At 37.3% G+C, this 57,671-nt stretch carries 55 protein-coding genes, 1 other RNA gene and 1 pseudogene (2 of these 57 running past the window's edge); 30 read left to right on the forward strand and 27 right to left on the reverse strand.

All coding sequences use genetic code 11. The features are described from left to right. Window positions 1-541, reverse strand: partial view of a molecular chaperone DnaK gene (dnaK, locus tag D017_RS00250; protein ID WP_035334012.1) — the start only. The gene continues 1,364 nt to the left of window position 1, outside the view; only the first 541 of its 1,905 coding nucleotides appear in the window; it begins with the start codon at window positions 539-541; the stop codon falls past the left edge of the window. Window positions 542-850: 309 nt separating this feature from the next. Between dnaK and D017_RS00255 the strand changes: the two genes are divergently transcribed. From D017_RS00255 to D017_RS00265, 3 genes are all read left to right on the forward strand, one after another. Further along, on the forward strand, window positions 851-1,543 hold the full coding sequence (locus tag D017_RS00255; protein ID WP_035334013.1) for a TetR family transcriptional regulator C-terminal domain-containing protein: 693 nt from the start codon (window positions 851-853) through the stop codon (window positions 1,541-1,543). A gap of 55 nt (window positions 1,544-1,598) precedes the next feature. Beyond that, complete coding sequence (locus D017_RS00260; protein WP_035334014.1) at window positions 1,599-2,924, forward strand: AarF/ABC1/UbiB kinase family protein; 1,326 nt, start codon at window positions 1,599-1,601, stop codon at window positions 2,922-2,924. A gap of 249 nt (window positions 2,925-3,173) precedes the next feature. Next, window positions 3,174-4,181 (forward strand): beta-ketoacyl-ACP synthase III, encoded by a 1,008-nt coding sequence (locus tag D017_RS00265; protein WP_035334015.1) that lies wholly within the window; start codon window positions 3,174-3,176, stop codon window positions 4,179-4,181. A gap of 83 nt (window positions 4,182-4,264) precedes the next feature. Here the strand turns inward: D017_RS00265 and D017_RS00270 are convergent, their stop codons facing one another. The 3 genes from D017_RS00270 to D017_RS00280 form a co-directional block, all read right to left on the reverse strand. Further along, window positions 4,265-4,792, reverse strand: a complete 528-nt coding sequence (locus D017_RS00270) for a YfiT family bacillithiol transferase (RefSeq protein WP_035337732.1) — start codon at window positions 4,790-4,792, stop codon at window positions 4,265-4,267. Window positions 4,793-4,898: 106 nt separating this feature from the next. Next, window positions 4,899-5,831 carry a peptidylprolyl isomerase gene (locus D017_RS00275; RefSeq protein WP_035334017.1) on the reverse strand — a complete coding sequence of 311 codons (933 nt, stop codon included), beginning with the start codon at window positions 5,829-5,831 and terminating at the stop codon, window positions 4,899-4,901. 159 nt (window positions 5,832-5,990) lie between these two features. Further along, complete coding sequence (locus D017_RS00280; RefSeq protein WP_035334018.1) at window positions 5,991-6,482, reverse strand: metallophosphoesterase family protein; 492 nt, start codon at window positions 6,480-6,482, stop codon at window positions 5,991-5,993. Window positions 6,483-6,531: 49 nt separating this feature from the next. Here D017_RS00280 and truA point away from each other — a divergent pair, with 49 nt between their 5' ends. Then, entirely contained in the window at window positions 6,532-7,305 is a 774-nt protein-coding gene (truA, locus tag D017_RS00285) for a tRNA pseudouridine(38-40) synthase TruA (protein WP_035337734.1), read from the forward strand. Next, window positions 7,292-9,058, forward strand: a complete 1,767-nt coding sequence (locus D017_RS00290) for an ABC transporter ATP-binding protein (RefSeq protein ID WP_035334020.1) — start codon at window positions 7,292-7,294, stop codon at window positions 9,056-9,058. Before truA ends, D017_RS00290 begins: the two co-directional genes overlap by 14 nt. Before the next feature lie 56 nt (window positions 9,059-9,114). Here the strand turns inward: D017_RS00290 and D017_RS00295 are convergent, their stop codons facing one another. From D017_RS00295 to htpG, 6 genes are all read right to left on the reverse strand, one after another. Continuing rightward, window positions 9,115-10,233 (reverse strand): adenylate/guanylate cyclase domain-containing protein, encoded by a 1,119-nt coding sequence (locus D017_RS00295; RefSeq protein ID WP_035334021.1) that lies wholly within the window; start codon window positions 10,231-10,233, stop codon window positions 9,115-9,117. Between the two features lie 114 nt (window positions 10,234-10,347). Continuing rightward, the gene (locus tag D017_RS00300; RefSeq protein WP_035334022.1) at window positions 10,348-11,361 is read right to left on the reverse strand and encodes a DUF3667 domain-containing protein; all 1,014 of its coding nucleotides are present in this window, start codon (window positions 11,359-11,361) and stop codon (window positions 10,348-10,350) included. A gap of 24 nt (window positions 11,362-11,385) precedes the next feature. Beyond that, window positions 11,386-12,381, reverse strand: a complete 996-nt coding sequence (locus D017_RS14865) for a DUF3667 domain-containing protein (protein ID WP_051583749.1) — start codon at window positions 12,379-12,381, stop codon at window positions 11,386-11,388. Window positions 12,382-12,385: 4 nt separating this feature from the next. Then, window positions 12,386-13,159, reverse strand: coding sequence for a diadenylate cyclase (locus tag D017_RS00310; protein WP_035334025.1), 774 nt, complete (start codon window positions 13,157-13,159; stop codon window positions 12,386-12,388). A 215-nt stretch (window positions 13,160-13,374) separates the two neighbouring features. After that, window positions 13,375-13,932, reverse strand: a complete 558-nt coding sequence (locus D017_RS00315) for a thioredoxin family protein (protein WP_035334026.1) — start codon at window positions 13,930-13,932, stop codon at window positions 13,375-13,377. 188 nt (window positions 13,933-14,120) lie between these two features. Then, on the reverse strand, window positions 14,121-16,010 hold the full coding sequence (gene htpG, locus D017_RS00320; RefSeq protein ID WP_035334027.1) for a molecular chaperone HtpG: 1,890 nt from the start codon (window positions 16,008-16,010) through the stop codon (window positions 14,121-14,123). Between the two features lie 125 nt (window positions 16,011-16,135). Here htpG and D017_RS15500 point away from each other — a divergent pair, with 125 nt between their 5' ends. Beyond that, on the forward strand, window positions 16,136-16,261 hold the full coding sequence (locus tag D017_RS15500; protein WP_262485446.1) for a hypothetical protein: 126 nt from the start codon (window positions 16,136-16,138) through the stop codon (window positions 16,259-16,261). Here D017_RS15500 and D017_RS00325 read toward each other — a convergent pair. The 5 genes from D017_RS00325 to dapF all read right to left on the reverse strand — a co-directional run bounded on the left by D017_RS00325 (window position 16,258) and on the right by dapF (window position 20,573). Then, window positions 16,258-16,917 (reverse strand): hypothetical protein, encoded by a 660-nt coding sequence (locus tag D017_RS00325; protein WP_035334029.1) that lies wholly within the window; start codon window positions 16,915-16,917, stop codon window positions 16,258-16,260. The genes D017_RS15500 and D017_RS00325 overlap by 4 nt on opposite strands. 399 nt (window positions 16,918-17,316) lie before the next feature. After that, window positions 17,317-17,967, reverse strand: a complete 651-nt coding sequence (locus D017_RS00335) for a hypothetical protein (RefSeq protein ID WP_035334031.1) — start codon at window positions 17,965-17,967, stop codon at window positions 17,317-17,319. A gap of 246 nt (window positions 17,968-18,213) precedes the next feature. Next, on the reverse strand, window positions 18,214-19,257 hold the full coding sequence (mltG, locus tag D017_RS00340; protein ID WP_035334032.1) for an endolytic transglycosylase MltG: 1,044 nt from the start codon (window positions 19,255-19,257) through the stop codon (window positions 18,214-18,216). Then, window positions 19,258-19,800 (reverse strand): GNAT family N-acetyltransferase, encoded by a 543-nt coding sequence (locus D017_RS00345; RefSeq protein ID WP_035337738.1) that lies wholly within the window; start codon window positions 19,798-19,800, stop codon window positions 19,258-19,260. Then, window positions 19,800-20,573, reverse strand: coding sequence for a diaminopimelate epimerase (gene dapF, locus D017_RS00350; protein WP_035334033.1), 774 nt, complete (start codon window positions 20,571-20,573; stop codon window positions 19,800-19,802). The genes D017_RS00345 and dapF overlap by 1 nt, the downstream gene beginning before the upstream one ends. A gap of 129 nt (window positions 20,574-20,702) precedes the next feature. Between dapF and D017_RS00355 the strand changes: the two genes are divergently transcribed. The 6 genes from D017_RS00355 to prfB all read left to right on the forward strand — a co-directional run bounded on the left by D017_RS00355 (window position 20,703) and on the right by prfB (window position 27,007). Further along, a complete protein-coding gene (locus D017_RS00355) occupies window positions 20,703-22,109 on the forward strand; it encodes a trypsin-like peptidase domain-containing protein (protein WP_035334035.1) in 1,407 nt (468 codons plus the stop codon). A gap of 171 nt (window positions 22,110-22,280) precedes the next feature. Continuing rightward, window positions 22,281-23,723, forward strand: coding sequence for a glyceraldehyde-3-phosphate dehydrogenase (locus D017_RS00360; protein ID WP_035334036.1), 1,443 nt, complete (start codon window positions 22,281-22,283; stop codon window positions 23,721-23,723). Window positions 23,724-24,002: 279 nt separating this feature from the next. Beyond that, complete coding sequence (locus tag D017_RS00365; RefSeq protein WP_035334038.1) at window positions 24,003-24,590, forward strand: hypothetical protein; 588 nt, start codon at window positions 24,003-24,005, stop codon at window positions 24,588-24,590. Window positions 24,591-24,646: 56 nt separating this feature from the next. Beyond that, entirely contained in the window at window positions 24,647-25,090 is a 444-nt protein-coding gene (locus tag D017_RS00370) for a GNAT family N-acetyltransferase (protein ID WP_035334040.1), read from the forward strand. A gap of 40 nt (window positions 25,091-25,130) precedes the next feature. Beyond that, the gene (gene trmD / locus D017_RS00375; RefSeq protein ID WP_035334041.1) at window positions 25,131-25,808 is read left to right on the forward strand and encodes a tRNA (guanosine(37)-N1)-methyltransferase TrmD; all 678 of its coding nucleotides are present in this window, start codon (window positions 25,131-25,133) and stop codon (window positions 25,806-25,808) included. A 91-nt stretch (window positions 25,809-25,899) separates the two neighbouring features. Beyond that, window positions 25,900-27,007, forward strand: a protein-coding gene (gene prfB, locus D017_RS00380; protein ID WP_148305630.1) for a peptide chain release factor 2 whose coding sequence is annotated in 2 segments (ribosomal slippage) — window positions 25,900-25,962 and window positions 25,964-27,007 — 1,107 coding nt in all. Because the reading frame shifts where the segments join, the coding sequence is not laid out codon by codon here. Between the two features lie 69 nt (window positions 27,008-27,076). Here prfB and D017_RS00385 read toward each other — a convergent pair. Both D017_RS00385 and D017_RS00390 read right to left on the reverse strand, forming a co-directional pair. After that, complete coding sequence (locus tag D017_RS00385; RefSeq protein WP_225969315.1) at window positions 27,077-27,718, reverse strand: CPBP family intramembrane glutamic endopeptidase; 642 nt, start codon at window positions 27,716-27,718, stop codon at window positions 27,077-27,079. After that, a complete protein-coding gene (locus D017_RS00390; RefSeq protein ID WP_035334043.1) occupies window positions 27,715-28,173 on the reverse strand; it encodes an Lrp/AsnC family transcriptional regulator in 459 nt (152 codons plus the stop codon). Before D017_RS00390 ends, D017_RS00385 begins: the two co-directional genes overlap by 4 nt. A gap of 259 nt (window positions 28,174-28,432) precedes the next feature. On the opposite strand from D017_RS00390, the gene D017_RS00395 reads away from it, so the two are divergent. From D017_RS00395 to D017_RS00455, 13 genes are all read left to right on the forward strand, one after another. Further along, window positions 28,433-29,647 (forward strand): aminotransferase class I/II-fold pyridoxal phosphate-dependent enzyme, encoded by a 1,215-nt coding sequence (locus D017_RS00395; protein ID WP_035334044.1) that lies wholly within the window; start codon window positions 28,433-28,435, stop codon window positions 29,645-29,647. Between the two features lie 239 nt (window positions 29,648-29,886). Then, the gene (locus D017_RS00400) at window positions 29,887-31,353 is read left to right on the forward strand and encodes a Na+/H+ antiporter NhaC family protein (protein WP_035334045.1); all 1,467 of its coding nucleotides are present in this window, start codon (window positions 29,887-29,889) and stop codon (window positions 31,351-31,353) included. Beyond that, window positions 31,353-31,808, forward strand: coding sequence for a hypothetical protein (locus D017_RS00405; protein WP_035334046.1), 456 nt, complete (start codon window positions 31,353-31,355; stop codon window positions 31,806-31,808). Before D017_RS00400 ends, D017_RS00405 begins: the two co-directional genes overlap by 1 nt. A 158-nt stretch (window positions 31,809-31,966) precedes the next feature. Next, window positions 31,967-32,611: a peroxiredoxin gene (locus tag D017_RS00410; protein WP_035334048.1), complete on the forward strand. Its 645-nt coding sequence runs from the start codon at window positions 31,967-31,969 to the stop codon at window positions 32,609-32,611. Window positions 32,612-32,625: 14 nt separating this feature from the next. Then, window positions 32,626-32,940, forward strand: a complete 315-nt coding sequence (locus D017_RS00415) for a thioredoxin family protein (RefSeq protein WP_035325090.1) — start codon at window positions 32,626-32,628, stop codon at window positions 32,938-32,940. Next, window positions 32,921-33,178, forward strand: coding sequence for a hypothetical protein (locus D017_RS00420; protein WP_035334050.1), 258 nt, complete (start codon window positions 32,921-32,923; stop codon window positions 33,176-33,178). The genes D017_RS00415 and D017_RS00420 overlap by 20 nt, the downstream gene beginning before the upstream one ends. 164 nt (window positions 33,179-33,342) lie before the next feature. Further along, window positions 33,343-33,843: a thiol peroxidase gene (gene tpx, locus D017_RS00425; protein WP_035337744.1), complete on the forward strand. Its 501-nt coding sequence runs from the start codon at window positions 33,343-33,345 to the stop codon at window positions 33,841-33,843. A 75-nt stretch (window positions 33,844-33,918) separates the two neighbouring features. Next, window positions 33,919-34,281: a diacylglycerol kinase family protein gene (locus tag D017_RS00430; RefSeq protein WP_035334051.1), complete on the forward strand. Its 363-nt coding sequence runs from the start codon at window positions 33,919-33,921 to the stop codon at window positions 34,279-34,281. 230 nt (window positions 34,282-34,511) lie between these two features. Beyond that, window positions 34,512-36,959 carry a DNA translocase FtsK gene (locus D017_RS00435; protein WP_035334052.1) on the forward strand — a complete coding sequence of 816 codons (2,448 nt, stop codon included), beginning with the start codon at window positions 34,512-34,514 and terminating at the stop codon, window positions 36,957-36,959. 6 nt (window positions 36,960-36,965) lie between these two features. Continuing rightward, window positions 36,966-37,685, forward strand: a complete 720-nt coding sequence (locus D017_RS00440; protein WP_081804610.1) for an outer membrane lipoprotein carrier protein LolA — start codon at window positions 36,966-36,968, stop codon at window positions 37,683-37,685. Window positions 37,686-37,748: 63 nt separating this feature from the next. After that, window positions 37,749-39,404, forward strand: coding sequence for an LptF/LptG family permease (locus D017_RS00445; protein ID WP_225969316.1), 1,656 nt, complete (start codon window positions 37,749-37,751; stop codon window positions 39,402-39,404). 66 nt (window positions 39,405-39,470) lie between these two features. Beyond that, window positions 39,471-40,613: a 3,4-dihydroxy-2-butanone-4-phosphate synthase gene (ribB, locus tag D017_RS00450; RefSeq protein WP_035334054.1), complete on the forward strand. Its 1,143-nt coding sequence runs from the start codon at window positions 39,471-39,473 to the stop codon at window positions 40,611-40,613. A gap of 11 nt (window positions 40,614-40,624) precedes the next feature. Then, window positions 40,625-41,209 (forward strand): hypothetical protein, encoded by a 585-nt coding sequence (locus D017_RS00455; RefSeq protein ID WP_035334055.1) that lies wholly within the window; start codon window positions 40,625-40,627, stop codon window positions 41,207-41,209. Between the two features lie 184 nt (window positions 41,210-41,393). Here the strand turns inward: D017_RS00455 and ffs are convergent. Continuing rightward, window positions 41,394-41,492: signal recognition particle sRNA small type (ffs, locus tag D017_RS15080), an RNA gene on the reverse strand. Window positions 41,493-41,576: 84 nt separating this feature from the next. Here ffs and D017_RS00460 point away from each other — a divergent pair. The 3 genes and pseudogenes from D017_RS00460 (at window position 41,577) to D017_RS00470 (ending at window position 45,077) form a co-directional block, all read left to right on the forward strand. Then, window positions 41,577-42,637: pseudogene (locus D017_RS00460) on the forward strand (glutaminyl-peptide cyclotransferase). 91 nt (window positions 42,638-42,728) lie between these two features. Next, complete coding sequence (locus D017_RS00465; protein ID WP_035334056.1) at window positions 42,729-43,475, forward strand: carboxypeptidase-like regulatory domain-containing protein; 747 nt, start codon at window positions 42,729-42,731, stop codon at window positions 43,473-43,475. Between the two features lie 45 nt (window positions 43,476-43,520). Then, complete coding sequence (locus D017_RS00470; RefSeq protein ID WP_035334057.1) at window positions 43,521-45,077, forward strand: hypothetical protein; 1,557 nt, start codon at window positions 43,521-43,523, stop codon at window positions 45,075-45,077. A 4-nt stretch (window positions 45,078-45,081) separates the two neighbouring features. On the opposite strand, the gene D017_RS00475 is transcribed toward D017_RS00470, so the two are convergent. The 3 genes from D017_RS00475 to smpB form a co-directional block, all read right to left on the reverse strand. Further along, window positions 45,082-47,559: a DUF5686 and carboxypeptidase regulatory-like domain-containing protein gene (locus tag D017_RS00475; RefSeq protein ID WP_035334059.1), complete on the reverse strand. Its 2,478-nt coding sequence runs from the start codon at window positions 47,557-47,559 to the stop codon at window positions 45,082-45,084. Between the two features lie 22 nt (window positions 47,560-47,581). Then, on the reverse strand, window positions 47,582-48,316 hold the full coding sequence (locus D017_RS00480; protein WP_035334060.1) for a hypothetical protein: 735 nt from the start codon (window positions 48,314-48,316) through the stop codon (window positions 47,582-47,584). Between the two features lie 78 nt (window positions 48,317-48,394). Further along, window positions 48,395-48,856 carry an SsrA-binding protein SmpB gene (gene smpB / locus D017_RS00485; RefSeq protein ID WP_035334061.1) on the reverse strand — a complete coding sequence of 154 codons (462 nt, stop codon included), beginning with the start codon at window positions 48,854-48,856 and terminating at the stop codon, window positions 48,395-48,397. A 182-nt stretch (window positions 48,857-49,038) separates the two neighbouring features. Here smpB and D017_RS00490 point away from each other — a divergent pair, with 182 nt between their 5' ends. Next, window positions 49,039-49,791 (forward strand): DUF6503 family protein, encoded by a 753-nt coding sequence (locus D017_RS00490; protein WP_035334062.1) that lies wholly within the window; start codon window positions 49,039-49,041, stop codon window positions 49,789-49,791. Here the strand turns inward: D017_RS00490 and D017_RS00495 are convergent. The 6 genes from D017_RS00495 to D017_RS00520 all read right to left on the reverse strand — a co-directional run bounded on the left by D017_RS00495 (window position 49,788) and on the right by D017_RS00520 (window position 57,075). Next, window positions 49,788-50,333, reverse strand: a complete 546-nt coding sequence (locus tag D017_RS00495) for a histidine phosphatase family protein (protein WP_051583752.1) — start codon at window positions 50,331-50,333, stop codon at window positions 49,788-49,790. The genes D017_RS00490 and D017_RS00495 overlap by 4 nt on opposite strands. A gap of 422 nt (window positions 50,334-50,755) precedes the next feature. Beyond that, the gene (locus tag D017_RS00500; protein ID WP_035334063.1) at window positions 50,756-52,780 is read right to left on the reverse strand and encodes a DUF349 domain-containing protein; all 2,025 of its coding nucleotides are present in this window, start codon (window positions 52,778-52,780) and stop codon (window positions 50,756-50,758) included. Window positions 52,781-52,858: 78 nt separating this feature from the next. Next, window positions 52,859-53,647 carry a shikimate dehydrogenase gene (locus tag D017_RS00505; protein WP_035334064.1) on the reverse strand — a complete coding sequence of 263 codons (789 nt, stop codon included), beginning with the start codon at window positions 53,645-53,647 and terminating at the stop codon, window positions 52,859-52,861. After that, window positions 53,619-54,641 carry a DUF368 domain-containing protein gene (locus D017_RS00510; protein WP_035334065.1) on the reverse strand — a complete coding sequence of 341 codons (1,023 nt, stop codon included), beginning with the start codon at window positions 54,639-54,641 and terminating at the stop codon, window positions 53,619-53,621. The genes D017_RS00505 and D017_RS00510 overlap by 29 nt, the downstream gene beginning before the upstream one ends. Further along, the gene (locus D017_RS00515; RefSeq protein WP_035334066.1) at window positions 54,631-55,605 is read right to left on the reverse strand and encodes a DUF368 domain-containing protein; all 975 of its coding nucleotides are present in this window, start codon (window positions 55,603-55,605) and stop codon (window positions 54,631-54,633) included. Before D017_RS00515 ends, D017_RS00510 begins: the two co-directional genes overlap by 11 nt. A gap of 81 nt (window positions 55,606-55,686) precedes the next feature. After that, entirely contained in the window at window positions 55,687-57,075 is a 1,389-nt protein-coding gene (locus tag D017_RS00520; RefSeq protein WP_035334068.1) for a tetratricopeptide repeat protein, read from the reverse strand. A gap of 326 nt (window positions 57,076-57,401) precedes the next feature. On the opposite strand from D017_RS00520, the gene D017_RS00525 reads away from it, so the two are divergent. Further along, window positions 57,402-57,671, forward strand: partial view of a hypothetical protein gene (locus tag D017_RS00525; protein ID WP_152023834.1) — the 5' portion only. It continues 129 nt past the right edge of the window; the window shows 270 of its 399 coding nt (coding positions 1-270); the start codon lies at window positions 57,402-57,404; its stop codon lies off the right edge, out of view.

Raw genomic sequence — 57,671 nt, forward strand, 5'->3', positions numbered from 1 at the left:
TATCAAGTCCATATGCAAGTGCTGCTGCAGTAGGCTCGTTAATGATACGCTCTACTTTAAGACCTGCAATTTCTCCTGCCTCTTTAGTAGCTTGACGCTGGCTATCATTAAAATATGCTGGTACTGTAATTACTGCGCGAGTTACGTCTTGTCCTAAGTAATCTTCGGCAGTTTTCTTCATTTTTTGAAGAACCATTGCACTAAGCTCTTGTGGCGTGTATAAACGTCCATCAATATCTACACGTGGCGTGTCATTATCACCTTTTACTACATTGTAAGCGCTACGTTCTGCTTCTTTAGCGCTACCGCTAAATTTGTTACCCATGAAACGTTTGATAGAAGCAACCGTCTTAGTTGGGTTTGTAACTGCTTGTCTTTTTGCAGGGTCTCCTACCTTAATCTCACCGCCTTCTACAAAAGCGATTACAGATGGTGTAGTTCTCTTACCTTCTGCATTAGGGATTACCGTTGGCTCGTTACCTTCCATTACAGCAACGCACGAGTTGGTAGTACCCAAGTCAATTCCTATTATTTTACTCATTATATATGTATTTAAGTGTTATTAATTTTCAACAAACACAAATAGACAAGGAGTATGCCACTAGACAAAGTATGACAAGGTGTCACAAGCCTTTTTATTTGCACCAGTCATTCACTTCCTTATCTACTAGAAAAAGTACGCTTTCGCGAAAGCGTATAGTAAAACAAAAAAATCCCTCTACATAAGAGCAATCTTCTACGAGAAGCAACTACGTTTCATATAATTTGAAATAATTTTAACTTAACTTTTGTTTAATCAAATCGACATAACGATAAACATAATGTATCTTTACAGCAAACAACAAGTATTATGGCAACTACAAAGACACCGACTAAAAAAACAACTGCCAAAAAGAAAGCAGTAACTTCTTCTACGATTATCTCTGCATATATGGATTATGTGTTAGAACACGGAGAGGAGCCAAAAACTATATATAAATTTTGCAAAGACCTAAAGATAGATGAATCCGAATTTTATCAATTCTTTGGATCTTTTGATAACTTAAAAGCGGGCATTTGGAATGCATTTCATACAAATACCTTAGCTGTCTTAAATATGGATAGTGATTATGAAACTTATCCTAACAAAGAGAAAATGCTTTCTTACTTCTTTACGATGTTTGAATTGCTTACCGCAAATAGAAGCTACGTTCTTTACGCATTAGACAAGCATAAAAATATGCTCAAAAATATGAGCCAACTCAAGGAGTTGAGAGGTCATCTAACTTCTTATGCATCTAATCTTATTGAAGCTGGAAATGACGAAAAGAATTATAAGATAACTAAAAACCCTGTTCGTTTATTTAGTGAAGGTGCGTGGGTACAATTCTTATTCTTATTGAAGTATTGGATTAGTGATAACTCTCCAGGATTTGAAAAAACAGATGTTGCTATTGAAAAATCTGTAAATGCAATATTTGACATTTTTGAAACTACACCACTAGAAAGTATTATCGATTTTGGAAAATTTCTTTTCAAAGAAAATTTTGGATCAAAATCTTAAAGATTTTATTTTCAAGTAATAAACACAAACACACATCCCTCACGGGACCTTATATATGAAAACTATAGACCACATACCTACTAATAAGCTGCAGCGAGCCTCTAGGCTTGTTACAACTGGTGTAAAGGTAGGAGCAAATTATGCCAAATACTATGGTAAAAAAGTGGTTAATCCTTCATTAACAAAGGATCAACTCAATGAAGACAATGCTGAGGATATTTATGATGGCTTAAAAAGCTTGAAAGGAAGTGCACTTAAAGTAGCACAGATGCTCAGTATGGAAAAAAATATTATGCCTAAGGCATATGTAGAAAAATTTTCCCTATCACAATTTTCAGTTCCCCCACTTTCTGCACCCTTAGTGCGTAAGACATTTAAAAAGTATTTAGGTAAATACCCAGAAGATCTATTTGATACGTTTGCGGCTCAAAGTGTGAATGCGGCTAGTATAGGCCAGGTTCATCAAGCGACATTAAATGGGAAAAAACTTGCTGTGAAAATCCAATATCCAGGAGTCGCAGACAGTATCAGTAGTGATCTTGCATTAGTAAAGCCTATTGCCAAAAAGATGTTTAATCTTCAAGGCGAAGGAAAAGAAAAATTCTTTAAAGAAATAGAAGATAAGCTTCTTGAGGAAACAGATTATAATCTTGAGCTTGCACAAAGTATTGCAATGACAAAAGACTGTGCAGCAATACCTAATCTTACATTTCCTGCTTATTATGAGGATCTCTCTAGTGAACGCATTCTTACAATGGACTGGATGGACGGCGAGCATCTAAGCGAGTTTGTAGCACATAACACAAATCAAGAAGCTGCAAATAAGTTAGGACAGGCTTTATGGGATTTTTATATGTATCAAATGCACGTGCTCAAACGCATACATGCAGATCCTCACCCTGGTAATTTTATGGTAGATAAGGATCATAACCTTATTGCAATAGACTTTGGATGCATAAAACATGTACCTGAAGATTTTTATGTGCCATATTTTGAACTAGCTGAACCTGCAAACATTAACAATCCTGAGATATTTGAGCAAAAGCTTTATCAACTTGAAATACTTAGAGAGGACGATGATGCAGAGACGGTAACTTTCTTTTCGGCACTTTTTCATGAGATGTTAAGTTTGTTTACGCAACCTATGCAGCAAGAGGAATTCGACTTTAGAAACAGTGAATTTTTTGATCAAATAGCAGTGCTAAGTGAGAAATATAGCAAGGATACAGAAATACGTAAAATGAATGGTAATAGAGGAAGTAAGCACTTCTTGTATATAAACAGAACATTCTTTGGACTTTATAATTTGATGCATGACCTAAAGGCACAGATTAAAGTCAATAATTTTAAAAATTATATAGCTGCAGACTCTGTGGCATAAACGGTAATAAGTGTACCGTAATCTTTTATGGTACTTTATTGGTTAGGTTGTTTTTTAAAAGAGCGCTTTTAGTCGGGCGCTCTTTTTTATGTTTATCTCTCGCTATCTTATGCATGCATAATAAATGATTCATTTACGCTTTATCCCCGCCATGAAAAAAAGTATCTTTACAGCCGATAAATTGACAAGTACGCTTTCGCGAAAGCGTATCTAGTCACAAAACACTCTTTCAAACACACATCACACACTATGTATAATTCTAAAATTACCGGTCTTGGTAAGTACGTTCCCGAAAACGTGGTAACAAACGATGATCTATCAAAACTGATGGATACAAATGATGAATGGATTCAAGAACGCACAGGTATAAAAGAAAGAAGACATATAAAAAAGGGTGATGGCAACTCTACTGCAAAAATGGGCGTAAAAGCTGCCGAAATAGCAATAGAACGCGCAGGCTTGACAAACAAGGATATCGACATGATTGTTTTTGCAACGCTTAGTCCAGATTATTACTTCCCTGGATGTGGTGTGCAAGTACAACACTTAATGGGTATGGAGACGGTTCCTGCACTAGATGTGCGTAATCAGTGTTCTGGATTCATCTATGCACTGGCTACAGCAGATCAGTTTATTAAATCTGGTATGTATAAAAATGTACTTGTAATAGGATCAGAAAATCATAGTGGTGGTCTTGACTTTACTACTCGTGGGCGCAGTGTTTCTGTCATATTTGGTGACGGTGCAGGTGCAGCGGTACTTTCTCGTGAAGAGGATACTAATAAAGGTATTCTTTCTTCTCACTTACATAGTGAAGGTGAGCATGCACTTGAGCTTTCTCTTAAAGGGCCAAGCACAGAGCAATGGGTTCCTGAGCTTATAGAGACTAATCCGCAAGAGGATATACCTTACTATCCTTATATGAACGGCCAGTTTGTATTTAAAAATGCCGTAGTACGCTTCTCTGAAGTAATTATGGAAGGTTTACAAAAGAATAACCTAGAGGTGTCAGATATTGACATGCTTATCCCACATCAAGCTAACTTACGTATCTCGCAGTTTGTGCAGAAAAAGTTTAAGCTGAGCGATGATAAGGTATATAACAATATCCAGAAATACGGTAACACAACCGCAGCTTCTATCCCAATTGCCCTTACCGAAGCTTGGGAAAATGGAAAAATAAAAGAAGGTGACACAGTGGTTCTAGCAGCTTTTGGAAGTGGGTTCACTTGGGCTAGCTCCATTATAAAATGGTAATTAGTTGTAAGTAGTACATTGCTGTCAAATAAAAGTCCCACATAGTTCACTATGTGGGACTTTTTTATGCGTTGTGTGTATTGCTACCAATTACTTCTTTTCATTAAGTTTTCTATATGCGCATAGTGATGACTACTATGCCATGCGTAGTGCCCTAGATTTTCTTTTAAGGTTACTACCTTATTTCCGTCGGGATGTGTGAAGTTTCTATTGTACTGTTCTTCTGTCATTACCTTAAGTAATTGCACCAGTTTGTGATGGATCACCTCAAGATGTCGCAGTGACCATTCTATAGGTGATGCTTCTAGATCAGGCAGCATTGTCCATGCCTTCTCGTCATACGCTTTGATAATAGGATTATCTTCTGTAAGTGCCCATTTAAAACGTATGTAACTATTGTGATGACTATCTGCTAGATGATGCACGACTTGGCGCACTGTCCATCCTTCAGGTCTATATGGGGTATCTAGCTGCTGGTCACTTAAATCCTTTGTAAGTGCTCGTAGTCTAGCAGGCAATTGGTCTAAAGTTTCAATCCACGCTGTGAGATGTTCTTGATTAATCTGCGCAGGTGCTTGAAATTTTCCTATAGGATATTGTAGTGTTTCCATATCATCAAAAATAGCAAAGCTTTGCGATACAAAACATAATTGACACAATTCCATAAAAAAAGGTCTGACGCAAGTCAGACCTTTTAATATATATATCAGAAACTAATTACTTTACAGCAACGAGCTCTACGTCAAATACTAATGTTGCATTAGGAGGAATTACTCCACCTGCACCAGCGCTTCCGTATCCTAAATCTGAAGGAATTACTAAACGTGCTTTATCTCCTACGTTTAATAAAGAAATCCCCTCATCCCATCCTGGAATTACTTGTCCTACTCCTAATTGAAAATCAATAGGTTGATTTCTTTTAAATGAGCTATCAAACACAGTTCCATCAGGAAGTGCTCCTTTGTAATGTACAGAAACGGTTTTACCTTTTTCTGCTTTTGCTCCACTACCTTTTTGTATAATCTGGTAGCGCAAACCGCTAGCTGTAGTTTCAAAACCTGTAGCTAGTGCTTCAATCTCTGCAGCCTGAGCTGCTCTTTCTTCTTCAATGCGCTTTGCTCTTGAACCTTCAAAAGTTCTAAAAGCTTCAACAGCGTTCCATGCTTCTGCCTCTGCTCCTACTCTAATGATTTCGATTTTTGTCATCTCATCACCTTGAGCCACTGCATTTACAACTTCTTGTCCTTCAACAACGTTACCAAAAACAGTGTGCTTACCGTCTAACCAATCTGTAGGGATGTGTGTAATAAAAAACTGAGTACCGTTTGTTCCTGGACCTGCATTTGCCATAGAAAGTTTTCCTGGAGCATCATGCTTCAAGTCTGGGTGAATCTCATCATCAAATTTGTATCCTCCATCACCAGTTCCCGTTCCTAGTGGGCAACCACCTTGGATCATAAAATCAGGAATTACACGATGAAATTTTAAACCGTCATAATATGGAGTTCCTTGAGGCTTTTGTGAGTTCTCAAGGTTACCTTCTGCTAGTGCTACAAAGTTTCCTACCGTTCCTGGCGTCTTCTCGTGCTCTAATTTTAAAGTAATTTCGCCTTTTGGCGTATGTATCTTTGCGTAAATTCCGTCTTGCATTATCCTTATTTTTAATGAGCTGCAAAGATACTATTTACTAGTGGGAAGGCAAATATGCTTGCGCGAAAATGTTACAATCCTACACAATGTAAGCTTCAAGTATTACAATCCTCAATTCAGAAGCCTTCCATATTGAAAATCAACACCTAAGAACCTCAACTATCGCTCCACTTCAATCACCTCAAGATTCTCAATCTTGCCTGCATGAACTGTAAATCTGAGCATAGTGCGCACTTTGTGAAAGCCATGTTTACCTATCGCTCCTGGATTCATATGTAGTAGTCCTCTTTTTTTATCTGGCATCACCTTTAAGATGTGGCTATGCCCGCAAATAAAAAGCTTAGGTGGGTTACTATAAATCTCCTCGCGTATGGCTGGAGAGTATCTTCCTGGATAACCTCCTATGTGAGTAATCAAAACATCTACCCCTTCACAAACAAACCTGTTATTAAGAGGAAATTCTTGTCGCGCCTCTGTGTCATCTATATTTCCAAAAACAGCTCGAAGCGGTTTTCTTTTTGCTATTGCATCTGTCACTTTTAAGTCACCTATGTCGCCAGCATGCCAGACCTCGTCTGCCCAGTCTACGTGACCCAAGATATGATCATCTATATAACTATGTGTATCGCTTAGTAGGAGTATCTTTTTCATTTGAGTGCGCTTTCGCGAAAGCGTATATTTGCCACAAAAATACAACACAGTGCGTTACTTTATCGAGCTTTCTTACTTTGGAAAACACTACCACGGCTGGCAGCGACAACCTGACGCTGTGACGGTACAAGAAACGATAGAAAAATCACTCTCTACAATCTTGCGAAAACCCGTCCAAATTATGGGAGCAGGACGCACTGACGCCGGTGTACATGCTACACAAATGTATGCGCACTTTGACTGGAATGATGACCAGTTTTCTACTCAGGAAGGCATAGATCATCTTACCCATAAGTTCAACCGATTTTTGCCAAAAGATATCGCATTTAAACGCATTTTTGAAGTGGCAGATAAAGCACATACTCGCTTTGATGCTACGAGTAGATCTTATGTGTATCGCATAGGGAAACATAAAAACCCTTTTACGTCAGATTATGCACCTACGCTACGCTATGACGTAGATCTTGATGCCATGAACAATGCTGCGGCAATACTCCTGGACTATAAGGATTTTGAGTGCTTTTCTAAATCAAATACTGACGTTAACACCTATCTTTGTGATATTACTCGTGCAGAGTGGATAGAGACAGAAGATGAGTACCACTTTCATATCACTGCAAATAGATTTTTACGCAATATGGTACGAGCCATTGTAGGAACATTATTAGAGATAGGAGAAGGAAAAAGAGACGTTGCATGGATGCACGAGGTAATCACTGGCAAAAGTAGATCACAAGCAGGAAAATCTGTTCCTGGACGTGGTTTATATTTGACAGAGATTTTATACCCAGAAACAATTTATAAAGATCATGGCAGAGACTAAAGGAAAAGCTTTTGATACGCAATTATTTAAACGTTTACTTGCTTTTACAACACCGTATCGCAGTAGATTATATGTAGCTGCCGTAGCCGCCATCGTACTTTCTCTCTGTGCCGCGCTGCGACCTTATTTTCTTAAAAACGCCATAGACTTAGGGATATCACAACGATCTAGTGATGACTTATTCTTTTATATAAGGCTTATGGCCGCTGTACTTTTTGGCGAAGTTCTTTTTCAATTGCTATTTATTTATTTTTCTAACTGGATAGGACAACAAGTAATTAAGGATATAAGAGTAAAACTTTTTGATCACATGCTTGCGTTCAAGATGCAATATTTTGACAAGTCGGCAGTGGGGAGATTAGTAACCAGAGCTGTAGGTGATATCGAGACCATCTCAAGTATCTTCTCTCAAGGTCTGTTTATGATTATAGCAGATTTATTAAAGATGAGTGTCGTGCTTGCATTTATGTTTTATGAGAGCTGGAGACTTACACTCATTGTTCTTGCTGTTTTCCCGGTGATTTTATATGCAACTCGTGTATTTCAAAAAGCGATGAAAGTAGCTTTTGAAGAAGTACGCACGCAAGTAGCAAACCTCAACACCTTTGTACAAGAACGTGTGACTGGGATGAAAATCGTCCAGATCTTTAACCGTGAAGCTATCGAGCATAAAAAATTCCAAGCGATTAATAAAAAGCACATGGACGCGTGGAACAAGACCGTGTGGTACAACTCCATCTTCTTCCCTATCGCAGAGATATGTACTTCTGTTACCATAGGTCTTATCGTGTGGTACGGAGGTCTTAAAGCTGCGCAAAGTGATATTATCACCATAGGACTAATCACTGCGTTTATAAGCTACATACAGATGCTCTTTACACCGCTTAGACAGATAGCAGATAAGTTCAACACCTTACAAATGGGAATGGTTGCTGCAAATCGTGTTTTTGGCATTTTAGACACCCAATCATCTATTAAAGACGTAGGGACTTTAGAACTAGACAACGTACAGGGGAAAATAGATTTTGAGGACGTTAGATTTTCTTACATAGAAAATGAGGAGGTGCTCAAGGGAATATCACTTACTGCAACACCTGGACAAACCATTGCCATTGTAGGATCTACAGGTGCAGGAAAATCTACTATCATTAACTTGCTTAGTAGGTTTTATGAGATAGATAGCGGTAAGATATTACTAGACGGGACAGACATTAAAGACATAAAACTGAACAATCTAAGAAATGAGATTGCTGTTGTGTTACAAGACGTATTCCTTTTTGCCGACACTATTTTAAACAATATCACGCTTAACAATCCGGACATTTCTGAGGAAACGGTGATAGAAAGCGCAAAGACTATAGGCGTTCATAAATTTATTTCTAGTCTTCCTGATGGATATCACTATAATGTAAAAGAGCGAGGCTCAATGCTTTCTAGCGGCCAGCGCCAGCTCATAGCATTTTTAAGAGCTTATGTAAGCAATCCATCTATCCTCGTACTAGATGAAGCTACCTCATCTGTAGATTCACACAGTGAGCAGTTAATTCAAAAAGCGATTAATAAAATCACTAAGGGAAGAACCTCTATTGTCATTGCTCACCGCCTTGCTACTATTAAAAAAGCAGATCAAATTATTGTAATGGAAAAAGGTAAAATCATCGAGCAAGGAACCCATAAAGAACTTCTCGCTAAGGAAGATGGACATTACCGTAATCTGTATGAAGTACAGTTTACACAAGCAGAAGCTAGCTAGTTCTCAATGTTATTCTGTTGAGCACATTTTCGCGAAAGCGCAATCATGCTTAGATCTTAATTCACATTCCCCTGCTCAAAAGTCACTAGCGACACTTCTTCTTTTTTACCTTTAAGAAGCTCATCTCCTACGGGAACGACTCGTGTAGTGCCTGGTAACTTAGGTAAAATGTTTGCAAAAGCTTTGGATGCAAGAATATCTACACCCTTCTCATTACACATGCTCTGTATACGAGCCGTTGTATTAAGTACATCTCCAGAAAAGGCAATATCTCTCTTTATTTTGCCCAGCTCCCCTACCGTCACTTGGCCATAATGAAAGCCAACTTTAAAATCGGGTAAAGCGTTATAGCGCTTGTAATATTTTATAGATTTCTTGTAAATCGTATTTTTCATACGATAATAACAGCGCAAGGCATTTGCATTTTTTACGCCGTTCTTCATCTTCCAAGTGATAACAACCTCGTCACCTACGTATTGATATACCTCGCCCTTAGTTTGCATAATAGCTGGAGCGATATCATTAAAAAAATCCTTTAAAAAATTGAAGTATTCTTGTTCGCCCAGTTTTTCGGCAATTCTGGTGGCGTCTCTAATATCTGCAAACATAAAAATGCGCGTTTCTGTTTTAGGGTGGAAATAACGCCCCATCAAATAATCTGGAAAAACGCCCGGACCATACTTATCATTAATCATCAAAATGATAAGCGTGAACAGGACTATGAATAGCCAAACAACAAAATTCTTTATAAAAATATGCTCTGTATAAAATGAGGAAACACGATTAAAAAGCGCGTCGCTAGTTAATTGCAACCCTAAATAATCTGCATAATAGTAATAAGCTCCTACGGTGCCCACAATAAATGCAATAACTATGTAGAGTAATGTGATGTAGATAAGCGCTCTCCAGAATGCATATTTACGTAACCACAGCTCCATAATATTAACGGTAAAAATCCCACCTATCAAGCCAGCCATAATGGACACTAGCAAGTTTGCCTTAAAAGAAACTTCAAAATCAAAATCTGACGTAAGTGCATCTGCAGATGATAGCGTTGCATAGTCATAAAGAAAAATAATATTTGCCACCAGCATCCACGCAAAGAGAATCCACAAGGCACGCCTTACGTAGAATAGGATCTCATTATTGGTAAATTCTTTTTTAAATAGTTTCATATATTACTTTATGCTGGGTCTAGTAAAGTACCAAATAAAGGCTCACAATCACCACTCGTTTAAGAGATTTTTATGAGAACAATATTGTTGTTACGCTTTCGCGAAAGCGTATACCTACTGAGGTCTATTTTTAATCATATCTGGAGTGATCTCTAGCTCAAACTCTAAACGTTTGAGACTGTCTTTTTTTATGGAGTCTTTGATTTTCTTTTGGCGTTCTTGTTCTTGGGCCATTTTCATAAATTTCCCTATAAAATTGCTGTCGTCTATTTCTTTTTCACCGTTTTGATTCACCTCAATTGCAGACATAAAACCCAGGGCAACTATTGGTAAGCTTAACACACAGGAAAAAACGGTAAATATTAAAAAGAAAAAAAGCGTCTTTACAAGCACACTAGCCATAGTGAGTTTAAACAATCTTTTAAGCACGTAAATAGTATAAATAAGCATTAATAAAAATACTATTACACTTAGAATATTAAGTGCAGTAGGACTCCATATAAATGCAATTTGCATTACAACACTTATCATAGAAAAGTGACTATAGACATATAAATAGATTACAAAATGCTCTACGAGATTATATTTTTTATAATTCCAAAAGATTATTTTGGACATCACCGCAAAAAATGGAATTATCAAAAACATATATAGTGATTGATTTTCCATAAAAAGGGTGGCAATACTTTCTTGAAGCTCTAGCTGCGCTTGCGGCACAGACTCATCATAAACAAGTTTTTGTGCAGTCATATAATTATCCCAAAACCAGCTTTTAAGTAAATAATAATAAACACTCGTAAAAGTAATCGCAATCGCAAAGTAGCTAAAGGCAGGAAGGTATTTCTTGCGCATTCCATTTATGTAACCACCTATCACATCTTCTGGCTGGCGAAACATTGCAACAAATGTTTTGATAAAGGAATTTTCTAGATTAAAAAATCGATCTACAAAGTCTTCTAGTAGATTACGCCACGTGAGTTTATTGTAAATACGCTTACCTCCACAGTGTGAGCAAAACCTTTGATCTAGCGCTATAAATTGCTCGCAGTTTACACAGGTATCCTTTACTTCTAGTTGGTTCTGTTTCTTTTTTAAAGCTTTTTTCTCAGCGCGAGATAACTTAGACATAGGTTGGTTTTAATATTCAAGAGATTAATTGAGCGTATCTTTTACGATTTGCACAGCTGCTTTGATACTATCTACACGTATAGAGTCCTTTGCTTTTACAGCGGCTTCTCGAGCTGCTCTGGTTAACTCTGATTGCTGTTTTACATTTGCTACAAACTCGTCAAGCATACCTGTAGCATACATAATCCCGCCCACAGCACTCATAAAAAAGCATGATAGTGGTAATAGTATGGCTAGAAATAGTATAGTTTTAAGTATAGCCTTTTCTATTGTTAAGTCAAATATTCTATAGAGTACATAAATCGTATAAATTACAGGAAATACAGTAGTCACTACTCCTAAAATCACCTGCGCCATATCTGACCAGATGAAGAGCATACCAAGCACAGACATTAAAATCTGAACCTGAGAATAGGTGTATAAATAGATGACAATATGCTCTATAAAATTATACTGCTTATAGTTCCAAAAAACCAGTTTTGAAATCACAGCATACAGCGGAATACATAGAAAACTAAAGAGACTTTGATAATCAAACACAAAGTCCATGTAATCATTCAATATTGTAGTATCAGAAGATTTGAATCCGCTAGCAAATCCATTTGAAAACTCAGAGAAACTTTCAGAATCAATAAACCAATTTCTAAAGAAAAAAGTATAGACACTCGTGATGGTAAGTGCTACAGCAAAATACCCAAATGCAGACATGTATCTTTTTCTAAGACCTTCTACATACCCATTAATCACATCTTCTGGTGCGGTAAATAATACAATAAAGGTTTTTAAGAATACATTCTCAATATTGAGAAAACGCTCTGTGAAGTCCTCTAGAAGATTACGGGTATTGAGCCTATTATACATGCGCTTTGCCCCACAATGAGAACAGAATCGCTGGTCTAGTTGTACTGGGGTTCCGCAGTTTTTACAGTGATCAGAAACTACGAGGACATCTCTCCTTTGTTTAGCAGGCTTACTACTCTTTTTATCTATTTTACTATTATCTGATGGTTTCTTAGACATAGCGTTACATCAATTCTTCTTCTAGTAAAATACGCAACTCATCTATGGTATCAAAGAGTACAAACTCACCATCCTTTATATAGTTAATAGCACCACTCTCTTCACTTACCACTAGGGCAAGTGCGTCTGTCTTTTCTGTAATTCCTACTGCAGCACGATGCCTAAGTCCAAAGCGTAAAGGAATATTACGTTCTTGAGTTACGGGTAAAATAACACGTGTTGCTGTTATTTTATTATCCTCAATAATCATTGCACCATCGTGTAACGTAGAGTTCTTATAAAAAACACTTTCTATAATAGGTCTGTTTACCTCAATCTCCATACGGTCTCCCGTATCTTTTACAAATTCTAGACTTGTTGCTCTCCTTATTATGATAAGTGCACCTGTCTTGGTGTTACTCATATTCTCACAAGCTCCTAGAATTGCATGAATATCTAAATTAAGAACACCTTCTTTTTTTGAAAAATTAAAATTCTTAAAGAGTCCGCCCTTGGTGAGGTTTGTGCTTCCTATGAGTAATAAAAACTTTCTGATTTCTTGCTGGAAGACTACAATGAGCGCAAACATACCCACACCTATAAACTGCCCTAGTATAGTACTAAGCATTTCCATTTTGAGAAGTACTGTGAGCTGCCAAATAAGGTAAATCACCACAATACCTATAAAGATATTTATAGCAACTGTTCCCTTAACGAGCCTGTATAAGTAAAACATCAAAGTAGCAACGAGCAAAATGTCGATACCGTCTAAGATGCGCAGATTTTCTAAAATTTCCAATAGTCTAGGATTTACGTAAAAATAGCAGAAAAAGGGAGAGCAAAAAATCTAGCACCTAAAAACTTAATTTTAAGTGGCACTACTTTGATTTTGCGGTCTTTACTTTCGGCTTACTTCTAGACTGCGACTCTAACGCTTGCTGATATTTAAGAATTTTAAAAGATAAATTTATTGAGTCACGCTTTCGCGAAAGCGTACTCATCCCACTACACTATTTATGATTTCCACTTGATGTTACAACCCATGCTTGGCTTTTGGAGTGTAGACTGTGGCTTACTATTAAAAATGTTATCTAGCGCCTCTCTAAGGTCACGTCCATTTACAGGAATTCCATTACCCGGACGACTATTATCTAGCTGACCGCGATACACCAACTTGTCATTAGGCCCAAAAACAAAGAAATCTGGCGTGCAGGCGGCGTCATAATTTTTTGCCACTTCTTGAGTCTCATCAAGTAGATAAGGAAAAGTAAAGCTGTTTTTACGAGCATTTTGCCACATCATCTCTGGCCCGTCTTGAGGATATGCAACTATATCATTGCTGCTTATCGCCACAAAACCAAAACCGAGCACTCGGTAATCGTTTGCTATACGCACAATCTCATCAATTACGTGCACTACAAAAGGACAGTGATTGCATATGAACATCACCACAGTACCACGTTCTCCTTTAATATCATGATAACTACACAGCTGATTTGTAACTGTATCTACAAGTTGGAATTCTGGGGCTTTTGTGCCCAGCTCGAGCATATTAGAAGGAGTAAGTGACATAATCTTTATTGTTTATTAATTGTAGTTGTTTGCACAGTAGCGAGCGAAGTTATTACCCTACTATCTCATAAGACGGTAAGCTACTTAAAAAGTTACGCTTTTATAAAATCAAAAAGCCACTTTCCATAAATGAAAAGTGGCTTTTATAAAATTTACTTCTTACTAGATATAAAAAATATCGAGTATAATTATTTAATCATCTCGTAAGAACGCTTGATAAAGCTAGTAAGCTCCTCTCCTTTAAGGAGGTTTTGAGAAAGCTTTGCTAGATCAAATGATTGTGTGATTAAACGCTTTTTAGCCTCATCTGTATCTGCATTGAGTATCTCTGTAACCAGCTCGTGGTTACCATTTACTACTAGGTTGTACATCTCTGGCATATTACCAAACATATTCATACCTCCGCCACCACCGGCTTGTTGCATCTCCTTCATACGGCGCATAAACTCTGGCTGTGTGATGATAAATGGTGCAGCATTACTATCCATCGCTTCTACTTGCACCGTGTAAGACGTGTTTGCAATAGCATCTGTAATAGCTGTTTTTACAGTCTCCTTCTCGTCGTCAGAGAGTTTTGAGATTTGCTCTTCGTCCTTTTTAATAAGGTTATCTATATGATCACCATCTACACGTACAAAAGTTACGTTTTCTTTACTAGTCTCTAGCTTCTGGATTAAGTGAGATACAATAGGAGAATCTAGTAATAATACTTCATATCCTTTGTCTTTTGCGCTCTGTATGTATGAGTGCTGTGCATCTGTATCACTTGCATAAAGTACAACAGTCTTCCCGTCTTTATCTACTTGGTTTTCTTTGATTTTTGCTTCAAGCTCTTCCCAAGTAAAGAATGTATTATCTACGGTAGGGTATAGTGCAAACTTGTCTGCCTTCTCAAAGAACTTATCTTCAGATAACATCCCGTACTCTATAACGAGTTTGATGTCATTCCATTTCTTTTCAAAATCTTCTCTATCGTTATTAAAGAGTGACTTAAGCTTATCTGCCACCTTACGAGAGATGTAACCAGAAATTTTCTTTACTGCTCCATCTGCCTGTAAGTAACTACGAGATACGTTAAGTGGGATGTCTGGAGAATCTATCACACCACGTAGCATCGTTAAGAATTCTGGTACAATACCTTCTACATTATCAGTTACAAAAACTTGGTTTTGATATAACTGTATGCGATCCTTCTGCATGTTCATATCCTGTCCTAACTTAGGGAAGTATAAAATTCCTGTTAGGTTAAAAGGATAATCTACATTAAGGTGTATATTAAATAACGGCTCGTCAAAGTTTGAAGGATACAGCTCTTGATAGAAGTTTTTATAATCTTCCTCTTCAAGATCTGCTGGTTGCTTTGTCCAGGCTGGGTTAGGGTTGTTTATAATATTATCAACCTCTTGTGTAGGAGCTGGATCTTCTTCCTTTGCATCTTCTGGCTTAGGAAGCGTCTCTGTTTTCATACCAAACTTAATTGGCACTGGCATAAACTTGTTGTACTTAGAAAGCAGTCCCGCGATGCGTCCTTCTTCAAGAAACTCTGTACTATCTTCTGCGATGTGTAAGATAATCTCTGTACCGCGCTCTGTCTTATCTGCCGCTTCTAGTGTAAAGTTAGGACTACCATCACACGTCCAGTGTGCTGCTGGCTCATCTTTATGTGACTTTGTAATAATCTCTACCTTCTCTGCCACCATAAATGCCGAGTAAAAACCAAGACCAAAGTGCCCTATGATTCCTGTATCCTTAGCACCATCTTCATACTTGTTTAAAAACTCTTCTGCTCCAGAAAATGCAAGTTGGTTAATATACTTCTCAACCTCTTCTTGCGTCATCCCTAGACCTTGATCTATAATATGAAGCTTCTTCCCTTCCTTGTCTATTTTTACTTCTATCTGAGGATTTCCATACTCAGCTGTAGACTCACCTATAGAGGTAAGGTGTTTTAACTTAAGGGTTGCATCTGTTGCGTTTGAGATAAGCTCACGTAAGAAAATCTCGTGATCACTATATAAGAACTTCTTAATAAGCGGAAAGATATTCTCTACCGATACATTAATTTTTCCTGTTGACATGTTATATGTGTTTTGATTTGTAATAATTGTTCTTCGCTTAAAGCGAAAAAAGTACCACAACGACATAAGTGACAAACTGACATTTTGCAATCTTCTAAAGGTAGCAGGATACTTTAAATATCGGCATGCTCATCGAGAGTGACAGACTTACTGGTGTGGGTAATTACGCTTTCGCGAAAGCGTATAAAAAAACATCCAGCATCTATACGATACTGGATGTCTTATATTATTATCTAAGCTATACCTTTTAAAGACTAGCTGTTGATTTATTAATGGACGGGTATTTTACTGCTTTTACATTAGACACATCATAACCAGAAAATCGCTTCATATAGCTACGTATGTTAGTACCAAAGGCATCTGCAAAACCAATTTCTCCACCAGATCTTAAAAACTTCTTTACACTACCAGGTCCAGCAAGGTGAGCTGCGGCAAGTATTCCAGACTCCGTCACTCGTACACCTGCAATCCAGCGTCCTTCAAAACGCTTAATATCACGTCTAAGAACCCATTTATTACGGGAAGCATTCAATAAAAAGGCCTGTTCTTGAAGTAGCGGATCTGCTAAAAATTCAGATCCATCTGTAATACCAAGAAGGTCAAGCGTAGATGCACCAAACTGGTATTTACCCAAATAACCAAAACGGTTAATTGTTAAGTAATCACCTCTCGATTCTTTAAAAGCAAGTGCTTCTTTAAAACCTGTGTAATTTTTTCTAGTAAGTGGTGTAGGATTAAAAACAAATGAAACTTCTTCAGTTTCATCAGGAAGGGCAACACTATAATCTAGAGATGCTCCATCTGTAGCGTAGTGAGTAAAATCATATGTTTCTTCAGATGCTGGGGAAAACATCAGAATACCTAACATAAAAGGTAATACAGTAACTTTAGTCAAGTTTCTTAACATAGGGTCGCTTTTCGATCGCCAAAAGGTTATAATTAAAACCTTTCTTAAAGTGCTCTCTATTTCGGCGCGCAAAAATACAACTATCTTGAGTAATGGACAAGCCTCAGCGGCAAACCACCCAAAAGCACTCTTCCGTGCTCATTTACTTGTATTTACGAGATTATTAACACCTCTCACAACACCTAATAGACTTAAAAACGCTCTCCTCTCTACAATCAATCCCACTCCAAAACGTCAATTTACACCAATAGACGATACAATAACGGTGCAAAAGTAGACCAGAAAACTTCCTCCATAACAAGACATAACACTATTTTAACATAAGGCATTCCACTATAAAGACTCTTAAATAAAGAGCAATAAAAAACCCAGACCTATTAGTGTCTGGGTTTTTAGTAATTATAAAGTAGCCTTTGCCGACGCATTTGCGGGGATAATTGATGTATCAAAGTTGCCAAAACGACTTAGATAAGATGTGAGAGGTACATTATTTGCATCTGCAAATACATCCTCACCACCAGAGTCAAGAAATTTCTTAACGTTTCCAGCTCCGCATAAATGTGCCGCAGCTATGAGACCGCTTTCGGTAACTTTATGACCTCCTATTGTTTTACCATCAAAGGCAGTGATATACTCACGTAAAACATATTTATTCCTTGCAACAAGCGCATCAAATGCACTTTCTTGCATGGCTGGAGAATTCATAAAATCTCTTGCACTGTCTACACCTACCCACTTAAGAGTAGATTGACCAAACTGGTATCTGCCTTTATAACCAAGTCTGTTTACTGCAAAATAATTACCACTGGACTCACTAAAAGCTAAAGCTTCTTTAAAGCCTATATACGATGTTCCCAAAACAGGACTATTAAATCCTCCTGGAAAATCGGGTACAAATGATTCAAGCGTAGGAGTTACAAAAGTATCTGCCTGGTTTTTGAACCACATTGCGGCTATCGCATTGCCATTATCATCTTTTACAATGAAGCCTGTAGATATTATAAATAACACAGGTAGCAATACTACTAATAGTAAATAACGTCTCTTCATATAATGAATCGAATTAAAGTTTACAATTACCGACCACTTAGTGTGATCTAATCTTTAGTAATTCTCATAAGAGCTTGCAAGCACGGCTTGCCATTATTCTATTGTAATTAAAAGAACATATTCCTGTAACAGGAATTTTCTGTTAACCGCGCTTCTATGAGAATCACGGTAACAACTTCAATATAAGGAGGTTTAGTGTGTTAGAAATATCATTTAATACCCGTTAACATGAAAGTTAACAAGGACTTAACGATTGATGCCTTTATTGTTGATCCAGCGTCTATATGCAGCGCTATTTGCATTGTGCTGTGATAGCGTCTTAGCAAACTTGTGATATCCAAAGTTCTTTACATCTGCTACAAAATAGTAGTAGTCATGCTTTTCTGGATTGAGCACAGCTTGAATAGCTGTGACATCTGGCATAAATATAGGTCCTGGAGGAATACCTCTGTTTCTATAAGTGTTATATGGAGAGTCTACTTCTAGATCTTTATAAAGCACACGCTTTATGACCATATCCCAATCATTCTTTTCCTTTTTTACAGCATAGATAACCGTAGGGTCTGCATCTAGTTTAATGCCTTTTTTAAGTCTATTAAGGTAAACTCCTGCCACTCTTGGTCTCTCGTCAGTTTTGGCAGTTTCCTTTTGCACAATGGCTGCTATCGAGTATACTTCTTGAGGTGTAAGGTTAAGCGCTTCGGCTTTGGCCAATCTGGTGGCGTTCCAGAATTTTTTATACTCACTGAGCATTCTTGCTCTAAAATCCTCTGCACTTGTGTTCCAGAAAAACTCGTAGCTATTAGGGATATACATAGTGAGTGCAGTGTCATTATTAAAGTCATGTTCTCTCAAGAAGTTTGTATCTAGCATTGCCGTAATAAGCGATGTACTGTCTGCTTCTATTTGGGTTGCTACCCTGCCCGCCATATCTTGTAAACGTTCTTGATTATTAAAAGCGACTTTTACAGGTGTATTTTTAATACGGATGGTATTAATAATCTCATTATTACTCATCCCTTTCTTTATAATGTAATGACCAGGTCTCACATTATCATTATATCCTTTCTTTTCGGCTACAGTAATAAAGGAATCCTCGTCTTTTAAAAGCGGCGAGAGATCTGCAACCACATCATTAAAAGCAGATCCTGTTGCAATGTATAAATGCGCGCGATCATTATTAAACGCAGTGTTGTCAGAAAAAATAGAAGTGTATACTGTGTAAGCAAATACGCCTCCTATAACAATGCCTATGGCAACTATAAGTAGTAAAATCTTTTTAATGTACATCTAGAATATGTGTTGGTATAGTAATTCGTTTATATATGATTCTTTTCCTGTAGTGAGACTGCGTTTACGTCTCCACTGTTTTTTAATGCCTATTAACTCAAAACCTGCTTTTTCAAATAGTGAGATACTTGCCTTATTATCCTCTTCTATATTAGCATACAGTTGGTGTAAATTAAGATGTGTATTGCAGTAATTTTTGAGAAGACTTATACTCTCTGTGGCATAGCCTTTTCTTTTGTCTTCTTCGCCAGCAATTACAATACCTATACCTGCTCTTAAATTATGTGGATCAAAATCAAATACATCAATAAGACCTACAAAACTGTGCGAAATACTATCACATATTACTAAACGCAGTTGACGTACGTCAAAGATATCACGGTGGCTATTTGCTAAGTATTCTTTAAGCACGTATTTAGAAAATGGAACGAGCGTCTCTCCCACACTCCATAAACTTTCATCATTTTCCACACGATACACGTGATCAATATCTTCTGGTTCAAGTGCTCTTAAATAGCAATGGGTGCCTTGTAATGTTTTCATTACCATTCCCCTTTAAAGACAAAGGTTGCAGGACCTATTAAGTAGATATTAGAATACCCATCATTAGTTTTCTCAAACTGTACAGACAGTTTCCCACCTTGTACATCTAGCGCTACTTTATTGCTAGTGGTTAAGCCATTTGTATGTGCTGCGATTGCAACAGCTGTTACTCCTGTCCCACAGCTCAACGTTTCATCCTCTACTCCACGCTCATAGGTGCGCACTGCAAAATGAGCATTATCTAATTGCTGTACAAAGTTTATATTACTTCCCGCTTCACCATATAAACTACCGTAACGCAATGCTGCTCCTTCAGCTTTTACGTTTACTTTTTCTACATCATCTACCATTGCAATATGATGTGGAGAGCCTGTGTCAAGAAATGTGTAAGCAGCTTCTTTCTTAATTTGAGATACATCCTGCATCTTCAGCTGCACGATATCACCTTCTATGCTTGCCTCGTGTAAACCATCTATCGCTTCAAAGGTTGCCTTGTTTTCGATGATAGATAACGCTTTCGCGAAAGCTACCAAGCAGCGTCCACCATTACCACACATGCTACTTTCATTACCATCTGCATTATAGTACACCATTCTAAAATCTGCCGAAGGATGATTTTCTAACAGCATTAATCCATCTGCTCCTATGCCAAACTTTCTGTCACAGAGCTTTGAGATGAGTTTGGTATCATCTTTGGGAAAGTATTGAGTACGGTTATCTATGATTACAAAATCATTACCAGTACCTTGATATTTTGAAAATGGGATTGTCATTTTTAATGCTTTATTACGACAAAAATAGCAAATCTCGATTTCGTTTCTCGTGTTAAATGGCAGTTAAATAGAAACCGTAGAAATACTAAATTTTTAATTTTAACGATTATTGATTAAATGCAACGGACTATGAAAAAAATCGCAGGAACACTTTTAATCGCCGTACTAGCAGGCGCAATAACGCTAGGATCATATAAACTTTTTATTGAGGAGCCAGTACAAGTAGCTTCTTACCCTACCCAGATAGATAATACACCTACCTATAAACCGGTCAATTATGAAGCACTCACTGCTGCTGCAAGTGGTGTAGACTTTACAGAAGCTGCCGAAAGAACGGTAAACGGAGTTGTACACGTTAAAAACGTGCAAGAATATAGACAGCCTCGTAATATGATGGAATATCTGAGAGGAGGCGGCCAGGCAAACAAAGGCATTGTAGGTGCAGGTAGTGGAGTTATCATCTCTGGCGACGGCTTTATAATCACAAACAACCACGTGATAGATGGCGCTACAGAAGTAGAAGTCACTTTAAACAACAACAAAACCTTCATGGCAGAAGTGGTAGGTAAAGACGCAAAGGCAGACATCGCAATATTAAAAATAGATGCTGGTGAGGAACTGCCATATATTCCCTTTGGCGATAGTGACGGCACAAAAGTAGGAGAATGGGTACTTGCCGTAGGTAATCCATTTAATTTAACCTCTACAGTAACCGCAGGGATTGTATCTGCAAAAGCTCGTGATATAGATGAACGCGATGCAAACTACCAGTCTTTTATACAAACAGATGCAGCTATTAACCCTGGTAATAGCGGTGGAGCTTTGGTGAACATCTTTGGTGAGTTAATTGGTATCAACACTGCGATCACCTCACAAACGGGATCTTACGTAGGATACGCATTTGCAGTACCTTCAAACAACGCTCGTAAGATCATGGAAGACATCATGCAGTTTGGTTCTGTACAAAAAGGAATCTTAGGAGTAAGTGGTGGTACACTCACTGCAGAAATTGCCGAAGCAGAAAACCTAAAAACTGCCGAAGGTTTTTATGTAGCTGGTGTAGAGTTTGAAAGTGGCGCAGAAAAAGCAGGATTAAAGACTGGAGATATCATTAAGAAATTAGACAATATTAATATTACAAAATTTTCAGATCTTACTGGATATATCAATTCAAAGCGACCTGATGATGTTGTACAAGTTGAAATATTAAGAGACGATACTAAAATGACATTACCTGTCAAATTAATAAAGTCAATCACTTTTGATATCGAACGACTAGGCATACAAGTTAAAAATGCTTCACCAAAAGATCTTGCAAAGTATAAAGCCAAAAATGGCGTAGTAATAAGCCAGACGCTCACAGAAGCTATGAAACGTTATAGAATTGAAGGTCTCGTAATCTCAGAGATAGATGACGTGATGGTAAACTCTATTGATGATGTAAAAAACATTTTTAAGAACAAAAGTGTAAATGAGCCTGTAAGTATCGTTTTTGTAGATCGAAAAGGAGAACGCAACCGTTTTATCTTCGATTAATCAATACTCACATAAAAGCGAATAACCCTTCCATACTGGAGGGGTTATTTTTTTACATTAAATTCAATCACGAAATCGTTTGCGTACCCACTTAAAATATATACTTTTGCCGAAAATTTAAGTGAATTTACATTTTCGTAAAACCAAAACAAACCTTTTAACTACATCGTAATGAGTCAATCAGAAACGTACGAAAAAGAACTATCCTTTCAAGCAGATCGCCGTAGAGCAACTGTAGAGTTTATTAAAATTGCTAGTGATTTATGGTACGACAACGCCATAGAACTTGTAGTATTTAGAAATCAAGTAATGGATCGCAACGTGAGTCAGATTCTAGATTTACATGAGTATGCAGGTGCCTTTGTAGGGAAGCCTATCTCCATTTTTGATAGTGTTGAAATTGCAGAAGCAATCAAGCAACTTAACCTTCCTCCATCTAAGTTAGATATAGGTAAACTTACTTATGAGTATCACCTAGAGGATAATGCAAATGCAACTAGTTTTGTAGCGCAGCGCTTAAAGCCTGCCGAAAATGTAACTCCTATCGAGCCTAAGGATGTTGTTCTTTACGGTTTTGGACGCATAGGTCGTCTTGTTGCAAGAGAGTTAATGACTCGCACTGGTAAAGGTAGTCAGCTACGTCTTAGAGCTGTAGTTACCCGTGGTGTTGTAGATCAAACTGTTCTTGAAAAAAGAGCAAGTCTTCTTAAAAGTGACTCTGTACATGGTGACTTTACTGGAACTGTGTCTATAGATGTAGAAAACAAAGCACTTATTATTAATGGTACTACGGTAAACTTCATTAGTGCAAATGCACCAGAAGATATCGACTATACTGTCTATGGGATAAACGATGCGCTGGTTATTGATAATACTGGAGCCTTCCGTGATAAAGAACAGTTAAGTAGACATTTAGTAAGCAAAGGAGCTGCTAAAGTACTTCTTACTGCTCCTGGAAAAGGGATTCCTAACATTGTACACGGTGTAAACCACCTAGAGAATAACCCAGATGAAATCAATATTTTCTCTGCGGCTTCTTGTACTACAAATGCTATCACTCCTATTCTTAAAGCGATTGATGACACATTAGGTGTACAAACTGGACACCTAGAGACAATACACGCATATACTAACGATCAGAATCTAGTTGATAACATGCACAGCAAGTACCGTAGAGGTCGTGCTGCTGCACTTAACATGGTTATTACAGAAACTGGTGCTGGAGCTGCAGTAAGTAAAGCGCTTCCACATTTTGAAGGGAAACTTACTTCAAATGCGATACGCGTTCCTGTGCCTAACGGTTCGCTTGCGATACTTAATCTAGAACTGAATAAGAAAACAAGCATAAAGGGAATCAACACGCTTCTTAAAAAATATGCGCTTGAAGGAGCTCTTGTAGAGCAAATCAAGTATTCTATTGATAACGAACTCGTATCTAGCGACATCATAGGATCATCTGCTCCTAGTATTTATGACAGTAATGCTACAATAGTCCGTAAGGACGGTAAAAACGTTGTGCTTTACGTTTGGTATGATAACGAGTATGGGTATAGCCATCAAGTTATTCGCCTTGCCAAGTACATTGCAAAGGTGCGCAGATTTACATATTACTAGGATTATACTTGTAGGTGTTACGCTTTCGCGAAAGCGTGATGTAAACACAAGATAGTTTACTAGTAAGTAATCTTGAGAATACACATAAAGCCACCTCCCGAGGTGGCTTTATCATTAAAATAACTAACGCCAAAATGCCTTGCAAAAAGTTAAAGTGATTAAGATGATTCTTAATTTCTAATAAAAAAGTCCAAAAGCTATAATTTGACGTATTTTTGTAAACCGAGGCAAGCATTAAAGCTATATTTTAGCCGCAATTATATTTAAACAACAACCTATATGAGATTTTTTACCAAAGCACTTGCTTTTATATTCCTCCTGTCATTTTCTGTGTCACAGGCTCAAGATGCTACCAAAACAATAGACGAACAATTTACCGAAGTCATTGAAGGTTCAAATAACTACCAGCAATTTAAAGTTATTGAAAAGGTAAAAATGAATCGCTTGCAACAAAATGCAAAGGCACGTATTGATGTATTACAAACAGAGATAGAAAATCTAAAGTCTGAAATGAGTAAGCAGCAAACAGCTGCCTCAAAAGTAAGCGCCGACTTAGAAAAAATACAGCTCACGCTTGCAGAGACAGAAGAAGAAAAAGATTCTATAAACTTCTTTGGGATCCAGATGAGTAAAGGAAGTTACCAGACTATGATGTGGAGCATTATTGGTCTTTTATTACTTGGACTTGTATTTTTTATATACAAGTTTAGAAGTAGTAACGTTCTTACTAAAGAGGCACAACACAAGCTTGATGAAACAGAAGTTGAGTTTGATGAGTACCGTCGTAAGGCACTTGAAAAAGAACAAAAATTAGGACGCCAGCTTCAAGACGAGCGCAACAAAGCACTTAAGTCTGCAAAAGGATAGTCTGCTTATTTTTAAGAAAATCAAAAAATCTGTACTTTGTAGTACAGATTTTTTTTATGCATATACGCAAAGCAACTTTACAAGATTTAGATATCATAACGCCACTGTTTGACGGGTATAGACTATTCTATAGGCAAGCTTCAAACCTGGAAGGAGCAAGCGTATTTTTGAAAGAAAGGCTTACCTATAATGAGAGCACTATTTTCATAGCCTTTTATGACAGAGAAGAAACGGAAGCCGTAGGATTTACTCAACTTTATCCGCTTTTCTCATCAGTGAGTATGGAGCGAATGATGCTGCTTAATGATTTATATATATCTCCTGCGCACCGTGGAAAAGGTATAGGTACATTACTCATAAACAGTGCAAAAGAACTATGTATATCATTAAAGCAAAAAGGCATCGTTTTACAAACAGAGACTACAAACCCTGCTCAACAACTTTATGAGCGCCTAGGATTTAATAAAGACCCCGATTTACATTACTTTTGGGCTCGCTAGTATAATACCCCAATTACAATAGCTCAACCTTATTAAGATTATGAGAATAGATATCATTACCGTTGTACCAGATTTACTTAAAAGCCCTTTTGAAGCTTCTATTATGCAGCGCTCAATTGCAAAAGGATTAGTAGATGTGCAGTTTCATAATCTACGTGATTACACAGATACAAATTATAAGCAAGTAGACGACTACCAGTTTGGTGGTGGTGCAGGAATGGTGATGCAGATTGAGCCTATAGATAAATGTATCTCTAAGCTCAAATCTGAGCGTGATTATGACGAGGTAATCTACATGACTCCAGATGGTGAGACGCTAGACCAAGGTATGGCAAACACGCTATCGCTTAAAGGTAATATTATCATACTATGTGGTCATTACAAAGGTGTAGACCAGCGCGTGAGAGATCATTTTATTACTAAAGAAATATCCATAGGAGATTACGTCTTGAGTGGTGGAGAGCTTGGCGCTCTGATACTTTGCGATGCGGTGATACGTTTAATTCCTGGGGTGCTAGGTAATGAGACTTCGGCGCTTACAGATAGTTTTCAAGATGGATTACTCGCTCCACCTATTTACACACGCCCAGCAGATTATAATGGCTGGAAAGTTCCTGAGATTTTAACGAGTGGTAACACTCCTAAAATTGAAGAATGGCGAGAAGAACAAGCATATATAAGAACAAAAGAAAGAAGACCAGACTTACTAGATGAGTAATGAGTACGCTTTCGCGAAAGCGTAAAAACCCACATTCTCAACACCTAGAAGTTTATAGCATTTTAAATTACATACCCAGCAAGGGAAGCATATGATTACAACAGACCACATAAAATCACTCCAAGAGCGCGTAGACGGCTTAAGGAGATATCTTTGACGTAGATCGCAAACGTATCGAGATACAAAACGAAGAAGAAAAAACCTTTGACCCAAATTTCTGGAACGACCCAAAAGAGGCTGAAGCCTTTATGAAAACCTTACGTTCTAAAAAGAAATGGGTAACAGATTATGAGGAGGCTCAAACCTTTGTAGAAGACCTAGAGGTCCTCTATGAATTTGCAAAAGAAGGCGAAGCTCCAGAAGAAAATGTACAAGCACGCTATGAGAAAGCGGCTAGTTTTATAGAAGATATCGAGTTTAGAAATATGCTCTCAGAAGAGGGTGATGAGCTAAGCTGTGTCTTACAGATTACTGCCGGAGCCGGTGGTACAGAGAGTTGCGACTGGGCATCTATGCTTATGCGTATGTATTTAATGTATGCAGAAAAACAAGGCTGGAAGGTAAAAGAGCTTAACTTTCAAGAAGGTGATGTAGCGGGTATAAAAACGGTATCGCTAGAGATAGAAGGTGAGTTTGCCTTTGGCTGGCTTAAAGGTGAAAACGGTGTACACAGACTGGTGCGCATCTCCCCTTTTGACAGTAATGCAAAGCGTCATACCTCATTTGCCTCTGTATATGTGTATCCACTTGTAGATGATAGTATTGAGATAGAACTCAATCCAGCAGACTATGATATTGTGACGGCGAGATCTTCTGGTGCTGGAGGGCAAAATGTAAATAAGGTGGAGACTAAGGTCCAACTTACCCACCACCCTACGGGTATACAAATCTCTTGTTCTGACTCGCGATCACAACACGATAACCGAGCAAAAGCATTACAGATGCTCCGTTCTCAATTATACGAGCTAGAACTACGCAAGCAAATGGAAGCCCGTAACGCGATAGAAGCAGATAAGAAAGCCATTGAGTGGGGATCACAAATACGCAATTACGTATTACATCCTTACAAACTTGTAAAAGACGTGCGCACCGCTGTAGAGACGGGTAATACAGATGCTGTACTAGATGGTAATATAGACCTCTTCTTAAAAGGATATCTAATGATGATGGGGCAAGAAGAAGCGAGTGATGAACTATAAAGAATCTGAAGTATATTTAAAAAAAGCCAATCTTTCGATTGGCTTTTTTTAATATCTAAGAAGTATTTTTTAACACGCTTCCATCCCTGGGAAGGCAAGCATCTGCCCCATCCCTACTGTAAATAACCAGTTACCATATAAAGCGTGCTCTATAGATACTAGTGTGGTAGATCTTGTTTTCTTAAAGGTATAAGCAAATAATAATCCTCCTAAAAATGTAAGCACAATCACTAAGGTGTTGCGCAAAAATAAGTGCGCCATTGCAAATACAATCGCATTTACCACGATAAGCAATCGCTTGTCTTTAAAGAAACCATCATAACGGTTAAAGAAAAAAGTTCTATAAATCACCTCTTGCGGCCATACAGATAAGAAGGTGTACACTAGCAATATCATCACCCATAATTTTGGGTTGCTCTGTGGTACACAAAACAAGCTAGAAGGCTGTAATATATACACGTAAATGGTAGTAACAATAGCTATAACAACAAGCTTCACAGCTGTCTCCTTAAAAAAAGACAGCCAGTTTATTGACCGCTCAACCTTAAACTTTACTGCCTTACTTCTATAAAGCATCACCAGTAAATATGTAAAACCTATTAAAACCGAAGCTACCTTGACCTTAAAGTCATAGGGTAATAATAGACTTAATGGTAGTATTATGAATAATATAAAAAACTCTGTGAGTACATAATACTTGCCATTCATCATACCGTGATTGTTGTAGTGTTTTTCACCTCGCTTATAGTAAACGAGCTCTGTGTACTCCCTATATACTTAAGCGTAGTAAGCTTGGTTACCATAAAATTACGAAAATGCTCCATATCTCTTACCAGCACTTTGAGTAAATAATCATAGTCACCACTTACGTGAAAACACTCTAGCACCTCATCTAGCGCGGTCACCTCTTTTTCAAAAGAGTCTATTGCATTTTGAGCGTGCTTCTCTAGCTTTACGTGGCAAAACACCTGAAAACCTAGCCCTACGATATCCTTATTAACAAGTGTAATATACTGTGCAATCACTCCAGAGCGCTCCATCTTTTTTACACGCTCATAAATAGCAGTTACAGAGAGATTAAGCTTTGCAGAAAGCTCTTTATTTGTGATTTTGGCGTCCTGTTGTAGGAAACGCAATATCTTTTTGTCTATCTCGTCTAGTTTCATATTAGAAAAATTATCAGTGAGGGTTATTATTTTACGCTTTCGCGAAAGCTAAATTCTAATTTTAATCAAAAATACAGTTTTAAAATCTATAATCAACCTCTTCTGTTGACTATAAATCTACAATCACATACATTTACTAAACATAATTACAAGCTCCCCAGCTTAATAATTAAATGATAATTACATTGATCCTATAATTCTAACAACCAATGTGCTTGAACACCGAAACAGGTTTCAATTACAAAAATCGATATCAACCATGAAATTTAAACCCGCAAACGAGATTCAAGATTTACAGTATTTTGGAGAATTTGGAGGAGTAAATCCTTCTATTTCAGATAGCTCAACCTACACTTTTTTATCGGCAAAAACGATGTTTGACACCTTTGAAGGTAATGCAGATGGTTGTTATTTATACTCAAGACACAGTACACCGTCTAATCTTTATCTAGGTGCAGCCCTTGCTGCAATGGAAGGAACAGAAACGGCAAACGTTGCTGCCAGTGGGATGGGTGCTATCACTCCTACCCTATTACAACTGTGCCAGGCTGGTGATCACGTAGTGTCAAGCCGTACCATTTATGGAGGAACATATGCCTTCTTAAAAAACTTTGCTCCTAGACTAAGCATTACGACGAGCTTTGTAGATATTACAAATCTGGAAGCGGTAGAAGCTGCTATTACTAAAGACACAAAGGTGCTCTACTGTGAGTCTGTGAGTAACCCACTACTTGAGATTGCAGATATTGAAGGGCTCTCTGCCATTGCAAAAAGACATCACCTTAAACTAGTGGTAGATAATACATTCTCACCGCTCTCTATATCTCCTGTAAACCACGGTGCAGATGTGGTGATACACAGTCTTACTAAGTTTATAAACGGATCTTCAGACACGGTAGGTGGCGTGGTGTGCGGTACACAAGAATTTATAGATGAGTTACGTAATGTAAATGATGGAGCAAGTATGCTACTAGGCCCTACTATGGATAGTCTGAGAGCAGCCTCTGTACTCAAGAACTTGCGCACCCTGCATATACGTATGATGCAACATAGTCACAATGCTATGTATCTCGCAGAGCGTTTTGAAAACCTAGGACTAAGAACGGTATACCCTGGACTCCCTTCTCACCCTAGTCACGAGGTGTTTAATAGACATATGAATGATAAGTACGGCTACGGCGGTATGCTTACAGTAGATGTAGGATCACTAGATAAGGCAAATGCACTTATGGAGTTAATGCAAGAAAAGAACCTAGGTTACCTAGCGGTGAGTTTAGGATTTTACAAAACCCTCTTTAGCGCCCCAGGAACCTCTACTTCATCAGAAATTCCAGAAGACGAGCAAGCAGCTATGGGACTTACAGATGGTCTCATAAGGTTCTCAATAGGCCTTGATGCAGATATAGAACGTACTTATGAGATGATGAAATCTTGCATGGAAGAGATAGGAGTTTTACAATCTGTAGTGGCATAACTTTTTTCAATTTTGTTGATATGCGAGGGTAAAGAACTACAGCTTTATCCTCGCTTTTTTTTAAGAGACTTATTCTAAACACATTAGAACCAAGTAATTTGTGATAACTCAATAAGATAGCACTTTGAGTTATATTTATTTTTAAATCATATAAGATCTCACATCGCTGGTTTTTGCGCATACACCTTGCAGAATACCACCTATTATTGTAACATTACGGGTAGAAATCGCACACTCTCATGAACAAAGAACTGGAAGACCAAAAAAACCACCATATTGTTAACAATCGTGAATTAAATTTATGGGAGTCACTTATTCCAGTGGTAATACTCATGGGGCTTTTGGCTTATAACATTTTCTTTAAAGATGGTGAGTGGCTTGGTGAGTATTCTAATCAATACATCCTTCTTATGGGTGGAGCTGCTGCTGCAGTGGTAGGCTTTCTTAATAAATCTACCTTAAGAATTATGCTTGCCGAAGTTTGGGAAAATCTCAAAAGTGTCTTTGTACCCATCATGATCTTGTTTCTTGTAGGAGCTCTAGCTGGTAGTTGGCTTGTGAGTGGTATCATACCAGCAATGGTATATTATGGCCTTCAGGTGTTAAATCCTACTATCTTTTTACCAGCCTCAGTCATTATTGCTGCTATTATCTCCATTGCAACTGGAAGTTCTTGGACAACCTCTGCGACCGTAGGTATCGCATTAATAGGTATAGGTCAAGCTCTGGGTATCGACACGGGAATGATAGCGGGAGCTGTGATTTCTGGCGCATACTTTGGTGATAAAATGTCACCACTAAGTGATACGACTAACCTAGCCCCAGCAATGGCAGGTACAGACTTATTCACACACATAAAGTACATGACACTTACAACGGTACCTACAATTGTAATTACACTTATTGTTTTTATCATCATAAGTTTAAGTATAGACACTACTGGCACTGCAGATATCACTGCGCTCCTAAGTGTTATTGATGACACCTTTAATATCACTCCACTCCTATTTATTGTTCCAGGAGTTGTGATTGCACTCATTGTAACAAAGACAAAACCATTAATTGCCTTAGGAGTAGGGGTTATTCTTGCAGCAGTGTTTGCTTTTATATTCCAGCCAGATATTTTAAACATACTATCTACTTCAAAAACAGATGCTATACTCACAGCTATCTGGACAGATACCGCGATCGAAACACCTAATGAAACACTTAATGAGCTTTTTAGCTCAGGAGGAATACTTGGTATGCTATGGACAATATTACTTATATGTTGCGCTATGGTTTTTGGAGGAATTATGGATGGTATAGGAGCATTAGCTCGTATTACTAAAGCATTGCTAAGCGTTGCAGACACTGTTTTTGGACTTTTTGCTAGTACAGTGATTTCTTGTCTTGGTCTCAATGCTATTGCTTCAGACCAATATCTTGCGCTTGTCATCCCTGGTAAGATGTTTAAGAAAGCCTATGAAGACAAAGGTCTTGCTCCAGAAAACCTATCTCGTACGCTAGAAGATTCGGGAACTGTTACCTCTGTACTCATCCCTTGGAATACTTGTGGTGCTTATCAAAGTACCGTTTTAGGTGTAGGCGTAGCAGAGTACATTACATTTGCCATTTTTAATTGGCTCTCACCTTTTATGACACTTCTCTTTGCCGGGTTTAATATTAAAATCAGGCAAATAAAGAATGCCCGTTCGGCGGCTTAATGTTAGAATTATTTTTAACATTGTTAGTGGATTTTGGGCTTATTTCTGCAGACTATAAGCATAAGAAATCTATAGAAATTGAAGAGAAAGAAGAAGGTAAACGTAAGCCATTTAAAAAGTTCTTTGGTCAACCTACGTTCATAGTAATCTTTATTTCAATATTTCTTCCCGCAACGATTTCCATAATCTACTTTAGTTATAAAGATCGAGTTTTAAATGTTCGGGACACCGAACATGAAATGGCTCAAATCCTCACTCGTATCCATTCATACGAATCTAAAAACCTGCAAACCCCATCTATAGACACTTTAATTAATGGTAGACCGCTACTTAAAACTTGGAAGACGGGCTCTTGGGGAACAGCATATCGTTTAGTAAAAAGCAACGGTTTTTCTGTACATTCGGCAGGTAGAGATAGAAGGTTTGGAACAAGTGATGACCTCGTTTCAAAATAGGTTTTTACGCTTTCGCGAAAGCGTAACCACATCACAATACGCACTTAAAACTTAATCATAAGCAAAACCAATACTACTATAAAATTATCCCATTTTACAGTATAATATGACGTTACTTTTCTAAGTACTTTTGCACTCGAATAAAAAAACCTAAAACAATGACTTTAGTTGGTAAAAAATTCCCAAACCTTGCGGTAGATGCAATGGATGAAATGGGAGATACTTTTAAGATTAACATCTTAGAAAAAGCAAAAGAAGAAGGAAAGAAAATCATTCTTTTCTGGTACCCAAAAGATTTTACATTTGTTTGTCCTACAGAGCTTCACGCTTTTGAAGCTGCAAAACAAGCATTTGCAGATCGTAATACGCTAGTAATAGGTGCATCTTGTGATACTCCGGAAGTACACTTTGCATGGTTAAACACTGCAAAAGATAATGGAGGTATAGAAGGAGTAACATACCCTATTCTTGCAGATACTAACCGTAACCTTGCTAACCAACTTGGGATTCTTGACGTGACAAACGAGCGTTTTGATGAAGAGACTGGAACTGTAATGGTAGATGGTGACAATGTAACTTACAGAGCGACTTACCTTATTGATGAAGAGGGAACTGTTTTTCACGAAGGTGTAAACCACATGCCTTTAGGTCGTAATGTAGCAGAGTTCTTGAGACTTGTAGATGCTTACACACACGTACAAGAAAAAGGAGAAGTTTGTCCTGCAAACTGGGAAGATGGTAAAGAAGCGATGAACGCAAACCGTGATGGTGTAGCTAGCTACCTTGCTGCTCACGCAAACTAAAAAAAATAGAAGCTATGATTCAAGAATTAGATCAAGACAATCTTAATCAGATTGTTGCCGAAAACGAGACCGTTGTCGTACAATACAGTGCTACATGGTGTGGTAACTGTCGTATTATGAAGCCTAAGTTCAAGAAACTAGCTTCAGAAAATGAAAACGTAAAGTTTGTTATTGTAGATGCAGAGAAGAATCCTGAGTCACGTAAAATGGCTACGGTAGATAACCTTCCTACATTTGCAACATTTACAAAGGGATCATTTACTAATCAAGTACAGACTAATAAATTTGATGTACTTAAAGACCTTGTAAATGAAGTTACCAGTAATTAAGTACCTTGTAGGTTTTATAGAAGAAAATGATCAAGATTTTCTTATTGAAACGGTAGAGACACTTGAGCACCTTACAGAGGTTCCTTCTCTTAAAGATGAAGAGCTAGATGTGATAGGTGAACTTATCTCAAATATGTATGGAGCGCTAGAAGTGCATAAAGATATGCGTAGCGGTACTGCAAAAAAAGAGGCTCTCAACGGCTTTATGAAACGTGTAATGGGGTCTATAGATAACTAAGACTTCCTACTCACACAACCTTATTAAAAGTACAACCGCCACTGGCAGTTGTACTTTTTTTTATTCTCAATGTAAGTATACCAGAGCAACTTGATAAACAAATGTTAAGCGAGTGGTAAATGATAGTTTTTGTTTTACTTTTACGAGACAACAAAAAAATTAATATGGCAAATATAACTTTAGGCGGAAACGCTGCAACAACAATAGGAGAACTTCCAAAAGTAGGAACAACAGCTCCAGATTTTTCACTTTCAAAAAATGACATGTCTACTGCAAGTCTTGCAGACTTTAAAGGGAAGCGTGTAGTATTAAATATATTCCCATCAGTAGATACTGGTGTTTGTGCACAATCTGTACGCACATTTAATGAGAAAATTTCTGGTGCAGAAAACACAGAGGTACTTTGTATTTCTCGTGATTTACCTTTTGCACAGGCTCGTTTTTGTGCAGCCGAAGGTTTAGAAAATGTACACACACTTTCTGATTTTAAATCTGGTGATTTCGGAAAAAACTATGGGGTAACTATAGAAGGTGGAGCCTTTGAAGGTCTTCACTCAAGAGCTGTAGTTGTACTCGATGAAACTGGAAAAGTAATTTATACAGAGCAAGTACCAGAAGTAGGTCAAGAACCTAACTATGAAGGTGCAATGAGCGCTCTTAAATAATATACATACCTTTAATGCTGAGTATATGACTAACTGCTATACTCAGCATTTTTTTAACTATACACCTCCACTCCATTGCCTATTAAATTTATTACTGGAAGACTTAAGGGAATGAAATACTCGCTACAAGGAGGTATACAACTTATACGCTCTGAGGCTAGTATTCAAGTACAGTTTGGCGTTGCCATACTAATTACTATTGCTGGATTATACTATAACATCTCACGCACAGAGTGGATTGCCCAAATATTATGCATAGGCCTTGTAATGACTGCCGAAGGTCTTAATACCGCCATAGAAGGCATTGCAGATTTTATACATCCAGACTTTCATGAGAAGATAGGTCGCATTAAAGATATCGCCGCAGGTGCGGTAGGTATCGCAGCACTAGCGTCTGTGATTGTGGCTGGGATTATCTATATACCTCGTATTTTTTAGATAGTATAGTAGAGATCATATCATCTTTGGCATATTTAGACTGTATAAAGTTGACTTTATTGTATAAATCATCTTTTGCACAAAGATTATTCTTGCCCTATTTTCAACACAAAATAACTGTTGAAATTAACCTTCTATAATTATCACTTCTACAACACACCAAACCACCTATTTTTCCGTTTCAATATTGTACTTTTATCTCCCACCAAAAAACAACCTTGAAAGCTTCTATGGCAAAAAAGAAATCCACGGCTAAAAAAACAAATACTAAGACTCCTAGAAAATCTATCTCCTTTAAATTGACGCGCCAGCAGCAAATCATTTTAGGATGCTTTTTATTCTTACTCGGTCTTGGCTTGCTGTTCTCTTTTATCTCATACTTATTTACCTGGAAGGTAGATCAAAGTCTTATTGCTACAGGAACGAGAGAGGACGAAGCTTCAAACTGGCTATCACTGGTGGGTGCACGCATAAGCCATTTCTTTATCTATAAAGGTTTTGGTGTTCCTGCGCTCGCACTTTGCATCCTTACTTCGCTCACTGGAGTACATTACATTTTTGATTATGCAAAGACTTCATTAAAAAGATTTTGGTTTTGGGGAATACTGCTTATGCTTTGGCTAGCTGTATTTCTTGGATTCTTCCATAAAAAGAATGATATCCTTGGCGGTACCGTTGGTTACGAAATCAATGACTTCCTACAAGATTATTTAGGTCTAACCGGAGCAATCATTGTGATGGCTTTTCTAGCTATTGTCTACCTAGTTGTACGTTTAAAACTTACACCAGAGCGCATATCTACGTTTATCAATAAACAACGTAGCGACCTCGCTGGTGAGTTTTCAGATGATGAAAAGGATCCTGTTATTGTAGATAACTCCTCTACTTACGAAGCCGAAGAGTTTTTAAAAGGAACTAAGGTTGAGGATGAGACCGCTTTCGCGAAAGCGGAAACCGCAACACCTCCTAAGCCATCTGCTTTTGAACAAAACGTTCAAGATTTACAACCTACACTCACCAAAAAAGAACCTGAACCTACCAGCACTTTCCAAGTAACGGAAGCTCCAGAGGAAGAAGTTATTGAAGTAGAAGAAGTAGCTGTAGAGGTTGAAAAACCTATTGAAGAGGAAGAACTTACAGATAACTTAAGCTCAAAACTAGTTGCAGATTTTGGCGAATTTGACCCTACGCTAGAACTTGGCAAGTTTAAATTCCCTCCTATTGATCTATTAAAAGATTATACAAACGGACAAGGAATCACGATTAATCAAGAAGAGCTTGAAGAAAATAAAAATCGTATTGTTGAGACGCTTAACAATTATAAAATAGGAATCTCAAACATAAAAGCTACCGTAGGTCCTACGGTGACATTATACGAGATTGTACCTGAGGCTGGGGTTCGTATTTCAAAAATTAAAAATTTAGAAGACGATATTGCATTATCACTTAGCGCACTAGGTATACGTATTATTGCTCCTATTCCTGGGCGCGGTACGATAGGTATTGAGGTACCTAATAAGAATCCTCGTATTGTGAGTATGCGTTCTGCAGTGGCTAGTAAGAAATTCCAAGAAGCAGAGATGGAGCTACCGCTTACACTAGGTAAAACCATATCAAATGAAACATTTGTGGTAGACCTTGCCAAGATGCCTCACCTCCTTATGGCAGGTGCTACGGGACAAGGTAAATCTGTTGGTCTTAATGCAATTCTAACTTCGCTACTTTACAAAAAACATCCAGCCGAAGTCAAGTTTGTATTAGTAGATCCTAAAAAAGTGGAGCTTACTTTATTTAATAAAATAGAGCGTCACTACCTAGCAAAACTACCTGATACAGATGAGGCGATTATCACAGATAATTCTAAGGTGATCAATACGCTTAACTCTATGTGTATAGAGATGGATGCTAGATATGACCTTCTTAAAGATGCAATGTGCCGTAATATTAAAGAGTACAATGCAAAGTTTAAAGCTCGCAAGCTTAATCCAGAAAATGGTCACAAATTCTTACCATACATTGTACTCGTGGTAGACGAGTTTGCAGATCTTATCATGACTTCTGGAAAGGAAGTAGAGACTCCTATTGCAAGGCTTGCACAGCTCGCACGTGCGATAGGTATACACTTAATCATTGCAACACAGCGTCCATCTGTAAATGTGATTACTGGTATTATTAAAGCTAACTTCCCAGCTCGTATTGCCTTTAGAGTAACTTCAAAAATAGATAGCCGCACCATACTTGACACCTCTGGAGCAGACCAGCTTATAGGTCGTGGTGACATGTTGTACACACAAGGTAACGACGTGGTACGTATACAGTGTGCCTTTGTTGACACCCCAGAAGTAGAGCGTATTGTAGAATATATAGGTAATCAAAAAGCATATCCAGACGCTCATTTATTGCCAGAATACGTAGGTGAAGAGAGTGGCACAAGTCTTGATATAGATGCTTCAGATAGGGATGCTCTCTTTCGCGATGCTGCCGAAGTTTTGGTAATAGCTCAGCAAGGAAGTGCTTCTCTATTACAACGTAAACTTAAACTAGGATATAATAGAGCTGGAAGAATCATAGATCAACTAGAAGCTGCAGGTGTGGTAGGTCCTTTTGAAGGAAGTAAAGCACGTCAAGTTCTAGTTCAAGATATGGCTGGACTAGATCAACTCCTAAATAATGAATAAATAAAAATGAAAAAGAAACTTATTTTTTGGCTGGCACCTATCCTTTTTAAAAAAGTATTAGTTCCTGTCGCAGTAAAAGGTTACCACAAATTTGCAAAACGTGCAATGCCAGTGGTATTGTTGTTATTTATGACCGCTTTCGCGAAAGCGCAAACCGCACAATCACTACTTAAAGAGGTTGACACTAAGGTAAAGAGCTATGACAACATCGCTATTGATTTTAAATATGCCTTAAGCAATGAAGCCGAAGGTGTAAATCAAGAGACTAAAGGAAATGTAGTTATGGCTGGCAATAATTACAAGCTGTCTCTTATGGGGACAACGCAATTATTTGATGGAAATAACGTTTATACTATTGTTCCTGAAGATGAGGAAATCACCATTAGTGCAATGAGTGATCAAGATGAAAATGCAATCACACCTTCAAAAATGTTATCCTTCTTTAATGAAGGTTATACACAGAAGATGGACATTGTACAGAAAGTAAATGGCAGACAAATACAGTTTGTAAAACTTACACCTATGGATTCTAATAGTGATGTAAAATATACGTTACTTGGTGTAGACGCTCAGACTAAGCATATTCACAAGCTGATTATCACACAAAAAAATGGTACTAAAGTGACGATTACTGTAAATTCATTTAAGCCTAATCAGCCGCTTGCCAAAAATGTATTTGTATTTGACAAAACAAAATACGCAGATTATTACATCAATAAATTATAATAGTATAATACTAGTAGCAAGGGCGCAGACTTCTTATTTTTGTTTGCGCCCTCAGCTTTTTACATGAAAATACTAGACCGATATATTCTTTTTACGTTCGTAAGAACCTTTCTGAGCATCTTCACTATTTTGATGTTCATTTTTGTTTTACAAAGTGTCTGGTTATATATACAAGAACTGGCAGGTAGAGATCTTGACTTTGACGTTATTGTCAAGTTTTTACTTTTTGCGATGCCTAGTCTTGTGACGCTCGTACTCCCCCTATCTGTACTTCTCACAAGTATCATGACCTTCGGAAACTTTGCCGAAAATTATGAATTTGCAGCGATGAAATCCACGGGTATCTCACTACAACGCGCGATGAAGAGCGTCATTTTCTTTGTGATTCTTCTTGCGATAGGTTCTTTCTTATTTGCAAATCATATTATCCCTGCTTCTCAAATTGAGTTTAGAAATTTACGCAGAAACATAGGTAAACTTAAACCTGCCATGCTCATACGTAGCGGACAGTTTAATGAGATTACTGAAGATTTTAACATGCGTGTGGCTGAGAAATATGGTGATAGAGATCAATACCTTAAAGACATTGTCATTCATCAAGCCGAAAAAGGAAGACTAGGTAACTATACTGTTATTATCGCTTCTGAAGGTGAACTCATAAGCTCCATAGACTCCCCTACACTTTCCTTAAAACTTACAGACGGTAATTACTATACCGAAGTTCAAAAAAAGGATTATAATGAGCGAAAGAGAGAGCCATTTGCAAAGAGCTATTTTGACACCTACACACTTAATATTGACCTGAGTGAACTAGATGCAGTCGATCTTGACGATAAGGATATCAATAATAGCTACCAGATGATGAATATTGTCTTACTAGACTCTAGCATCACAGAGTTATCAAAGCGATATGTGGACGATAGAACTACCTTTAGTGATAAGTATATACACAAGGCAAACTTGACATCACTAGACTCTCTATACTCTGGAGTTGCTGCCCAAGATAAAGTAGTTAAAGACACGCTTTTAGATAATTATGAAGTAAAAGATCGTGTACGTATACTAGAAATTGCAAAATCCAATTTGAATAATACCGTCGCAGATCTTGAGAATCGAAAGAATAAACTCAAAGTAGATGTAAAGCGTCTCAGTAAATTTGAAATATCCCTGCATGAAAAGTACGTGTTAGGGTTCAGCTGTATTTTACTCTTCTTTGTAGGTGCTCCTCTAGGCGCAATCATTCGTAAAGGTGGATTAGGGCTTCCTATCGTTATAGGGGTTGTACTATTCCTCACCTTTCACTTTATAGGGATTTTTGCAAAAAATAGTGCCGAAGATAATTCTATAACTCCATTCGTTGCTAGTTGGCTCAGTACTTTTATCCTTTTACCGCTAGGTATTTATCTAACGTATAGAGCAACTACAGATCAAGGTATTTTTGATGTAGATATCGTTCCTGCTCCTATTAAGAGATTATTTGCCAAAAAGAAAGAAAAAACCATTATCGCTCCTACGGTTGATAAATCATACGTTCTTACCGAAGATGAGAAAGAAATATTAGACTCATTTTCTTCTAATCAACTTAAGGATGTTGTAAAGAATTACAAAAATCTTGGATATGCGAGCAACATGCGTTTAGCCGCTATAGACAGACTTGATCAATTAGGCATTACAATAGAACATCTAAGAGTTCAGGGATATTATCAAGACAGCAAATAACTTTTTGCGCTTAAAATTTACACACAAAACAAAGGTGTTCCCGTATCTTTGTACAAAATATTACCTATGCAAAAGACAGCATCTACAAGCGTCCAGCTACATACTATTGAAGAAGCCATTGAAGATATTAAAAATGGTAAAGTAATCATTGTAGTAGATGATGAGGATCGTGAGAATGAAGGAGATTTTCTAGCTGCTGCAGAAGCAGTAACACCAGAAATGATCAACTTTATGGCCACTCATGGCCGTGGTCTTATATGCACGCCTATTACAGAAGACCGTTGTGAAGAGTTACAACTTAACATGATGGTAACAAGTAATACAGATCCTATGGAGACCGCTTTTACTGTTTCTGTAGATCTTAAGGGCAATGGGGTTACAACCGGAATATCTGCCTCAGATAGATCAAAGACAGTACAAGCACTAATAAACCCAAATACAAAACCTTACGATTTAAGTAGACCTGGGCACATCTTCCCGCTTAAAGCGAAAGAAGGAGGTGTACTACGTCGTACGGGACATACAGAGGCTGCGATAGATTTTGCAAGGCTCGCTGGTTTCAAACCTGCAGGAGTTATTGTAGAAATCATGAATGCAGACGGGACGATGGCTAGATTGCCACAGCTTCTAGAGGTGGCAAAAACTTTTGACCTTAAGATAGTTTCTATTGAAGACCTCGTTGCTTATCGTATGAATCACGATAGCCTTATTGACAAAAAAGAAGACTTTGAGATCAAGACACGTTTTGGGGATTTTAGACTTCGTGCGTATGAGCAAACTACTAATGACACCGTTCACATAGCACTTACTAAAGGTGGCTGGGAAGATGATGAGCCGGTACTTGTACGTGTGAACTCTACTCAAATTAATAATGACCTTTTAGGCACACTTACAAACAATCCAGATGCAAAACTAGACGATATGTTTCGTGCGGTAAATGAAGCTGGAAAAGGTGCAATTGTTTTTATAAATCAAGAGAATGCAAGTGCAAATCTTCTAGGAAGATTAAGCGAACTAAAAACACTACAAAAAGAAGGAGAGATGAAAGCTCCTAACGTAGTTATGGATTCAAAAGACTTTGGTATAGGAGCACAAATATTACATGACCTGCGTATATCCAAAGTAAAACTAATGACTAATAGCGAAGGACTTAAACGTATAGGTATCGTAGGTTACGGTCTTGAGATTGTAGAGCGTGTAGGGTATTAAAAAAGTATACCATGAAAATTTTTAATTTTTTTATATTCACTTTATTTATCTTTTTTACGACTACTTCGACCGGTCAACAAAGGGGACTATTAAACGTTACCTTAAAAGATGGCAGTGAAAACATAGATTTTTTTATACAGAAAAAGGACATATTCTATGGAAAACAAACCAAGAAAAATATAAAAGCTACAGATATTGATTATTTCACTCTTTTATCTGACTCTCTTCAAGAAAAGCATTCGATACTTCGCACTCCTACTGATAAAATTAAAACGACATGGTTTGGAATAAAGTATTATGACAGAGGAGATTTTGAAATTTACGAAAGCTATAATCCTTTTAAAAAAAACTATTCCGACTCTTTAAGACGGGAAAAGTTCAACAAAGGTATTAGTGTTCGCATAAAAAGAAAAAACGAAGAGTATCTTCATGAATTAATTTTCATGCATGGGTTTGGTTATAAAGGCTGGAGAAAAAGGTTTAAAAACTTTTACGAAAATTGCCCAGAGCTTTTAAAAATAATGAGACAAAATAAAATTTCTAAAATGAATTTATCGGCTATTACAAACTTATATATTGAGCATTGTAACAATTAACTCTGAACAATATTCTAATCATTATATAAATGAAAGCTTTCATATCTCACATTGAGATGGCTTTTTTTTGAGGTACAATTACGCTTTCGCGAAAGCGTAAAAAACAAAATCCCAAATTTCAATACCTTATGAAATTTGGGATTCTTTATATATAGTGTCAAATTGCTTGACTTGTGCGCACAAAAAATGGCAAGCTACCTACATCACACCGCTACGACCATCTACCCTTGCTGCGTTCCCACCCTGGGGGATTCGACAGGAGCTGGTTGTGTAGGACTTGCCGCTGCAAAGATATAGCTTCTTTGAGAAGTCGCAAGGTTTTTTTGCCCGATTTTTTGTTTTAAATTGCCTTAAAATTCAACATCACATGACTGCATACGCTAAGCACCTCATTCTATTACTTTTACCACTTCTCATCATAGGCTGTGGTGATAAAGGATCACTAGATGGAAACTTCACAATCGAGACTAGTGCCATTAAAAATTCTATAAAAAATGGTGGAGAGATTGCTATTTCGCTTAAAGCGAAAAAAAATATAGCTATAGACTCTGTCGTTTATGATCTAGATGGACAGCGCTTAGGTAGTAATAAAGACACTGGTAAATACACCACTACGCTTACTTCGCCAAAATTAGGCGGCAGAACCTTAACTGCAACCATCTCTACTCCAGATGGAACGACAACTGCTACTCAAAAAATAAATATACTGCACACTAAAGCTCCTAAAGTATATGGTTATAAAATCATAAATAGATACCCACACCAAACAGATGCATACACTCAAGGACTAGAATTTGTAGGAGACACACTTTATGAAAGTAATGGAAGCTACGGTGAATCTACACTGCGAAAACTAGACTACAAGACTGGCGCAGTTCTCAAAGAAATAAAGCTAGACGACTCTTATTTTGCAGAAGGCATGACGATTATTGGAGACAATATCTACCAACTCACATGGCAAAAAAACACAGGTTTCATTTACAATAAAGATACTTTTGAAAAAACGGGAACATTACTTACAATAAAAGTAGAGAAGGCTGGGGACTTACTAATGATGGTACCGTAATTTACAAGTCTGACGGAACGAGTAAAATCTGGACACTAGATCCTTCTAACCTTTCTGAGCAATCATATATAGAACCTACACACAATAATGGTATCATGTCACAATTAAACGAGCTTGAATTTATTGATGGGAAGATATATGCAAACACTTACCAGCGAGAATCAATAGCCATTATTGATCCAAAAACTGGTGCGTTAGAGGCTCTTATAAATCTGAAAGGACTTAATAAAGAGGTTCAATCCGGACTAGACCCAGATAATGAAGTACTTAATGGTATCGCTTATAAAGCAAATGAAGGTCGTCTTTTTGTTACTGGAAAGCACTGGAACACCTTATTTGAAATAGAGGTTGTAGAAAAATAGTCTGTTCCCTCATTCACAAAGGCGGTTCACTCATTATTACTATTGGCAAGATGCTTGATTAACTAGATTTACATCAGTTAATCTAATCATTATGAAAAAGCCTATCGCCATTACAATTCCAAAGCCATGTCATGAAGACTGGACTGCAATGACTCCTACAGAGCAAGGAAAACACTGTGCTGTATGTAGTAAAGAGGTCGTTGATTTCACATCGCAAACTACAACACAACTACGGGACCGTATAGTAAATGGAGATTCGATTTGTGGTCGTTTTAGAAAAGATCAGCTGGATACTCCCATCTATGCAGCGCGTGATAAAGGCAGGAGCTTTACTCAAGCGGCAGCGGCACTACTAGTCCCTATGGCAATGCTTTCGGTTGCAGAGGCATCTGGACAGACCACAACTGAGACAATAATTATGGGTGATATTGCACCCGTTGAATTACCTATTAATGCGTATGATAGTTTAGGAATTAGTTCGCTTTCGCGAAAGCATAAAACTCCGAAAAAATTAATAACAATAACAGGTAAAGTGACCGACATGACTGGCCCATTACCTGGAGTGAACATAACCGTCCATGGAACTTCAAGAGCTTACCAAACTGATTTTGAAGGAAATTATAGTCTCAAAGTGTTTCCCGGAGAAACGATTAAGTATAGTTTCTTAGGTTACGAACCGCGTACAATACTCATAGACTCACAACTTGAAATAAACGTGAATTTTAAAGATGACGATCAAAACATGCTTTTAGGAGAAGTTATCATACTTGATTACAAACAAATTAAGAAAGAAGAGAGAAGAGAAAAAAGGCGTCTCAAGAAAGAAAAAGGACACTAAAAACACTACACTTAATGCGTTATATTTGTTACAAACTACAACTACATGCGCAGTATATATCTACTCATCATTCTTGCTGGAATTACAACCTTTAGCTCTTGTCGTAATGATTTTGAAACGACAGCAAGCACGGGGAATCTTGAGTTTTCTAGAGATACTATTTTTCTAGATACTGTTTTTACAAACATAGGTTCTGGCACTTATAACCTTAAAGTATATAATCGCAGTGATGAGGATGTTTCAATTCCTAGTGTGCGATTAGGACGTAGTGAGTCGTCAAATTATAGACTTAATGTAGATGGAGTGCCAGGGAGAACTTTTGAGAACGTAGAGATTCTTGCAAATGATAGCATCTTTGTTTTTGTAGAAACCACACTTGATATCAATAACATAGGCGATGGCTCTAATGAGTTTTTATATACGGATGTTATAGAGTTTAATAGCACAGGTACAACACAACAAGTGGATCTAGTAACCTTGGTTAAAGATGCTATATTTCTTTTTCCAGAGCGTGATGGGGCTACTGGAACCGTAGAAACTCTTACCGTAAATAATGTAGAAACTTCACTTGAAGGACGCTATCTCATGGATGATGAGCTTACATTTACAAATGATAAGCCGTATGTGATTTATGGATATATGACTGTAGGAGATCCTAATGGAATTGATGCTAAAACGCTCAATATAGAAGCTGGCGCACGCATACACTTTCACGCAGATAGCGGTTTACTCATTGCAGACAACGCGTCGTTACAAGTAAATGGATTATTAAGTACAGATACCGAACTTCTTGAAAATGAAGTCATTTTTGAAAGCGATAGACTAGAACCCGTTTTTTCTAATGTACCAGGACAGTGGGGAACTATCTTACTTACCGACGGAAGTATTAATAATAGTATCAACTACGCCACTATTAAAAATGCCACGGTAGGGATTCTCAATGAGTCTAGCGCAAACAACTCAGCGACTCCTAGCCTTACTCTTAGCAACACTCAGATTTACAATGCATCTGCCGTGGGGTTACTCAATAGATTTTCGGCTGTGGAGGCTTCTAATACTGTGATTAACAATTGTGGTCAGTTTGCGATGCTTATACAACTAGGCGGCAGCTACAACTTCACACATAGCACCTTTGCAAATTACTGGACGCAGAGTTTCAGAAATACGCCCGCAGTATTTGTAGACAATACGCTTCTCAGTGGTGATACCTTTTTAGTAGGCGAACTTGCTCAAGCAAATTTTACAAATTGCATCATATATGGTAATCAGAATGAGGAGTTAGGCTTTAATAAAGATAATAGCGCTCCGTTTAATTTTAAGTTTACCAATACTCAGATTCGTTTTGATGATGATTTTGGAGATTTTGATGAAAATCCGTTATTTGATTTTTCAAACGTAAGTTTCTATCAAGACATTATAAGAGGTGGAGATCCAGATTTCTATGAGCCTACAGAAAACATGCTTCAAGTAGGAGAAAACACAGCAAGCAACGGCCTCGGACTTCAAAGTGCTTCAAACCAATTCCCGTTAGATATTATAGGCACGAGCCGCACGAGTAATTCAGACTTTGGAGCGTATGAAAGTGTTGTGTTTCCTGAGTAACTTTTTACAAACTCAACCCTATCAAAAACGCACCATCATTACCACCTCTTGCTCCTTGACCATACACGTAGTCAAAACGCAATAACCTATATTTACCCCACCCTACATTACCTATTCCTACGTTGAATTCTCTATAAAACGAGCTTTCGTTAGTACTTAAAACGTGTGCACCTGCAATAAGATTGAAGTTCAGTTTATTTACGAGCGGAATTTTGCCTAATATCCATCCCTTAAAATTGTGTTCAATGTGCCCTTCTACATACCCTTGATTTGTACTACGTTCATAGTAAGGTAACACACCAAATCTATTGAGTCTCGATGGTTCTAGAAGTATCGAGCGATTACCATTAAAATGCTGTCTATCTATAAAACTAACGTCTTTTGCAGTTCCTAAAAAGGTGCCAGCGCGTAAGTCATAAGACATTCTTCCTTTATTACTTATATTAAATTCCTGTTCCACAATAAGACGGAATTGATCAAAATTATAATCTGAAACGGAAGCTCCGAAGCCCTTTTCATATACCAACGTAAGTGATGGATACTTTTCTGATGTTACATTAAATTTTCCGTTAGGATAACTGTAGTACTTCTGACCAAAATTTGCCGTAGCACTTAGGAGTAACTTTCCTAAAGAGTGCGCTTTAAAAACTCCATTCTCAGTATCCAATGGATTAAGCGGATTGTTACTTGTATACTCACGATCATCGTTCGGGAAGAATGTTTGATCTGTAGTATTAAAAACAGGATTACGCTGTTCGTAAGCAATAATTCCGTTGAGCTGTAAGCCATTGACTATCTCTTGTCCATAGTAGAGTTGCGCAAATTCCTTTTCGTAGTACTTGGCAAAATTTTCTTCCCTAAGGAGTGAGTATGCTGTATTTAAAATGGGAGATATTGGATTTGCATTATTTACTTGTAAAATATCAACTCCCCCCGTGACGCTTAAAGTAGCTCTATTGCTACGATTGAAACGTCTAGTAAATCCTAATGTATAACGCAAACGATCTTCTGAGAATCCATAGTTCGCTTTCGCGAAAGCGGAAAGAGATTTACTATAATCTTCATCACTCCAACTAGAATAAGTCGCTTGCATGGTTCCATTCCAACCTTGAACGGTATTAAATTGAATATTATTAATAGGTGGCGTGATTCCAAATCGCCATTTATTATAAGTATCTGTATAAGAATATCCAAAAATGGGCGAAGTAATCTTAAATCGATTGCCTCGGTCATCTATAGAATCTAGGTACTTCTTTGATTTTCTTATAACCTGTATGCTATCTTTCTTGATATAATCATTTATTTCAAGTGACGTTAAAGGCACGGGACGACTGCGCTCCCAGAATACACTATCTTTTTTATTTGCCTGGTCTGCAAAGGACAAAATCTCTGCCGAAAAAGAATCCTTCGTAAACTGAGGGGCAAACTCATAATCAGAATAAGCTGCTGTAAATCTACCATCACCTTTAAGTCCTAGAAAGCCAAAGCTAAAATCTATGACTTGTGAGATTTTCACCCACTGGCTAAGAGATTCCTCATATTTAAAATTCTGCTTAAAGTTTAGATTTTCTATAAATGGAAATTGAATCGCATTTCCATCTGTTTGCAAGTCGACTCCATAAAGTTGCCATGAGTCTTCTACAATGTATATGGTTCCAGAAAAAACTCGGTCATTTTCTCTGCGTGGCGTTACCGTTATTTTATTGATGAGTTGGTTATTTTCATAAAATGTCCCTTCAAGATTATATTTGTAATAAGAAAATGCATTAGTGGCGATAGGCGAAATTATCTGCGCGTTGAGATCTAAGGTGTTTTCATAAAAAGAAAAATTTGCTTCACTCGCAGTATTAAAGCTAAAGCCATTATCATCACCACTCACTTTACTTGCTACAATCACCTCGCTAAAATTATCCGGGCGTTGATATTTGATGTTCGATATGGTCTCACTTAAATAAAAAACTCCCGTACGAGTAGAATCTAGTCCGCCTCCCAAATCTCCTACCTCTTGCCCTAAAATTTTATCTGGTGCATCTTTTACCTTCCACAATCCTCTTGAGTAAAAGGAAGCTGTGTACGCGCCTATGTTTTGTAAATTCTTTTCTCTTAAAGATATTGCTCCCTGTATAATCCGGTCTGCGGGATTTACACCAGCTTGCACGATTACCTCATCAAGGGATGTAGAAGATTCTTCCATTACAACAGAAACTGTCATTTCTGCAGAATTTACTCTTACTTGTTTTACAACAGTAGCGTACCCAAGAAATTGAAAGGTTACATTTAATGTTTCTCCTTGATCTTCTGCTAGTAATTCCAGAGCGTATTGCCCATCGCCATTAGTCGTGGTACCACGATTAGTATCTTCTATAAACACATTTACGAAAGGAAGTGCCTCACTTTCTTTGTTTACTACGGTGCCTGTAATCTGGGCAGTGGTTGCAAAAGAAAAAAGCAGTATTATAACTAAGGAAAAATATGTGCGCATTTGATTGTCTTAGAAAGTATAATTATGAATTACTAAAGATAATATACTGAGCACAAAGCCATATACGAATCTGGTCTTCATTATCATTCTTGAGTATTGCTGTTATGTCTGGGTGATCTACTAGCTCGTTAAAAAATCGCTCAACCTCTGTATCATCTATCTCAAAACGATTCTTTATAAAATAGGCATGATATTCATATAGACTTTCATACACGGCGATTTGTTTATCTATCTCCACATAACGTTTGAGCCTTTTAGTACGGCCAGTGATGGCATTAATTATAGGGTCTACTTGAAGACTCCCGCCTAATAAACTAAGTAGATGAATAGGCTTAAAGTCTCCAGCTGTGTGTAACCTACGTTCATTTGCAGTTGGAATTTTTTGTTCTCCTTGTACAATACCTACGCTTTGTACTGTAATATCCGGCTGATCTTTTACAACTACCTCATCTAGCTCATTCCTTTTAACTTCTAGCCTTATAGAAAGCAATGGCTCAAGGGCGAGTTTCTCAGAAATAATAGCATACTTATCTGCTGCAGATATGTGTGATACAAGTAATACGTCACCCACATCTACCTGTATCCAGAATATTCCGTTTTTATCTGTAGTGGTACTCCTTTGCGACTTGAGATTAGTCACGTGAGCAGACTCTAGAACATTATCTTCAAGAGTTACCTGTCCTTGCATAGACATAGGGAACTGTGCAACAACTTGGAAGGTGATAAATAATAAAAGTAGAAGTAATCTTAAACGCATAGAGTGTAGTACTCTATAAAAGACGTTATAAAATTATAAATAGTTGCCTAACAAAATGTTAAACTGACAAAATGAATTTTAATTATTAAAAGACTTCTTGATGCGATCTAGGTTTTTCTTGTTATCGCGATCTTTTATGGTCTCTCGTTTATCGTATGTTTTCTTTCCTTTTGCAAGTGCAATTTCAAGCTTTGCAAATCCCTTCTCGTTTGTAAATAAACGTAATGGTACAATAGTAAGACCAGATTTATTAACCTCACGTTCCCATTTTTTGAGTTCGCGTTTATTGAGTAATAATTTACGTTGATTCTTAGGCTGATGGTTAAAATAAGTAGCATGGGAGTATTCTTGCACTGTCATATTAATCACAAACATTTCTCCGTGATCATTAAACTCACAAAAACTCTCTGCTATGGAGGCTTTTCCTTCTCGTATTGCTTTAATCTCTGTACCCGCAAGTACGATTCCAGCAACGAGCTTATCGAGTAATTCATACTCAAAGCGCGCCTTTCTATTCTTTATGTTAACCGTATTTGACATGATATCAAAGGTACAAAGTTGAAAAGAAATCTGAACTGAAAATAATCTTGAAATCAAAAAATTCACCTCTTGAGTCCTGTTCTTATTTTTAACAACAAAGAGATTGTATTTTTGCAGCCGTAATGCAAGATGTTGTAAGAAGTAATTATTTATAACGACCATACCATTCTATAAAAACCTATATGTTTCGATCGCTTTCGGCTATTATCATAGTACTATTTATTACGAGCTGTTCTCAAAAAACACCTACTGCACAAGAGATTGTAGATAAGGCCATAGCAGCTTCTGGAGGTGCTCAAATTGAACATGCTAGTATTCATTTCAAATTTAGAGATTTCTACTACAGAGCCACTCGCAATAAAGGTTTACGCACCTTAGAGCGTTGTACGGATGCCGAATGCCAAGTACAACAAGACGTTATAAAAGATGATGGTGAATTTGTACGCTTTCGCGAAAGCGCACCTATCCCAGTAGCAGATAGCATGAAAAATCGTTATGCAAATAGTGTAAACTCTGTTCATTACTTTTCTGTGCTTCCATACGGATTAAATGATCCAGCTGTAAGAAAAAAACTAGTGGATGAAGTCACTGTGAAAGGGGAATCTTACTACCGCATTATGGTCACATTTGCACAAGAAGGTGGTGGTGATGATTTTCAAGATGAATACATGTACTGGATTAACAAAGAAAATTACCATGTAAATTACCTCGCTTATAATTATCAAACTTCTGAAGGTGGTACGCGTTTTAGAGAAGCTTACAATGAGCGCATCATAGAAGGAATACGCTTTGTAGATTATCGCAATTACAAGCCAGAAGAGCAATTTCCCGCACTCACAACCCTGGATAATATGTTTGAAAATAAAAAGCTCAATCTCTTAAGTAAGATTGAGCTCGAAAATATCACTGTAACTATCTGTCCTGATAATTGCTAGTCTACTACCGTTGAAATATTTTTTCTATCGATTATCTCTCCCGTTTCATCATTTACAACAAGTTGTACGTGGTAAAGATGGAAATACTCAGACTCATCAATATCTTTAAAAGAGTTCTCACCTAATGCAGCATTTGCAAAATTAGGAGTGGTATTGCTATGACCTACCACTACGATATTTTTACCTGCAGTATCCATTTTAAAATCTTCTGAATATAAATCTGCTGGGTTATAGGATTGTATCTCAACATTATTTGCCACAGCAGTAGGTGCTGCAGTGCGCATTGTACGTATATAGTCTGTTGAGTACACAGCATCAATATCCTTATCTGAAAAATAAGCCTTCCATCGCTCTGCTCTTTCTTCTCCTTGAGTTGTTAAGTCTGGATTACGATCACTAGCATCTGTCAAAACTTTTTCTGCATGACGTATAAAGTAATAATTAGTGGTAATCGTGTTAGCAGGAGATTCCTTCTTTTTCTGACCATCACAGCTTATGGTTGTTGCAGTAACAACAAAGAGAAATAATAGAATGCGCATCATAATAATTTATTTTAAACTCAAAGATACATTTTTGTAAGGTCTCTTATAACCAACCGACATATATAGTGTCTTTCTACTTAGTTTAAGTAGCATAGATAAAATCTGCTATGAAAAAGCAAAATCCGCTTCCATAATTGGGAGCGGATTTTGTGGTTTATAGGTATTGCAAGACGTTGAGTTATGCGCAAAAAAAAACACAACCTAAGTTGTGTTTTTTTATTATTTCTACATAGAGAAATATTGTACTAGCGTGTAGGAAGCAATTAAAAATGAGGAGAATATTACATATACTCCTAAAATTAAGTTTCTTCCTTGTCTCGGATTTTGTGACGATGTTCTTTGTACTTGAGTTTTCATAATGTCGATTTTAATGATTGATTGATTGATACTATAAAGACGACACTATACTCAAAATGTTACAGTTATGAATCTGATGTATCTTCAGTTTCTTCTGTATCGGTCGTTTCTTCCTCCTCTACTTTCTGACTTTCTGTGATTGCTTCTCTCAGTTTACGCAACTTAGATTTCCATAGGTTTAAATCTTCCTTATGACGTGCAATGTTTTTATGAACTTCTGCTACCATAGGGTTATCATCTGCTACATGCTGGAAGAAGCCTAGATTATTTTCTAGTTGGTTAATCTCTGCTTTTACCTCATCTATCTTCTTACGAATAAAGAAACGTTCTCTTTCAATAGCTCTTTCATCATCACTATCAACCATAATACTCATACGGTTCTCGTACTTGATAAGCTCTGCTTCTTTTTTATCTATATCAAGTTGCTTGAAAAGACCATCAAGTACTTTATTAAAGTCCTGATCGATATTTTTCTTAGCATAAGGAACACGGCCTATAGCTTTCCAGTCTTCTATAAAAGCCTTGATTGCTGTGAGATCTGCATCGCGCTCACCAGTCATCTTAGCTTCTTTTACAGTTTTCATTAAAGCTTGCTTCTTCTCTAGATTTTCTTGCTCCCCTGCATTTGCTTGCTTTTTAGAATCTTTCATGCGATCAAAGAAGTGATTACACGCATCTTTAAACTCCTTCCAGATTTTATCGCTATCCTTACGAGGTACGTGACCTACTTTTTTCCAGTCTGCTTGTATGCGTTTCATCACATCTAGCGTTCCTGGAATATCATCACTGTCCTTATGCTCTTGTGCTATTTTTACAAGGGCCTGCTTTTTTGCAAGATTATCGTATTGTTCTTTCTTTTGAGATTTATAAAAATCATTCTTCTTGTGGTTGAATAATTTTGTAGCCTCTTTAAAAGAAGCCCATGTCTCTTCGTTATTTTCTTTAGGTACTTTACCAGCCTTAAAGAATTCATCACGTAAAGCTTCTACTTTCTTGATTTTTGCTTGTACTGTTTTATGAGCCTTAATATCGTCTTGAGCTACTTCTTTTATCTGGGCAATAATCTCATTTTTCTGTTCAAGATTTTTCACCCACAAAGCTTCTACTTCCTTCTGCTTCTCATCGCGTGCATCATGTATTTTCTTTGTAGCTGCACTAAACTTGTCCCAGATTTCATCACTATATTCACGTGCTACAGGACCTATTTCCTCTTTCCACATGCGGTGAAGTAATTGTAATTCCTTAAAAGCTTTATTAATATTAGGCTCTGCTCCTAGCTCCTCTGCTCTTTCTATAAGAAGTAACTTCTTATCAAGATTTTCTTTGAAGTGCTTATCGCGAAAATCACGATTTAAGTGCAGTAACTCATAAAATGCATCAATATGGAAGTAATAATCATTCCACACCAGATTGTAACGATCTCTTGGAATGTTACCTGCATTGTTCCAGCGTTCTTGAATATCCTTAAATTTATTGAAGGTAGTATTTACACTTTCTGCTCCTCCAAGTTCATCTCTTAACGCTTTTACTTCTTCTATTAAAGCTTGACGCTCTCTAAGGTTTGCGTTTTGATCCTTGCGCTTACGCTCATAAAATTCTTGACGTTTATTACGGTATTCGTAATACACTTCATTGAACGCTTTTTTAAGCGGAGAGAAGAATCTAAAATCAATAATATTTCCACCCTCGGCAAGAAATGCTTGTTTAGCCTCCTCTTGCTCTGCGTCAAACTGAGCATTGATTAAGGTGTTAATTTCTTCTACATGATCTTTTATATCTGTAACTCTTTCATTTTTAATAAGCAATTGCAACTCTGCAATTAACTCCTCTTTTGAAAGAACGGTATAATCTTTTTTTGGCACTTCCTTTTTTTCGACAGGAGCTTCTTTAGTACCCTCTGTTGTTTCTGTAGGCGTGGCATCTGTTGTGGTAGCAGCGGCTTCACTTACTTCCTCTTTAGATAATTCAGTATCATTTGCCTCGGCAGCGAGCGCTTCTATTTCTGCATTCATCGTGCGATCTGCGGCAGGAGCTGTTTCTTCTAGATGCTCTTCAATACTTGGATCTTGGGGTTTCTTCTCTTCAGACATTTCTTTCAATGTTAGGGTTCTATTTGAATATAGGTAAATATACTATTTAGTGCGCACATATGGGCAATATGCAGCTTTCTAGCTGTTCCATATTGACCATGAGGCTTCTGCTTGCAATTCTAGCATGCGCAAACCATTAATTATTGTTGCTCCTTGCTCTCTTGCATATCTTAAAAAAGCAGACTCTGCTGGGTTATAAATCAAGTCAAAAGCCACGTGCGTTTCATTTAAATACAGATATGGAATATCTGGAGCCTCTTCTACATCTGGATACGTCCCTAGCGGAGTGGTATTCACTATAAATGTCTGACTCTCGATAAGTTCCCTATCTAAATCTTCGTACGTTATTGTTGATTCTTTACGCTTTCGCGAAACAAAAACACATTGCACACCAAGCTGTTTCATTGCATAGTGTACCGCTTTTGATGCACCACCAGTTCCTAAAATAAGGCATTTTAAGTCTCTACTTACATAATCTGCAGTGCCAAATCCTACAAAAAGAGAATCTACGAAATGTTCTAATAATGTATCTCTAAAACCGATAAAGTCAGTATTGTATCCCGTTAAGCTTCCATCGCTTTCAACTTTTATGGTATTTACAGCGCCAATGGCTTCGGCATCTGTATTTAGATTATCTACTAGTGGTATTACATCTTGTTTGTATGGGATGGTTACGTTATATCCTTTCGCGTAAGCGGGAGAAAAAAGATCTTTTAAGGCCTCTTTTTCTGGGACATCAAAATTCACATATGTTGCAGCTATCTCGAGCTTCTCAAATTTGTTTTTAAAATACCCTCTAGAAAATGAGTATCCTATATCTTTTCCTATGAGTCCGTATTTATCCACGAGCTTTTGTTCTTGTTCCATATTTACCTAATGCCACGACCATAAAAATACCCGTAAGGATAAAAAATACCGCGAGCACATTTTCCATATTAATTTCTGTAGGCAAGTAACGATCATAGTTATCTAGTATGGGACTGCCATTTCTATCTATCGCTATCTCCCCTAAAGAATCCCTTTTAAAAACTTCTAGTTTCCAGGGCCACACAACGCCAAGCGAGCCTATAATAAAGCCTAAAATAGCAGCATTAGTCGCCCATCTAAACTTTTTGAGTAAATAACTTAAAAAATGAGATAATGTCACAAGACCTGTAAGTGAACCAAGCGAAAAAACGATAAGTACGGTAAGTAAGCGCATATGCTCAGGATCATCTACAAAGCCAAAATCACCTCCAAAAACACTCGTCATTGTGACAAACAGTGCATTTACAGCATCTACAAGAAGAAGTACATAATTACCTAGAAGTATAAGAATAAATGAACCTGAAAGTCCCGGCAAGGTCATCCCAGAAACACCTATAATACCACATAGGAATACAAAAATGAGGTTGTCATTTTCTTGAGCTGGTTCCATAAGACTTATAGCCACACCAAATATAATCCCAGATATGAGCATCACAATATTGCGCCTCGTCCACTCTTCAAAATCCTTTGCTATATAATAAATAGAACCTATAATCATCCCAAAAAAAGCACTCCAAACGAGTAAAGGATAATTGCGAATAGCGATATCTAGCAGTAGTGAAACGCTGAAATAACTAATAAGCATACCTAGAATAAGTAGCCCTAGAAATTTGCCATTTATATATCTCCAGAAACTTTTGAGACGACCTCCAAAAAGCAACTTTAAAGCTTTACCGTTAACTTTTTGAAGTGAATAAATAAACTCTTCATAAAAACCTGCTACATATGCGACTACTCCTCCAGAAACTCCAGGTACCTTATTTGCAGCACCCATTGCTAGCCCTTTGAGTACTAGCCAGACTTTATCAGAAAGTGATCTAGTCTCAGTCTGCATAAACTGTTTTTTTAACCGCAGCTCTTTCTAATAGTAAAATAAGTGCAAATCCAATTACGGCAAATACCACCGCATACAACACCTGAGGATCACCATCAAAAGAAGATGGTAAAATACTCTCAGCCTCTACAGAAACTTCCTCTCCGTGTCTATCTATTCTAGTCGATAACACTTCTTTCCATGGCCAAATTTTATTGAGCGAACCAATCATAAAACCAGTAAGCACGGCTAATGTGATTTGCTTTTTATGTTCAAACATCCATTTAAGAACTTTTGAAAACAATTTGAGTCCAACAACACATCCTGTTCCAAAAAGTATAATCTTGAATATCGCAGTTCGGAGTAGTGCCCAATCTCTAGCTAGCAAAGCATCTTGAGCATCTGTAATTGTACCTAGTACCATACCGTATGACCCTAAGAGTACTAGAATAAATGAACCAGAAACACCGGGAAGTATCATTGCTATAATAGCTATACAGCCAGAAAGAAAATAAAACCACCACACATTAGGTGCCTCTGAAGGTGCTGCAATGGTTATAAAATAGGCTACGGCTACGCCAAGTAACATGGCTATAATTACTGTAGGATTCCACTTAGTGATTTGTTTTCCTATGTATAAAATACTCGCAAGTACTAAGCCAAAGAAGAAGGACCACACCATTATAGGGTACACTTCTAGCAAATATTTAAAAACGCGTGCAAGAGATAATATACTTATGGCAACTCCAAGAAAAAGACTTCCTAAGAATTTGAGGTTGTATTGTCCTATAGCTGCTTTTACACCCTCTTTTTTCCACACTTTAAGCACACCAAAATCTAACTTATCAATTGTTTCAATAAGTTCTTGATAGATTCCAGATATAAATGCGATAGTTCCTCCAGATACTCCCGGAACAACATCTGCTGCTCCCATGGCCATACCTTTTAAAATGACAAGTAGATAGGAAGCTGATGGTTTAGGCATAGGTATTTATTTTTTCGCGTCAAGCTAAAATACTAGCTTTCATAATAAGCACCTACATTTATACAAGATTTTAGAATAGTATTAACCTAAGTATTGCTTTACTAGTTCGAGTACTTCCTTTTTACTCGCCGCATATGGGAATAATTCTCCTAGAATAATAGAGAATTCTGGCTCGATTTTCAATCCATTTATGAGGAAATAACGTCCCTGGACATCATTACCGTTACTATAGTTAAGACCAGCAAGTCTAAAGGCAATTTCTGCGCTTTCTGGATAAAACTCCATTGCTTGAGTAAGGTTTGTAATAGACGCATTAGGCTCACCTAGCTGCACGAGAATGTCACTTCTATATAACCAGGTTTCAAGCTCATAGTTTCCTAATTCTAGGGTACGACGGTAACCCTCCTCTGCCGCTTCAAGAAATTTAAGTTTATGATTGATAGTAGCATATCGTTTCCAATAGAGGACATTATCACTATCAATATTTATTGCTTTATTTATATAAAACAGGGCTTTTTGATAATCTAACCTTTGCTGATAAAAATCTGTGATTGCCATCCAGCCATTATCTAACAATGGATCTTCATGCACACAACGCTCAAAATGCTTGATAGCAAGCTCATCACTTCCTAGCTTATCATAGCATTTACCCATACGCAATAATGCAAATGATGTAGGATCTTCCAGCTCCAAAGTAATTTGATAATTTTCAAGCGCTTCATTGTATCTCCCTAGCTTTTCTAGCACTTTTGCCTTTTCAAGATAAGCCCCTACAAACCTATCATCACTTATAATTGCAAACTCATAAGATGATAATGCCTTCTCATAGTTTTTAAGTCCAAAGTATTGTTTCCCTATTTGATGCCAAGCAACTTCACAATACGGATTATTATCTAAAAACATATTTAGATAGTCTATTGCTCCGTCGTGCTCTTCTAAGAAATCAAAACAGTAAATTACATTGTACAGCGCGCTATAATCTTGATCATCTACCTCTAGGCACTTCATGAAGTTAAGCTTTGCATTTTGAAAATCTTCTAGAAATAGGTACTCCATTCCTATGAGAGAATACACATCTGCCGGGTCATCAGTTAGGTCTACAGCTTGCTCAAGCAAATGGATTGCCTTCTCGTGATCATCCTGCTTACTATATATATTTGCTTTTTGAATATAAACTTCTTCGTTATGAGGATCTAACGAGTGTAGCTCCGTGAGAATAGCATCTGCTTTGTCAAATTTATTTTCAAAAATAAATAGTTCGGCTTTAAAGAGTCTTAAATTTGAAGACGTGGGATGCTGGTCTAGACCTAGCTTTACAGCTTTTCGCGCAAGCGCAATCTTACCACTTTCAATGTAATGATTTGCAATATTCTCAAATTCCTCAGCATCAAAGAAAACTACATCATTAGTCTTAAGCATAGACTCAAAGCGCGTAAGCGATATACTATTTCCTTCTTGTCCAAAATCCATAAACGACATTTTTGAATTACCATTTAGATAAATGTAATAATACTTATGAGTACTGTTATAAAACTAAAACTTAGTTGTCAACATATTAATGAACAGCCAAAAATCGAGCCAAGTTGAATCAATAACAAAATATTGTCACCATGCTTAAAATCAAGTAATAACACCAGATACAAGAATTATAAAATTATAACTACAATCTATAATTTAAAAGCCGTAATTTCCATTAACACAAATAACGAGCATAATCAATTATGAGTAAAACACATTATAAAGAGACGCAGCCTTTTTATTTGATTGGGATAATATGCGTAATCTCAATTGCTTTTATGACCTATTTCATTATCAAGCAGTGGATTGATAATGATACCGCTCCCTATACGCTAATTGCTTGCTGCCTTCTTTTTGTTATAATTCTCATACTATTTTACAAGCTAGATATTATCATCACTAGTCAGTATGCTATTGCTAGTTTTGGGATAGGGCTACTTTATAAAAAGATCGCTATAAATGACCTAGATATAACCACAGCGCGAGGTGTAAAGATACCTTGGTACTGGGGCATAGGTATAAGATTTACTCCTCAGGGAACTTTATAT

This window comes from Dokdonia sp. PRO95 (genome assembly GCF_000355805.1).
Lineage (GTDB): Bacteria > Bacteroidota > Bacteroidia > Flavobacteriales > Flavobacteriaceae > Dokdonia.

Bases quoted from the DNA above. Each gene is read 5' to 3' on its own strand.
- D017_RS00290 (WP_035334020.1), top strand. From the start codon at position 7,292: ATGGCAGAGACTAAAGGAAAAGCTTTTGATACGCAATTATTTAAACGT.
- D017_RS00315 (WP_035334026.1), bottom strand. From the start codon at position 13,932: ATGTCACTTACTCCTTCTAATATGCTCGAGCTGGGCACAAAAGCCCCA.
- D017_RS00470 (WP_035334057.1), top strand. From the start codon at position 43,521: ATGCGCAGTATATATCTACTCATCATTCTTGCTGGAATTACAACCTTT.
- D017_RS00475 (WP_035334059.1), bottom strand. From the start codon at position 47,559: ATGCGCACATATTTTTCCTTAGTTATAATACTGCTTTTTTCTTTTGCA.
- D017_RS00325 (WP_035334029.1), bottom strand. From the start codon at position 16,917: ATGTTAAGAAACTTGACTAAAGTTACTGTATTACCTTTTATGTTAGGT.
- D017_RS00265 (WP_035334015.1), top strand. From the start codon at position 3,174: ATGTATAATTCTAAAATTACCGGTCTTGGTAAGTACGTTCCCGAAAAC.
- dapF (WP_035334033.1), bottom strand. From the start codon at position 20,573: ATGACAATCCCATTTTCAAAATATCAAGGTACTGGTAATGATTTTGTA.
- D017_RS00410 (WP_035334048.1), top strand. From the start codon at position 31,967: ATGACTTTAGTTGGTAAAAAATTCCCAAACCTTGCGGTAGATGCAATG.
- D017_RS00360 (WP_035334036.1), top strand. From the start codon at position 22,281: ATGAGTCAATCAGAAACGTACGAAAAAGAACTATCCTTTCAAGCAGAT.
- trmD (WP_035334041.1), top strand. From the start codon at position 25,131: ATGAGAATAGATATCATTACCGTTGTACCAGATTTACTTAAAAGCCCT.
- D017_RS00420 (WP_035334050.1), top strand. From the start codon at position 32,921: ATGAAGTTACCAGTAATTAAGTACCTTGTAGGTTTTATAGAAGAAAAT.
- D017_RS00355 (WP_035334035.1), top strand. From the start codon at position 20,703: ATGAAAAAAATCGCAGGAACACTTTTAATCGCCGTACTAGCAGGCGCA.
- D017_RS00270 (WP_035337732.1), bottom strand. From the start codon at position 4,792: ATGGAAACACTACAATATCCTATAGGAAAATTTCAAGCACCTGCGCAG.
- D017_RS00405 (WP_035334046.1), top strand. From the start codon at position 31,353: ATGTTAGAATTATTTTTAACATTGTTAGTGGATTTTGGGCTTATTTCT.
- D017_RS00500 (WP_035334063.1), bottom strand. From the start codon at position 52,780: ATGTCTGAAGAGAAGAAACCCCAAGATCCAAGTATTGAAGAGCATCTA.
- D017_RS00480 (WP_035334060.1), bottom strand. From the start codon at position 48,316: ATGCGTTTAAGATTACTTCTACTTTTATTATTTATCACCTTCCAAGTT.
- D017_RS00295 (WP_035334021.1), bottom strand. From the start codon at position 10,233: ATGAAACTATTTAAAAAAGAATTTACCAATAATGAGATCCTATTCTAC.
- D017_RS00490 (WP_035334062.1), top strand. From the start codon at position 49,039: ATGTTTCGATCGCTTTCGGCTATTATCATAGTACTATTTATTACGAGC.
- D017_RS15500 (WP_262485446.1), top strand. From the start codon at position 16,136: ATGCTCATCGAGAGTGACAGACTTACTGGTGTGGGTAATTACGCTTTC.
- ribB (WP_035334054.1), top strand. From the start codon at position 39,471: ATGCAAAAGACAGCATCTACAAGCGTCCAGCTACATACTATTGAAGAA.
- D017_RS00400 (WP_035334045.1), top strand. From the start codon at position 29,887: ATGAACAAAGAACTGGAAGACCAAAAAAACCACCATATTGTTAACAAT.
- D017_RS00515 (WP_035334066.1), bottom strand. From the start codon at position 55,605: ATGCCTAAACCATCAGCTTCCTATCTACTTGTCATTTTAAAAGGTATG.
- D017_RS00445 (WP_225969316.1), top strand. From the start codon at position 37,749: ATGAAAATACTAGACCGATATATTCTTTTTACGTTCGTAAGAACCTTT.
- D017_RS00260 (WP_035334014.1), top strand. From the start codon at position 1,599: ATGAAAACTATAGACCACATACCTACTAATAAGCTGCAGCGAGCCTCT.
- D017_RS00520 (WP_035334068.1), bottom strand. From the start codon at position 57,075: ATGGATTTTGGACAAGAAGGAAATAGTATATCGCTTACGCGCTTTGAG.
- D017_RS00390 (WP_035334043.1), bottom strand. From the start codon at position 28,173: ATGAAACTAGACGAGATAGACAAAAAGATATTGCGTTTCCTACAACAG.
- D017_RS00465 (WP_035334056.1), top strand. From the start codon at position 42,729: ATGAAAAAGCCTATCGCCATTACAATTCCAAAGCCATGTCATGAAGAC.
- D017_RS00300 (WP_035334022.1), bottom strand. From the start codon at position 11,361: ATGTCTAAGTTATCTCGCGCTGAGAAAAAAGCTTTAAAAAAGAAACAG.
- D017_RS00505 (WP_035334064.1), bottom strand. From the start codon at position 53,647: ATGGAACAAGAACAAAAGCTCGTGGATAAATACGGACTCATAGGAAAA.
- D017_RS00495 (WP_051583752.1), bottom strand. From the start codon at position 50,333: ATGATGCGCATTCTATTATTTCTCTTTGTTGTTACTGCAACAACCATA.
- D017_RS00345 (WP_035337738.1), bottom strand. From the start codon at position 19,800: ATGAAAACATTACAAGGCACCCATTGCTATTTAAGAGCACTTGAACCA.
- D017_RS00415 (WP_035325090.1), top strand. From the start codon at position 32,626: ATGATTCAAGAATTAGATCAAGACAATCTTAATCAGATTGTTGCCGAA.
- D017_RS00455 (WP_035334055.1), top strand. From the start codon at position 40,625: ATGAAAATTTTTAATTTTTTTATATTCACTTTATTTATCTTTTTTACG.
- D017_RS00385 (WP_225969315.1), bottom strand. From the start codon at position 27,718: ATGATGAATGGCAAGTATTATGTACTCACAGAGTTTTTTATATTATTC.
- D017_RS00370 (WP_035334040.1), top strand. From the start codon at position 24,647: ATGCATATACGCAAAGCAACTTTACAAGATTTAGATATCATAACGCCA.
- D017_RS00510 (WP_035334065.1), bottom strand. From the start codon at position 54,641: ATGCAGACTGAGACTAGATCACTTTCTGATAAAGTCTGGCTAGTACTC.
- htpG (WP_035334027.1), bottom strand. From the start codon at position 16,010: ATGTCAACAGGAAAAATTAATGTATCGGTAGAGAATATCTTTCCGCTT.
- mltG (WP_035334032.1), bottom strand. From the start codon at position 19,257: ATGTACATTAAAAAGATTTTACTACTTATAGTTGCCATAGGCATTGTT.
- D017_RS00365 (WP_035334038.1), top strand. From the start codon at position 24,003: ATGAGATTTTTTACCAAAGCACTTGCTTTTATATTCCTCCTGTCATTT.
- D017_RS14865 (WP_051583749.1), bottom strand. From the start codon at position 12,381: ATGTCTAAGAAACCATCAGATAATAGTAAAATAGATAAAAAGAGTAGT.
- D017_RS00440 (WP_081804610.1), top strand. From the start codon at position 36,966: ATGAAAAAGAAACTTATTTTTTGGCTGGCACCTATCCTTTTTAAAAAA.
- smpB (WP_035334061.1), bottom strand. From the start codon at position 48,856: ATGTCAAATACGGTTAACATAAAGAATAGAAAGGCGCGCTTTGAGTAT.
- D017_RS00255 (WP_035334013.1), top strand. From the start codon at position 851: ATGGCAACTACAAAGACACCGACTAAAAAAACAACTGCCAAAAAGAAA.
- D017_RS00435 (WP_035334052.1), top strand. From the start codon at position 34,512: ATGGCAAAAAAGAAATCCACGGCTAAAAAAACAAATACTAAGACTCCT.
- D017_RS00280 (WP_035334018.1), bottom strand. From the start codon at position 6,482: ATGAAAAAGATACTCCTACTAAGCGATACACATAGTTATATAGATGAT.
- D017_RS00275 (WP_035334017.1), bottom strand. From the start codon at position 5,831: ATGCAAGACGGAATTTACGCAAAGATACATACGCCAAAAGGCGAAATT.
- D017_RS00335 (WP_035334031.1), bottom strand. From the start codon at position 17,967: ATGAAGAGACGTTATTTACTATTAGTAGTATTGCTACCTGTGTTATTT.
- D017_RS00395 (WP_035334044.1), top strand. From the start codon at position 28,433: ATGAAATTTAAACCCGCAAACGAGATTCAAGATTTACAGTATTTTGGA.
- tpx (WP_035337744.1), top strand. From the start codon at position 33,343: ATGGCAAATATAACTTTAGGCGGAAACGCTGCAACAACAATAGGAGAA.